The organism is Dactylosporangium sucinum (assembly GCF_014647515.1).
Lineage (GTDB): Bacteria > Actinomycetota > Actinomycetes > Mycobacteriales > Micromonosporaceae > Dactylosporangium > Dactylosporangium sucinum.
In genome coordinates, this window is sequence record NZ_BMPI01000001.1 from 1 (window position 1) to 57,671 (window position 57,671).

48 protein-coding genes (1 of these 48 running past the window's edge) are annotated in these 57,671 nt (G+C 72.7%); 15 read left to right on the top strand and 33 right to left on the bottom strand.

All coding sequences use genetic code 11. The features are described 5' to 3' along the window. From IEZ31_RS00005 to IEZ31_RS00035, 7 genes are all read right to left on the bottom strand, one after another. Positions 1-632 (bottom strand): alpha/beta fold hydrolase (locus IEZ31_RS00005; protein WP_190247567.1); only part of this gene is annotated, 632 nt, incomplete at its 3' end. Between the two features lie 57 nt (positions 633-689). Next, the gene (locus tag IEZ31_RS00010) at positions 690-1,721 is read right to left on the bottom strand and encodes an ABC transporter ATP-binding protein (RefSeq protein ID WP_190247568.1); all 1,032 of its coding nucleotides are present in this window, start codon (positions 1,719-1,721) and stop codon (positions 690-692) included. Further along, positions 1,721-2,839, bottom strand: a complete 1,119-nt coding sequence (locus IEZ31_RS00015; protein WP_190247569.1) for an ABC transporter ATP-binding protein — start codon at positions 2,837-2,839, stop codon at positions 1,721-1,723. The genes IEZ31_RS00010 and IEZ31_RS00015 overlap by 1 nt, the downstream gene beginning before the upstream one ends. Next, positions 2,836-3,753, bottom strand: coding sequence for an ABC transporter permease (locus tag IEZ31_RS00020; protein ID WP_190247570.1), 918 nt, complete (start codon positions 3,751-3,753; stop codon positions 2,836-2,838). The genes IEZ31_RS00015 and IEZ31_RS00020 overlap by 4 nt, the downstream gene beginning before the upstream one ends. After that, positions 3,750-4,715: an ABC transporter permease gene (locus IEZ31_RS00025; RefSeq protein ID WP_190247571.1), complete on the bottom strand. Its 966-nt coding sequence runs from the start codon at positions 4,713-4,715 to the stop codon at positions 3,750-3,752. The genes IEZ31_RS00020 and IEZ31_RS00025 overlap by 4 nt, the downstream gene beginning before the upstream one ends. An 83-nt stretch (positions 4,716-4,798) precedes the next feature. Further along, on the bottom strand, positions 4,799-6,355 hold the full coding sequence (locus tag IEZ31_RS00030; protein ID WP_190247572.1) for an ABC transporter substrate-binding protein: 1,557 nt from the start codon (positions 6,353-6,355) through the stop codon (positions 4,799-4,801). Between the two features lie 279 nt (positions 6,356-6,634). Next, entirely contained in the window at positions 6,635-8,353 is a 1,719-nt protein-coding gene (locus tag IEZ31_RS00035) for a PucR family transcriptional regulator (protein ID WP_190247573.1), read from the bottom strand. Between the two features lie 180 nt (positions 8,354-8,533). Here IEZ31_RS00035 and IEZ31_RS00040 point away from each other — a divergent pair, with 180 nt between their 5' ends. After that, positions 8,534-9,817 carry a TetR/AcrR family transcriptional regulator gene (locus tag IEZ31_RS00040; RefSeq protein WP_190247574.1) on the top strand — a complete coding sequence of 428 codons (1,284 nt, stop codon included), beginning with the start codon at positions 8,534-8,536 and terminating at the stop codon, positions 9,815-9,817. Here the strand turns inward: IEZ31_RS00040 and IEZ31_RS00045 are convergent. Beyond that, positions 9,806-10,273, bottom strand: a complete 468-nt coding sequence (locus tag IEZ31_RS00045; RefSeq protein ID WP_190247575.1) for a hypothetical protein — start codon at positions 10,271-10,273, stop codon at positions 9,806-9,808. The two genes, IEZ31_RS00040 and IEZ31_RS00045, sit on opposite strands and share 12 nt — an antisense overlap. 108 nt (positions 10,274-10,381) lie before the next feature. Between IEZ31_RS00045 and IEZ31_RS00050 the strand changes: the two genes are divergently transcribed. From IEZ31_RS00050 to IEZ31_RS00065, 4 genes are all read left to right on the top strand, one after another. After that, complete coding sequence (locus tag IEZ31_RS00050; protein ID WP_229833850.1) at positions 10,382-11,599, top strand: Nramp family divalent metal transporter; 1,218 nt, start codon at positions 10,382-10,384, stop codon at positions 11,597-11,599. Positions 11,600-11,693: 94 nt separating this feature from the next. Beyond that, positions 11,694-13,199: a CoA-acylating methylmalonate-semialdehyde dehydrogenase gene (locus IEZ31_RS00055; protein ID WP_190247577.1), complete on the top strand. Its 1,506-nt coding sequence runs from the start codon at positions 11,694-11,696 to the stop codon at positions 13,197-13,199. Positions 13,200-13,220: 21 nt separating this feature from the next. After that, positions 13,221-14,651, top strand: coding sequence for an MFS transporter (locus IEZ31_RS00060; protein WP_190247578.1), 1,431 nt, complete (start codon positions 13,221-13,223; stop codon positions 14,649-14,651). A gap of 311 nt (positions 14,652-14,962) precedes the next feature. Further along, positions 14,963-15,934: a hypothetical protein gene (locus IEZ31_RS00065; protein ID WP_190247579.1), complete on the top strand. Its 972-nt coding sequence runs from the start codon at positions 14,963-14,965 to the stop codon at positions 15,932-15,934. Between the two features lie 85 nt (positions 15,935-16,019). On the opposite strand, the gene IEZ31_RS00070 is transcribed toward IEZ31_RS00065, so the two are convergent. The 3 genes from IEZ31_RS00070 to IEZ31_RS00080 form a co-directional block, all read right to left on the bottom strand. Continuing rightward, the gene (locus IEZ31_RS00070; protein ID WP_190247580.1) at positions 16,020-17,024 is read right to left on the bottom strand and encodes a carbon-nitrogen hydrolase family protein; all 1,005 of its coding nucleotides are present in this window, start codon (positions 17,022-17,024) and stop codon (positions 16,020-16,022) included. Then, complete coding sequence (locus tag IEZ31_RS00075) at positions 17,021-17,827, bottom strand: class I SAM-dependent methyltransferase (RefSeq protein ID WP_190247581.1); 807 nt, start codon at positions 17,825-17,827, stop codon at positions 17,021-17,023. Before IEZ31_RS00075 ends, IEZ31_RS00070 begins: the two co-directional genes overlap by 4 nt. Positions 17,828-17,905: 78 nt before the next feature. Further along, entirely contained in the window at positions 17,906-20,521 is a 2,616-nt protein-coding gene (locus IEZ31_RS00080; protein WP_190247582.1) for an ATP-binding protein, read from the bottom strand. A 185-nt stretch (positions 20,522-20,706) separates the two neighbouring features. On the opposite strand from IEZ31_RS00080, the gene IEZ31_RS00085 reads away from it, so the two are divergent. After that, entirely contained in the window at positions 20,707-21,102 is a 396-nt protein-coding gene (locus IEZ31_RS00085; RefSeq protein ID WP_190247583.1) for a hypothetical protein, read from the top strand. Positions 21,103-21,257: 155 nt separating this feature from the next. On the opposite strand, the gene IEZ31_RS00090 is transcribed toward IEZ31_RS00085, so the two are convergent. From IEZ31_RS00090 to IEZ31_RS00145, 12 genes are all read right to left on the bottom strand, one after another. Further along, a complete protein-coding gene (locus IEZ31_RS00090; RefSeq protein WP_190247584.1) occupies positions 21,258-22,922 on the bottom strand; it encodes an amino acid adenylation domain-containing protein in 1,665 nt (554 codons plus the stop codon). A 117-nt stretch (positions 22,923-23,039) separates the two neighbouring features. Then, positions 23,040-23,975, bottom strand: a complete 936-nt coding sequence (locus IEZ31_RS00095) for a patatin-like phospholipase family protein (RefSeq protein WP_190247585.1) — start codon at positions 23,973-23,975, stop codon at positions 23,040-23,042. Then, entirely contained in the window at positions 23,972-24,970 is a 999-nt protein-coding gene (locus tag IEZ31_RS00100; protein ID WP_190247586.1) for a diguanylate cyclase regulator RdcB family protein, read from the bottom strand. Before IEZ31_RS00100 ends, IEZ31_RS00095 begins: the two co-directional genes overlap by 4 nt. After that, a complete protein-coding gene (locus IEZ31_RS00105; protein ID WP_190247587.1) occupies positions 24,951-27,272 on the bottom strand; it encodes a dynamin family protein in 2,322 nt (773 codons plus the stop codon). Before IEZ31_RS00105 ends, IEZ31_RS00100 begins: the two co-directional genes overlap by 20 nt. Continuing rightward, positions 27,269-29,632, bottom strand: coding sequence for a dynamin family protein (locus IEZ31_RS00110; RefSeq protein WP_190247588.1), 2,364 nt, complete (start codon positions 29,630-29,632; stop codon positions 27,269-27,271). The genes IEZ31_RS00105 and IEZ31_RS00110 overlap by 4 nt, the downstream gene beginning before the upstream one ends. 154 nt (positions 29,633-29,786) lie before the next feature. Further along, complete coding sequence (locus tag IEZ31_RS00115) at positions 29,787-31,028, bottom strand: aldehyde dehydrogenase family protein (protein ID WP_190247589.1); 1,242 nt, start codon at positions 31,026-31,028, stop codon at positions 29,787-29,789. Beyond that, positions 31,025-32,122, bottom strand: coding sequence for a hypothetical protein (locus tag IEZ31_RS00120; RefSeq protein WP_229833852.1), 1,098 nt, complete (start codon positions 32,120-32,122; stop codon positions 31,025-31,027). The genes IEZ31_RS00115 and IEZ31_RS00120 overlap by 4 nt, the downstream gene beginning before the upstream one ends. After that, complete coding sequence (locus IEZ31_RS00125; protein WP_190247590.1) at positions 32,116-33,363, bottom strand: glucarate dehydratase family protein; 1,248 nt, start codon at positions 33,361-33,363, stop codon at positions 32,116-32,118. Before IEZ31_RS00125 ends, IEZ31_RS00120 begins: the two co-directional genes overlap by 7 nt. Further along, on the bottom strand, positions 33,360-34,289 hold the full coding sequence (locus IEZ31_RS00130) for a 5-dehydro-4-deoxyglucarate dehydratase (RefSeq protein ID WP_190247591.1): 930 nt from the start codon (positions 34,287-34,289) through the stop codon (positions 33,360-33,362). The genes IEZ31_RS00125 and IEZ31_RS00130 overlap by 4 nt, the downstream gene beginning before the upstream one ends. A gap of 14 nt (positions 34,290-34,303) precedes the next feature. Next, the gene (locus IEZ31_RS00135) at positions 34,304-35,173 is read right to left on the bottom strand and encodes a carbohydrate ABC transporter permease (protein ID WP_190247592.1); all 870 of its coding nucleotides are present in this window, start codon (positions 35,171-35,173) and stop codon (positions 34,304-34,306) included. Beyond that, complete coding sequence (locus tag IEZ31_RS00140; RefSeq protein WP_190247593.1) at positions 35,170-36,114, bottom strand: carbohydrate ABC transporter permease; 945 nt, start codon at positions 36,112-36,114, stop codon at positions 35,170-35,172. The genes IEZ31_RS00135 and IEZ31_RS00140 overlap by 4 nt, the downstream gene beginning before the upstream one ends. Further along, positions 36,114-37,445, bottom strand: coding sequence for a sugar ABC transporter substrate-binding protein (locus IEZ31_RS00145; protein ID WP_229833853.1), 1,332 nt, complete (start codon positions 37,443-37,445; stop codon positions 36,114-36,116). The genes IEZ31_RS00140 and IEZ31_RS00145 overlap by 1 nt, the downstream gene beginning before the upstream one ends. A gap of 101 nt (positions 37,446-37,546) precedes the next feature. Here IEZ31_RS00145 and IEZ31_RS00150 point away from each other — a divergent pair, with 101 nt between their 5' ends. Further along, positions 37,547-38,371, top strand: coding sequence for an IclR family transcriptional regulator (locus IEZ31_RS00150; protein WP_229833855.1), 825 nt, complete (start codon positions 37,547-37,549; stop codon positions 38,369-38,371). Here IEZ31_RS00150 and IEZ31_RS00155 read toward each other — a convergent pair. Then, positions 38,368-39,186 carry an NAD-dependent epimerase/dehydratase family protein gene (locus IEZ31_RS00155; RefSeq protein WP_190247594.1) on the bottom strand — a complete coding sequence of 273 codons (819 nt, stop codon included), beginning with the start codon at positions 39,184-39,186 and terminating at the stop codon, positions 38,368-38,370. The two genes, IEZ31_RS00150 and IEZ31_RS00155, sit on opposite strands and share 4 nt — an antisense overlap. A gap of 132 nt (positions 39,187-39,318) precedes the next feature. Between IEZ31_RS00155 and IEZ31_RS00160 the strand changes: the two genes are divergently transcribed. Then, the gene (locus IEZ31_RS00160; RefSeq protein ID WP_190247595.1) at positions 39,319-41,622 is read left to right on the top strand and encodes a cellulose-binding domain-containing protein; all 2,304 of its coding nucleotides are present in this window, start codon (positions 39,319-39,321) and stop codon (positions 41,620-41,622) included. Between the two features lie 8 nt (positions 41,623-41,630). Next, positions 41,631-43,064, top strand: a complete 1,434-nt coding sequence (locus tag IEZ31_RS00165; RefSeq protein WP_190247596.1) for a cellulose binding domain-containing protein — start codon at positions 41,631-41,633, stop codon at positions 43,062-43,064. Positions 43,065-43,074: 10 nt separating this feature from the next. Here IEZ31_RS00165 and IEZ31_RS00170 read toward each other — a convergent pair whose 3' ends face one another. Further along, positions 43,075-43,308 (bottom strand): tautomerase family protein, encoded by a 234-nt coding sequence (locus IEZ31_RS00170; RefSeq protein ID WP_190247597.1) that lies wholly within the window; start codon positions 43,306-43,308, stop codon positions 43,075-43,077. A 74-nt stretch (positions 43,309-43,382) separates the two neighbouring features. On the opposite strand from IEZ31_RS00170, the gene kduI reads away from it, so the two are divergent. The 3 genes from kduI to IEZ31_RS00185 are packed head-to-tail and all read left to right on the top strand — an operon-like array spanning position 43,383 to position 45,725. Beyond that, positions 43,383-44,201 (top strand): 5-dehydro-4-deoxy-D-glucuronate isomerase, encoded by an 819-nt coding sequence (kduI, locus tag IEZ31_RS00175; protein ID WP_190247598.1) that lies wholly within the window; start codon positions 43,383-43,385, stop codon positions 44,199-44,201. Beyond that, positions 44,198-44,959 carry a 2-dehydro-3-deoxy-D-gluconate 5-dehydrogenase KduD gene (gene kduD, locus IEZ31_RS00180; RefSeq protein ID WP_190247599.1) on the top strand — a complete coding sequence of 254 codons (762 nt, stop codon included), beginning with the start codon at positions 44,198-44,200 and terminating at the stop codon, positions 44,957-44,959. Before kduI ends, kduD begins: the two co-directional genes overlap by 4 nt. Before the next feature lie 4 nt (positions 44,960-44,963). Continuing rightward, positions 44,964-45,725, top strand: coding sequence for a sugar phosphate isomerase/epimerase family protein (locus tag IEZ31_RS00185; RefSeq protein ID WP_190247600.1), 762 nt, complete (start codon positions 44,964-44,966; stop codon positions 45,723-45,725). Positions 45,726-45,788: 63 nt separating this feature from the next. On the opposite strand, the gene IEZ31_RS00190 is transcribed toward IEZ31_RS00185, so the two are convergent. The 8 genes from IEZ31_RS00190 to IEZ31_RS00225 are packed head-to-tail and all read right to left on the bottom strand — an operon-like array spanning position 45,789 to position 53,109. Beyond that, on the bottom strand, positions 45,789-47,192 hold the full coding sequence (locus tag IEZ31_RS00190; RefSeq protein WP_190247601.1) for a galactose-binding domain-containing protein: 1,404 nt from the start codon (positions 47,190-47,192) through the stop codon (positions 45,789-45,791). Further along, positions 47,189-48,010, bottom strand: coding sequence for a creatininase family protein (locus tag IEZ31_RS00195; RefSeq protein WP_190247602.1), 822 nt, complete (start codon positions 48,008-48,010; stop codon positions 47,189-47,191). Before IEZ31_RS00195 ends, IEZ31_RS00190 begins: the two co-directional genes overlap by 4 nt. Beyond that, the gene (locus IEZ31_RS00200) at positions 48,007-48,666 is read right to left on the bottom strand and encodes a GntR family transcriptional regulator (protein ID WP_190247603.1); all 660 of its coding nucleotides are present in this window, start codon (positions 48,664-48,666) and stop codon (positions 48,007-48,009) included. The genes IEZ31_RS00195 and IEZ31_RS00200 overlap by 4 nt, the downstream gene beginning before the upstream one ends. Then, the gene (locus tag IEZ31_RS00205) at positions 48,666-49,658 is read right to left on the bottom strand and encodes a Gfo/Idh/MocA family protein (protein WP_190247604.1); all 993 of its coding nucleotides are present in this window, start codon (positions 49,656-49,658) and stop codon (positions 48,666-48,668) included. The genes IEZ31_RS00200 and IEZ31_RS00205 overlap by 1 nt, the downstream gene beginning before the upstream one ends. After that, entirely contained in the window at positions 49,651-50,763 is a 1,113-nt protein-coding gene (locus tag IEZ31_RS00210; protein ID WP_190247605.1) for a hypothetical protein, read from the bottom strand. Before IEZ31_RS00210 ends, IEZ31_RS00205 begins: the two co-directional genes overlap by 8 nt. Then, entirely contained in the window at positions 50,763-51,515 is a 753-nt protein-coding gene (locus IEZ31_RS00215; protein ID WP_190247606.1) for an amidohydrolase family protein, read from the bottom strand. The genes IEZ31_RS00210 and IEZ31_RS00215 overlap by 1 nt, the downstream gene beginning before the upstream one ends. Continuing rightward, the gene (locus tag IEZ31_RS00220) at positions 51,512-52,198 is read right to left on the bottom strand and encodes an amidohydrolase family protein (RefSeq protein ID WP_190247607.1); all 687 of its coding nucleotides are present in this window, start codon (positions 52,196-52,198) and stop codon (positions 51,512-51,514) included. The genes IEZ31_RS00215 and IEZ31_RS00220 overlap by 4 nt, the downstream gene beginning before the upstream one ends. After that, entirely contained in the window at positions 52,195-53,109 is a 915-nt protein-coding gene (locus tag IEZ31_RS00225) for a dihydrodipicolinate synthase family protein (protein ID WP_190247608.1), read from the bottom strand. Before IEZ31_RS00225 ends, IEZ31_RS00220 begins: the two co-directional genes overlap by 4 nt. A 145-nt stretch (positions 53,110-53,254) precedes the next feature. On the opposite strand from IEZ31_RS00225, the gene IEZ31_RS00230 reads away from it, so the two are divergent. The 3 genes from IEZ31_RS00230 to IEZ31_RS00240 all read left to right on the top strand — a co-directional run. After that, positions 53,255-54,361, top strand: coding sequence for a helix-turn-helix transcriptional regulator (locus tag IEZ31_RS00230; RefSeq protein ID WP_190247609.1), 1,107 nt, complete (start codon positions 53,255-53,257; stop codon positions 54,359-54,361). 80 nt (positions 54,362-54,441) lie between these two features. Further along, a complete protein-coding gene (locus IEZ31_RS00235; RefSeq protein ID WP_190247610.1) occupies positions 54,442-55,731 on the top strand; it encodes a hypothetical protein in 1,290 nt (429 codons plus the stop codon). A gap of 9 nt (positions 55,732-55,740) precedes the next feature. Next, positions 55,741-57,671, top strand: the 5' portion of a protein-coding gene (locus tag IEZ31_RS00240) for a ligand-binding sensor domain-containing protein (RefSeq protein ID WP_190247611.1). 115 nt of this gene lie beyond the right edge of the window; the window shows 1,931 of its 2,046 coding nt (coding positions 1-1,931); it begins with the start codon at positions 55,741-55,743; its stop codon lies beyond the right edge, outside the window.

Consider the following 57,671-nt stretch of genomic DNA (forward strand, 5'->3'; position numbering starts at 1 on the left):
ACACCCGGAATCGCCTCGTTCGGCTTCGGGATGAACGCGTCCAGCCAGCGGGTCATCACCCGCTCGAACTCCTCGTCACCGATCGCCCGCAGCCGGTCGGCGTTGCGCGGGTTGGCCTCGCACAGCCCGGCCCAGCCGAAGCCGGCGGCGCCGCCGAGCTTGATGATGCCCTCGATGCCCTGGGACCGGATGACCCGCAGCTCGTTGAGGATGTACACGCCGGCGAGGCTCATCGTGCTGTAGGTGCCGCCGACGATCGACCAGGTGGCCAGCTTGCGGACCTTCTCGGGGTACAGCATCGTGAAGACGACCATGTCGCGGGCACCGCCGGAGCCGCCGGTGGCGATGACCCGGTCGATGCCCAGCTCGTCCAGCAGCCGGCCCAGCGTCTCGGCCCGCATGTGCGACTCCGACCGCCCGAACAGCTGGATGTCGGAGCGGCCGCAGTTGGGCCGATCCCACAGCAGCACCCGCTTGCCGCCCTCGGCCAGCCCGTTGGCCAGCTCGTGCACGCCGCCGTAGTCCTTGCCGAACCGGCCACCCGGCGTGATCACCACGACCTCGCCGTCCGGCGGGCCGATCAGCTCGTACACGACGATTCCGCCGTTGACCTCGACCTCGGCATCAGCCATGTCGTCCGTCCTCCTCGTCTGGTGCTGGTTCGCTGGAAACATCTCGGGTCCGACGCGTCAGACCGCCGCGGCGTCGGCCAACTGTGGTTGCGCGGCCTGAGCGTCGAGTGGGAAGTGGCAGGCGGCGAAGCGGCCCGGGCGCACCTGCCGGATCTCGGGCTCCTCGCGGGCGCAGATGTCCTGCGCCAGCGGGCACCGGGTCCGGAAGCGGCAGCCGCTCGGCGGGTTCAGCGGCGACGGCAGGTCACCCGACAGCGCCGCCGCCTGGACCGGCGCCTCCGGGTCGGGCTCCGGGATCGACTGGGCCAGCGCGCGGGTGTAGGGGTGGGCCGGCGACGCGAAGAGCTCGTCCGAGGTGCCCACCTCGCAGATCTTGCCGAGGTACATGACGACGATGCGGTCGCTGAGGTTCTTCACCACCGCCAGGTCGTGAGCGATGAAGACCATCGTGAGCCGGTACCGCTCCTTCATCTCCTCGAGCAGGTTCATGATCTGGGCCTGGACGGAGACGTCGAGGGCGGAGACCGGCTCGTCGCAGATCAGCACCGCCGGGTCGAGGATCATCGCGCGGGCGATGGAGATGCGCTGGCACTGCCCGCCCGAGAACTCGTGCGGGCGGCGGTCCGACGCGGTGGCCGGGTCGAGCCCGACCCGCTCGATCATGTCCTGGGTCCGCGCCGCGACGTCGGTCTTGCTCACGCCGCCGTGCACCCGCAGGCCCTCGGCGATGATGTCCTTGACCTTGCGCAGCGGGTTGAGCGACGAGATCGGGTCCTGGAAGATCATCTGAAGCTTGCGCCGCTGCCGCCGCAGTGCACCGCCCTTGAGCCCGGCGAGCTCCACGCCGTCCATCCGCACCGAGCCCGAGGTCGGCGCGGGCAGCTGCATGATGGCCCGGGCCACGCTCGACTTGCCGCAGCCGGACTCCCCGACCAGGCCGACGGTCTCGCCGCGGCGGACGTCGAGGCTCACGTCCGACACCGCGAAGACCCGCTCGCCGCGCCGCCCGCTGTACTCCACGACGAGGTTACGGACGCTGAGTACCACGTCGTCCGCATCGCGCAGGTGCGCCGCTCCGCTGCCGGCCATCAGAGCACCACCTCGGCCGCCACCGGCGTGCCGGCCGCGGTGACGCCCGCGGCGATGTTGCGCTTGCGGGCCGCGTCCCCGTCGGTGGTACCGAGGGGGAAGAAGCAGGCCGAGGTGTGCCCCGGCTCCTGCGGGTCCGGTTCCAGGGCTGGTGTCTCGGCCAGGCACCGCTGCTGCGCCGACGGGCAGCGCGGGGCGAAGCTGCACCCCGGCGGCGGGTCGACGATGACCGGGGGCCGGCCGGGGATGGAGGCGAGCCGGGTGTGGCTGGGCAGCGCCACCTTCGGGATCGCGTCGATCAGCGCGCGGGTGTACGGGTGGCGCATGTTCGCGAAGAGCCGCTTCGTCGGCGCGTACTCCACGACGCGGCCCGCGTACATCACCGCGATGGCGTCGGTCCGCCCGGCCACGACGCCGAGATCGTGCGTGATGAGGACCATCGACATGTGCGACTTCTCCTGCAGGTCCCGCATGAGGTTGAGGATCTGGTGCTGGACGGTCACGTCCAGCGCGGTCGTCGGCTCGTCGGCGATGAGCAGCTTCGGGGAGCACGAGATCGCCAGGGCGATGGTGACCCGCTGGCGCATCCCACCGGAGAGGTTGTGCGGGTACTGGTGAAACCGTTGCTCCGGCTCGGGAATGCCGACGAGCCGCAGCAGCCGCACCGCCTCGTCGTGCGCCGCCGTGCGGTCGAGGTTCAGGTGGTAGCGCAGGGTCTCGGTCAGCTGCTTGCCGACCGTCAGCACCGGCGTCAGCGAGGTCATCGGATCCTGGAACACCATCGCCAGGTCCACGCCCCACAGGTGCTTGTTCTGCTTGCGGCTGACGGTCGCCAGGTCCACGTCGTTGAGCCGGATGTGGCTGCCGGGCAGGACGCGGGCGTTCGGCGCGAGGATCTTCATGACCGCCCGGGACAGCACCGACTTGCCCGACCCCGACTCGCCGACGATGCCGAGCGTCTCACCGCGCCGCAGGCGCAGGTCGACGCCGTCGACGGCGCGCACGAGCCCGCGCGGTGTGTCGAACCAGACCCGCAGGTTCTGCACCTCCAGCAGGGGGCCCGGCGACGCGGCGGGGCTGTCCGCGACGATCTCCCTTGGCTGCGCGCCGATGCTCATAGCGAGGACTCCCTGCCGACGCGGCCCCGCGCCCAGTCGCCGAGCCTGTTGAAAGCGAAGACGGTGAGGAAGAAGAACAGCGCGGGGACCAGCACGAGCTGCGGGTTGTCGCTGAGCGACTCCCGGCCCGCCGCCAGCATCCCGCCCCAGCTCGGTGCCGGCGGCGGGACCCCGACACCGAGGAAGCTCAGCGTGCCCTCGGCCACCACCAGCGTCGCCATCACGACCAGCGCGAGCGACATGATCGGCAGCATGACGTTGACGAGCAGCTCCCGCGTCAGGATGCGCAGCGGCCGCGCGCCGAGCGCCTTGGCCGCCATGACGAACTCGCGGTCGGCGAACGCGATCGTGTTGGCCCGCGCCACCCGGGCGAAGTTGGGCACGCCCAGCAGCGCCAGCGCCACGACGAGCGTCACCAGGCCGGGCTGCAGCGCCGTCACCATCGCGATGAGGAAGATCAGCGGCGGGAACGCCAGCGTGAAGTTGACGAACAGCCCGATCGCCGAGTCGGTGGCGCCCCGGAAGTACCCGGCCAGCATGCCCAGCGTGACCCCGATGACGAGCGCGATGCCGGTGGCGCCGATCGCCACCGCCATGGAGATCCGGGCCCCGTGGACGATCCGCGACAACACGTCACGGCCGATCGAGTCGGTGCCGAGTAGGTGCCCGGCGGAGCCGGGCATCGCGCTGAAGGCATTGGTGACCTCGTTCGGGTCGGGCAGCGGCAGCAGGTCGGCGGTGATCGCGGCCAGGACCACCACAGCGATCCAGGCCGCTCCGAAGGCGGCGCCGATGTCGCGTCGCCGGCGGCGGCGCGGGGTGGCCGCGGCCGGGACGGTGGCCGTGGGGGCCGACGGCAGCGCGGTGCCCGGCGAGCCGCCGGCGCCGGGGCGCTGTTGGACGAGATTGGTCATGCGGTCCTCACCTTCCTCACCCGCGGGTCGAGCAGCGGGTAGGTCAGATCGACGAGGGTGTTCATGAGCAGGTAGATCAGGGCGGTCAGCAGGACCACGGCCTGCACGACGATGTAGTCGCGGGACAGGATGGCGTTGATGACCAGCGTCCCCATCCCGGGCAGCGAGAAGATCGCCTCCACCAGCACGGTCCCGCCGATGAGCCGGCCGATGACCACGCCCGACACCGTCACCAGCGAGAACGAGGACTGCCGCAGCGCGTGCCGCACGAGGATGCGCCAGGTGGGCAGGCCGCGCGCCCGGGCGGACAGGACGTGGTCCTGCTGCAGCGTGGCCATCATGTCGCCCTTGAGCAGCCGGGTGAACAGCACGCACTCGCCGGCGGCCAGGGTCAGCACCGGTAGCACGAGCCGCTCGAAGTGCTCCGCGGGGTTCTCCGAGAACGGCGTCCAGCCCAGGATCGGCAGCAGGTCGAGCTGGACACCGAACACGTACACCAGCACGATCCCGAGCACGAACGCCGGCGTGGCCAGCGTGGCCGAGATGACGAACGTCGAGACCCGGTCCAGCAGCCGGCCCGGGCGGTAGGCCGACCACACCCCGACCGGCACGCTGACGGCGAGCGCGACGATCATCGACAGCAGTGCGATCTCCAGGGACACCGGGGCGCGTTCGGCGATCGTCTCCGAGACGCTGAGCCCGGTCTGGAACGAACGGCCGAAGTCGCCCTGCAGCACACCGCCGATCCAGGTGAGGTACCGCTGCCAGACGGGGTCGTCAACCCCGTAGCGCTCGCGGGCCTCGGCGATCTGCTCGGCCGTGGCGTCCTGCGGCAGGATCGCGTCGACCGGGCTGCCCGGAATCAGTTCGAGCAGCAGGAAGACTGCCACGGTGACCATGAACAACAGCAGGAAGAACCGGCCAACCGAAGCGGCCCGGCCCCGCAACGCGCGTGCGTTCATCTTGCTCCCGTCCCTCGGCTTCGGATTGGCCTCCGGCGGGGCCGCGGACACCGTCACGGGCGTCCGCGGCCGGCCGCCGATCGTCAGCTACTGCGCCACGCGTACTGCCAGTAGACGCCGGCGCCCGAGTTCGTACCGGCGACGGTGATGCCCTTGATCTTCTTGTTCACGTACAGGTGGCCGGTCTGGTAGCGCCAGGTGCGCAGCGGCCCGTCGTTGGACAGCTCGCCGACGACCTCCTTGTAGGCCGCGGCGACCTCCTCCGGCTTGCCCGAGGAGCGGGACAGTTCGAGTGCCGTGTCCACCTCGGGGTTGGAGTAGCCCATGACGTTCAGCGCGCCGTCGGTGTGGAAGACGTCGTAGAGCCGGTCCAGCTCCTGCGACAGGGTGGCTCCCATGATCGTCTGGAACTCCCGCTTCGTGGACAGCGAGCTGAGCGTCGCCCCGTCGACCGCGTTGAGCTTGAAGGTCAGTCCCTTGATCTGCTGCATCTGCGACTGGATGAGCTGCGCGACCTGCTCCAGGGCCGGCAGGCCGGCGTAGCAGGTGAAGGTGACCGTCTCGGCCGTCTTGCCGGTTCGCCGCAGGTAGTCGTCGAAGAGCCGCTGGGCCTCGGCGAGGTTCTTGTCCGGGAACTTGCCCAGCGCGTCGTCGCGCTCCGTGGCGCCCGGCCGCAGCAGCTGGTCGACCGGCTGGTCGCCCGGGTACACCGCGTTGTTGATCTGGGCGCTGTCGAAGGCCATCAGCATCGCCCTGCGCAGCCCCTCGTCCTTGACGACCGGGTCCTTCAGGTTGAACTGCAGCCCGGTGCCGCCCACCAGCGGCACCCGGTAGATCTGGTAGCCACCCGTGGACTCGATCGCTCGGGCGTCCTTGGTCAGCAGCGACCAGTCCACGTCGATCTCGCCGCCGCGCAGGGCGTTGAGCCGCTGGTCGTCGGCGCCGATCACCTTGATGGTGAGCGCGTCGAGGTAGGGCAGGCCGGGCTCGAAGTACGTCGGGTTGCGGGTGTACTCGATCTGCGAGTTGCGGGTCCACTTCTTGAGCACGAACGGGCCGGCGCCGACCGGCGAGTTGGCGACGTCCGCGCCGGCCTTCTGGATGGCCGTCGGCGAGCCGATGGCGCTGAGGCCGCGCACCAGCGTCCACGGCAGCTGGTAGTTGACCTTGTCCAGGGTCACGGCGACGGTCTGCGGGTCGACGACCTTCCACGTCATGCCCTGGGTACTGCGCGCGGCCGGGGACAGCGTCTTGGGGTCCTTGACGCGATCCCAGTTGAAGGCCACCGCGGCGGCGTCGAACGGCGTCCCGTCGCTGAAGGTGACCCCGCTGCGCAGCTTGAGGGTCCAGTTCTTGCCGTCCGTGGTGTCGAAGGACTCCGCCATCTGACCGACGAACGCCTTCTTGTCCAGGTCGTAGCGCAGCAGCGTGCCGAAGATCGGCGCGCACCGGTCGAACGACTGGACCGCGCAGACCGCCGGGTCCAGGGAGGTGACCTCGACGTTCACCGCGTAGGTCGCCTTGCCGCCCTTCGTCGGCGTGCCCGCCTCCGCGCCGTCCGCGGAGCCGGAGCCGCCGCAGCCGGCCGACGCCACGGCCAGGCAGGCGGCGACCGTCGCGGCGGCGGACCGCGATGCCACTCGTAAACCCGTCATCCTCGCTTGCTCCTGTCTTCTCGCGACAGCAACGTGGTCGCCAGCGCGGCCTGGTGCAGCCGGCTCGTCCTGACTACCTGGTAACCACGGGCGGATACTCAGCGGAGCTAACCTTTGGTCGGCTCGGCGAATCGTGCGTCTACTGGCTCATCGGCGCCGCGTGTGACCGGTGCCACAGGCGGTTGACGATCAGCATCGGCAAGACGGGTCCGGCTGGGTAGGCCCACGGTGTCAAGGTGGGCCGGGCGCGTTTCTGACAGACTGTCAACGCCAGGTGCGCGGGTGACCCGGCGCGGAGTCCGGGTCGGCCGCCGTGGCCTCGACGACCATGATGGCGGCATAGAGCGACGTGCTGCGCTCCGGATCGTCCAGGTCGACGCTCAGCAGCCGCTGGATGCGGGCGAGCCGGTCGTAGAGCGTCGGCCGGGAGACCCCCAGGGCCTGTGCGGTCAGTGACTTGTTGCGCTGGAGCCGCAGATAGGCTCCGAGGGTGCGGACCCGGTCGCCGCCGTCCACCGCGTCGCGGAGGAAGAGCGGACCCAGGGTGCGTTCGGCGAACGCCTGGAGCCGGGGATCCTTGCGCAGGATGTAGAGCAGCCCGCGCAGGTGTACGTCGTCGACGCAGTAGATGACGCGGCGCTCGCCCGGTGGCCCGGCCGCACGTGAGGCCAGCGCAACATCGGTCGCCTCGGCGAACGAGTGCCGGACGTCGGCGAGCTCGGACACCAGGCCGCCGCGCGCCACCACGGGCCGGTCGGCCCCGGTCTCCTGCCACAGCTCGTGCACCCGCGCCGCGAACGCCTGTGCCGGCGGATCGACCTTGTCCGTCTTGAGCAGGAGCAGGACGCCCCAGCGGTCCGGCGCGAGCTGTGCGGTGAGCCCGTCGAGCTGCGCGCCGTCGAGCGCGGCGGCCACGATCCGGCCCACGTCGCGCTGCCCGCCGCGCTGGTCGGTCAGCAGCACGATCGGCAGGTACTGCCGATGTCGGGTCGGATGGCCCAGCACGGCGGCTCTCGCGTGCATCGCCTCGACGCTGCCGCCCCGGCCCGACATGATCGCTTCGAGCATCGTGCGCTGCGTGCCCGCGACCACGACGTCGTCGTCCTCCAGCAGCAGCCGCATCCCGATCGCCGCCGCCGCGCGCTCGGCGACCATGACCTGGCCGCGGTCGGGCGGCCGGTCGGTGAACAGCACGAGCCGTCCGCGCTGCTGGCCCCGGACCTCGACCGGGGTGACCACGCACTGGTCCGCATCGTCGACCTGGGTGCCGAACACCTGGTTCAGCGTGAACGCCTTGCGGCTCCAGCGGTTCAGCAGGCCCTCGACGGCGCCGTCCGGGGCGTGCATCGCCAGAACCTGGTGCATGAGGTTGGCGTAGACGACCTCGCCCTCGCCGAGCTCGCCGGCCGCGGCGGCAAGCTGCTCCACCGAGGCGTCGGCGGAGCTGAGCAGGGTGAACCGCTCGTGGGCGGCGGCGGTGACCTGCAGCAGCCGGCGCTGCCCGATCAGGATGACCGAGTGCGCGGCCTCGGTCATCTTGACGAACGACACCTCGCGCCGCAGCGCGATGAGCGGCAGGTCCCGGCGGTTGCAGGCGCGGACCATCGCGGACGGCACGGCGGCGAACCGGCGTCCGAGCTCGATCACCAGGCCGGCGACGCCCTGGTCGGCGAGCGCGTCGACGTAGCGGCCGATCTCGGCCGGCGACTGGGCGAGGGCGATGCCCGTAGCAAGGATGAGCTCCCCACCTTGGAGCAGGCCCCGGCTGTCGGCGAGCTCGATGACGTGCAGCCAGCGGATCCGGCGGCCGAGGTGCTGCTGGCCGGCGACCACGACCGGCGAGCCCTGCACGGTGCTGGGCATCGCCAGGAAGTCCGCGATCGTGAAGGCGCTCAGGCCCGCCGGCTCAGTGCTCCCGGCGCGTGCGACGGCGTGCAGCTGCGGGGTTGCTCGGTCGGTGGCCAGATGGACTACTTCGGACACCCTGGTTCCTCCCTGTCGCCCGCCGACGGCGGGTCCGGGCTGTACCGGCGTTCCATTCATGTGAATCACGTAACCGGGAAGTATTCCACGTGACCCGCCCGCCGGGGAGGGGCAGCGGAACGAATATTTGACCCGCGGGCGCGGCATTTACGGCGGGTCGCAGGCCGTCATACTGGTGTTATGACGGCTTCCCTCCCGAGAGCTTCCGACGCCGCGAGCGCGAACAGCACCCGCACCGAAGCTGTTCGACAGACTGCGGCGCGGCTGTTCGAGGTGGCGGGCTACTCCGCCACGACGATGAACGACATCGCCGAGGCCGTCGGCGTCCTGCCGGGCAGCCTGTATCACCATTTCCGGTCAAAAGAGGACATTGCCGTCGAGCTCCTGCTGGAGCTGAACCAGGCGCTCGACGAGTGCGGCGTCGCCGCGAGCCGCCGGTCCGATCTCGCGGCCGCCGACCCGGAGGCGGCCGTCCGGCTGCTGACGACCGAGCTCACCGAGCTCAGCTTCCGGCACGCCGCCGCCATCCGGCTGCGCGCCCACGAGGCACCGCCCAGCGTGGCGACCGCACGCTTCGCCGAGGCCATGCAGGCCCAGACGCCCACGCTCGACCGCGCCTGGCGCAGCACGGTGGGAGCGCTGGCGACGGTCCGGCCGGCCCCGTCCGTCGACCTCGCGATCGTCCGGTTCGCCCTGCGGCGGCTCGCCTTCCACGCACCGGTCTACTACCCGGGCGCCGTGCCGCCGCGGGCGCTCGGCAGCCACCTGTGCGACATCGTGCTGCACGGCCTCGCCCCCGGCTGTCCCGCGGACGAGGAGTTGGACGGCTCGGCGGCGCTGGCGGCGGCGACCGACACCATCGCCGGCTGGCGCAGCCCGGAACGGCCGGCCACCCAGGGCGACCGGGCGGAGATCGTCGCGGCGGCCCGGGCCGAGTTCGCGCGGCGGGGTTACGAGGCGACCACGATCCGTGACATCGCGAACGCGGCCGACGTGCGCATGGGCACCCTGTACCGCCGGGTCGAGTCGAAGGAGGCGCTGCTGAGGGAGATCATCGACGACCACGGTGCCCACTTCGAGCAGGCGTTCCAGGCGGTCATGTCCGCGGGCTCGACCCCGCCGGAGACGCTCGACGCTCTGGCGCGCGTCTTCGTGCACATGAGCCGGCGGTACCACGAAGAGGCACGCATCGTGCTCTACGGCTGGGCGCAGCGCGAGGCGACGACCAGTCCGCTGCACGAGTACTACGTCGCGACCCAGCGGCGGCTCGCCCGGTTGGAGCGGCTCATGCAGCGCGGCTTCAGCACCGGGCAGATCCGCCGGATCGCCGACCCCACCGAGCTGTCGCTGCACTTCCGTTCCCTGCTGTGGCTGCCCTTCCACGAGCACGCGCGCACCAGCGAGGCCCGGGCGCACGCGAGTCTGCGCTGGATCCTCCTGCGGGGGGTGCTGTCAGCGCGGTGACCCGCCCGCGACGATGCGCACCTCGCAGTTGAGGGCCGCCTCGAGCGCGGTGTGCAGCCGGCTCTCCGGCACCCGCCGCAGGTCGCCCGGCGCCAGCGTCACCGTGACGAGCTCCTCGTCGCCGTCCACCAGCCGGCGCACCGTGCCGTCGACGCCGAACGCGGCGAGCACCCCGCGCGCGTCGTCGTCCGTGCCCCGGCTGACGTAGGTGACCACACCGGCCGTGGCCGGGGCGCCGAACGCGTCGGCACACAGGGCCACGTGCTTGTCCACGTCCGCCGGGTCGAGACCGGCGACGATCAGCTCGACCTCCCGGTTGCGGGCCGGCAGCCGGTCTGCCGGCGAGGCGACGACCTCGAGCCCGAGCTCGCGCAGCCGGCGCAGGCCCGCCTCGTAGCCGGTGGCCGGAACGGTTCCATCGCGGTCGAAGACCACGCGCACAACGGCTGTCCGCATGCCACGACGCTAGCATCGGCGGGCGGCCAGCCCTAGACTCCTGACCACGATCGGAGCAAATACTTGGTCCGACCACGCGGACCCCGTCGCGAGTGGAGCGTGTGCCAAGTGCTGAGAGTCCGTCCACGCAAGGGGCTGGTCCTGCTCGGCCCCGCGTTCATCGCCGCGGTCGCCTACGTCGACCCGGGCAACGTCGCCACCAACGTCACCGCCGGCGCGAAGTACGGCTACACCCTGGTCTGGGTGGTCGTGCTCGCCAACGCCATGGCCGTGCTGGTGCAGTACCTGTCGGCCAAGCTCGGCATCGTCACCCGCCGCTCGCTCGCCGGACAGCTCGGCACCCGCCTGCCCACCCCCGCCCGGATCGCCTACTGGCTGCAGGCCGAGGCGATCGCCGTCGCCACCGACATGGCCGAGGTGGTCGGCGGCGCCATCGCGCTGGCGATCCTGTTCGACGTCCCGCTCGTCGCCGGCGCGGTGTGCACGGCCGCGGTGTCGCTGCTCATCCTGCGGGTGGGCGACCGGCGCGGGCAGTTCACGCTCGAACGCGTGATCATCGGCTTCCTCGCGCTGATCCTCGTCGGGTTCGTGGCCGGGCTGCTGGTGGACCCACCGTCCGGATCGGCGCTGGCGGGCGGACTCGTGCCGTCGTTCGCCGGCAGCGAGAGCGTGCTGCTCGCCTCCGGCATCGTCGGGGCGACCGTCATGCCGCACGTCATCTACCTGCACTCCAGCCTGACCACGTCCCGGTTCGACCACCGCGGCGAAGGGCTGGAGGTGTCCCGGCTGCTGGCCGCCACCAAGCTCGACGTCGCCTCGGCGCTGCTCGTCGCCGGCGTGCTCAACCTGTCGCTGCTGCTCCTCGCCGCGTCGAGCCTGAACGGGTTGCCCGGCACCGACACCCTCCAGGGCGTCCACGCCCTGATCTCCTCCGAGGTCGGCACCGGCGTCGCGCTGCTCTTCGCGGTGGCGCTGCTCGCATCCGGGCTCGCCTCCACCGCGGCCGGCAGCGCCGCCGGTGCCGAGGTCATGCGCGGGCTGCTGCACCGGCAGATCCCGCTGCTGCTGCGGCGCGTCCTCACCGTCATCCCGGCGATCGCGATCCTGGCGATCGGCGCCGAGCCCAGCGCCGCCCTCGTCGTCTCGCAGGTCGTGCTCTCCATGGGCATCCCGTTCGCGCTCGTCCCCCTGGTCCTGCTGACCGCGCGGCGGCGCGTCATGGGCGAGCACGTCAATCGCCCGCTGACCACGATCGCCGCGACGGCCGTCGCCGTGTGCGTGGTGTCGCTCAACCTGGCGCTGCTGTACCTGACGTTCTTCCCCTGACCGCGTCGTGATTGACAAGCTGTCGGCGATCTCCGCGCCCCGACTGACACTGTGTCCATTGTCGGCGCATCACGGGTACCAGACGATGAAGCCCATGACTGAGGCACTCGTCGAACACTGGGTGGACAACGCGAGGTACCCGGGCACGTCCGCGCGTCGCGGCGCGGTGACCAATCCCGCCACGGGCAAGGTGACCGCGTCGGTCTGCTTCGCCGACGAGGCCGACGCCCGGCACGTCATCGCCGCGGCGGCGCGGGCGGCGCGGTCCTGGGGCCGTAGCTCGCTGACCACCCGGGCACGGATCATGTTCCGGTTCCGGGAGCTGCTCAACGCGCGCAAGGAGGAACTGGCCGCCATCATCACCGCCGAGCACGGCAAGGCGCTCGACGACGCGCTCGGCGAGGTGACCCGGGGGCTGGAGGTGGTCGAGTTCGCGTGCGGCATGCCGCACCTGCTGAAGGGCGCCTTCTCCGAAAGCGTCTCGACCGGGATCAACGTGCACTCGAAGCGCCAGCCGCTCGGCGTCGTCGGCATCATCAGCCCGTTCAACTTCCCGGCCATGGTGCCGATGTGGTTCTATCCGATCGCGATCGGCGCCGGGAACACGGTCGTCGTCAAGCCCAGCGAGAAGGACCCGTCGGCGCTGCTGTGGACCGCCGAGCTGTGGAAGGAGGCCGGGCTGCCCGACGGCGTCTTCAACGTGCTGCAGGGCGACAAGGCCGCCGTCGACGCGTTGCTGGACTCCCCCGACGTCGCGGCCGTCAGCTTCGTCGGCTCCACCCCGATCGCGCAGTACGTGTACGAGCGCGCGACCGCGAACGGCAAGCGGGTCCAGGCCCTCGGCGGCGCGAAGAACCACATGCTGGTCATGCCGGACGCCGACCTGGACGTGGTGGCCGACGCCGCCGTCAACGCCGGCTTCGGCTCGGCCGGCGAACGGTGCATGGCGATCAGCGTCCTCGTCACCGTGGGCCCGGTCGCCGACGACGTCATCGCCCGGATCACCGACCGGATGGCCAAGCTGCGGGTCGGCGACGGCACGCTCGGCTGCGACATGGGCCCGCTGGTCACCGCGGCGCACCGGGACCGGGTCGCGTCCTTCGTCGACGCCGGCGTGCAGGCCGGCGCCAAGCTCGTCGTCGACGGCCGCGACATCGTGGTGGACGACCGGCCCGACGGCTTCTGGCTCGGGCCGACGCTGTTCGACAACGTGACGCCCGACATGACCGTCTACACCGAGGAAATCTTCGGGCCGGTGCTCAGCGTCGTGCGGGTGGGCACCTACCGCGACGCGGTGGACCTGGTGAACGCGAACCCCTACGGCAACGGCGTCGCGCTGTTCACCCGCGACGGCGGGGTCGCCCGGGACTTCGAACAGGACGTGCAGGTCGGCATGATCGGCATCAACGTCCCGATCCCCGTGCCGATGGCGTACTACTCGTTCGGCGGGTGGAAGGCGTCGCTGTTCGGCGACAGCCACGCGCACGGCGTCGAGGGTGTCCACTTCTTCACCCGCGGCAAGGTCGTCACGAGCCGCTGGGCCGACCCGGCGACGTCACCGTCGAGCGGCCTGGCCCTCGCCTTCCCGACCCACGACTGAACCGCCCGACCGGACCACGTCATGCCTTCCCGGCATCGCCTCATCCTGTTCGTGCTGTGCTCCGGCGTCCTCGCCCAGCCGCTGCTGCAGGCGCTGACGGTGCCCACGCTGCCGCGGATCCAGCAGCGGTTCGACACCGACCAGTCCACGGCCGCGTGGGTGCTCACCGCGTTCCTGCTCGCCGCGTCCGTCGCCGCCCCGGTCGGCGGACGCGCCGGCGACGCGTTCGGCAAGACCCGGGTGCTCGCGATCTCGCTGGGGCTGCTCGCGGCGGGCTCGCTGGCCGCGGCCGCCGCGGGCTCGATCGGGCTCCTGATCGCGGCCCGGGCCGTGCAGGGCCTCGGCGGCGGCGCGGTGCCGCTGTCCTTCGCCATCCTCCGCGACCACCTGCCCCGGCACCGGCTGCGTGGCGCCGTCGCGCTCACGTCGTCGCTGCTGTCGGTCGGCTTCGCCGCCGGCATCGTCGTCGCCGGACCGATCCTCGACGGGCTGGGGTACCACTGGCTGTTCCTCCTGCCGGCCATCGCGGCGGCGGCCGGCGCGCTGGCCGTGCTGTGGCTGATCCCCGAGTCGCCGGTACGGTCGGGCGCGCGGATCCCGCTCACGCCGGCGGTCCTTCTGGCCGGCTGGCTGGTGACCCTCCTGCTCGGCGTCAGCCGCGGGCCGCATGCCGGCTGGTCGTCGCCGTGGGTGCTCGGCCTGCTGACGTCGTCCCTGGCCCTGGCCGCCGCGTGGCTGTACTCGGAGTCGAAGGTCCGGACGCCGCTCATCGACCTGCGGATGATGGCGACGCGGGGAGTATGGTCGGCGAACCTGGTCGCGCTGGCGATCGGGATCGCGATGTACGGCTCGTTCGTCTTCCTGCCGCAGTTCACCCAGACGCCGAGCGACAACGGGTACGGCTTCGGAGCTTCGGTGACCGCGGCCGGGCAGCTGATGCTGCCGTCGTCGCTCGTCGGGTTCCTGTGCGGCCTGTCCGCCGCCCGGCTGGCCGCCCGGCTGGGTGTGCGCCTCACCCTCGTCTACGGCTCGCTCGCGACGGCGGCGGCGTTGGCGATGGTGACCGTCCTGCACGCCGAGGTATGGCAGGTGGTCGTCGCCAGCTGCGTCTGCAGCGCGGGCACCGGCATCGTGTTCGCCAACCTGGCCAACGCGACCGTGGACGCCGTCCCGGCCCACCAGACCGGCACCGCGATCGGCATGAACGCCAACATCAGGATCGTCGGTGGCGCGATCGGTTCGGCGCTGGGCGTGACCATCCTGACTGCGGACCTGCTCCCGTCGGGGTATCCGACGGAGCGGGGCTACGTGCTCGGCTTCGCCTTCATGGCCGGCACCTCGCTCGTCGCCGGAGTCACGGCGCTGCTCATCCCCTCGTCCGTCATCGACGAGGACCAGGGCGCGCACCCGCGCGCTGACGCCACGTCGGTACCGGCGGCGACGCAGCGCTGAGCAGATCGCGGCGGCAAGTTCGCTCGCTGCGGCGATGCGCAACCCAGGTGGGGCATCAATGCCGAGATCGTAGTGCCCCCGCGGGCTCACCCGGACGCCGGCACAAGCCACACCACCCCGGGGCTCATCCTCACCCGGCAGAGCGGCCACGTCACGGACCACGACCCAGCGCGGCGGGCCGCGGCGGTCGCCTCGGCATCAAGCGCTTATACCTTCTCGCGCGGGGCAGGTCGTACATCAACCGGTGAGCGGCCGAGCCCAGCACGGACCCGGCCACAAGGGTGAGTCTCTCGTGAAGGTAGGCCTTGGCCGTGCGGGCTTTCTGGGATGCGCTGGCAGCCAACATTCATCGTCTGACGCTGGCCGAGTGGATTCAGATCATCTCAGCCATAGGCGCGGTCACCGCAGCGGTTGCCGCCGCCTCGGCCGCTCGCTCGGGGCGCGGTGCGGCCCGAACCGCTGCCAAGCAGTTGCCGGAGTTGCAGAAGCAGGTCGAGATCAATGCGGCTCAGGCGAAAGTCGCCGACGAGCAGGTCGTCCTCGCTCAAGAAATGCTGAAAGCCGCCTCGGCGGCGGCCCGGGAAGCGGCACGCGCCAGGACCGACGAGCGGGCTCCCCTCGTCGTCGCGCTGCTGGAGGCGCCGCAATGGCCCCCGCTGGTCGATGCGACGCGTGATCGGATGCCCTACGGGAACGAACTGCGACTGCTTGACCATCGGTCTGTGGCGCAGGCCGAAGCGGCCTCGCCGGCGCGGCTCTTCGCACGAGATGGAGAGCGTCACCAGCTCCTGTGGTTTCAGACCCGAGGTGTACTGATCAACGAGGGCACGACCACCGCACGGGTGCGACTCGATGACGAGGCCCAGTTCGTGGAGGCGACCGCCGCGAGGAGAGAGCGCCTCCTGCGACCGGGAGAGGTAGCCCGGTTCGAATGGGGCGCGGGTCACACGATCGCGGAGTGGGCGGACGCCCGAGAGAAACCCGAACCGCCCAACCCGCTCGGCGCTTGCTTCTTGACGATCACCGTGTTCGACTCGTTCGAACACGGCATCTTCGACCACATTCACGTCGTCATGAGCGGCCGGCCGATCGTCCCGGTGGACGACTCGTTCGACGAGGTGAGGCTCGCCTCCCGGGAGTCCGAGGCGGAAATGGGAGTCACGGTCTTCCCCACCCGGCGCACGTACCGCTCCGACGGTTCGCGAAGGGACCCTCTTCCCTGGGACAGCACGTACGCGGCATGGTGGCGGCAAAACGGGCGGCGCACCGCGGAGCGGGCGTGAATGCGTTTCCGGCGCGGCGGGACCAGATCGTCCCCGGCAGCGCGGAGCGCCACCAGGGACGGGACTTGCCGTTCACCCGGGCAGGCTACGGAACATCCGGTCCGACCACCTCGGCGTCATCTCCGGAGCCCGGTTGCGCGAGGGACACAACATGCGGCTTCGGCCGGTCGTTCACGACGAGCCGGAAGACGTCCGGACGGTTGTAGTGCCCGACCGGATCGAAGAGTCGCCGGCGCGCCCGTGCGGAGTCCAGGTCCAGATCTGCGTAGAGGATGCCTTCCTCGCGGACGAGGGGGCCCGCGAGCACGGTTCCGTTGGGGTCGACGATCACCGAGTAGCCGTCGAGCATCCAGTCGCCTCGCGTCTCGGCGCCTCGCCACAGCCGCTCGCGATCGGGGACCCCGGCGGGCACCTCGGAGAAGCGCGCCGCCGGGGCGACACCGATGACGTGGCAGCCGCCCTCTCGGGCGATGTGTCGCATCGTCGCCACCCAGTGGTCGTGGGTGGCAAGGGTCGGTGCGACCCAGACCTCGACGCCTTGGGCGTAGACGGCGAAGCGGGCCAGCGGCATGTAGTTCTCCCAGCAGATCAGTCCGCCGATTCGGCCGACCGCCGTTTGGTGGACCTGCAGGTCCGAGCCGTCACCCATGCCCCACACCAGTCGCTCCGCGTGGGTTGGCACGAGCTTGCGATGCTTGCCGAGGAGGCGGCCGTCGGGTCCGAAGTAGACGGTGGTGTTGTAGACCGTGCCACCGCGCTCCTCCCGTTCATTGATGCCGATGACGAGGTGCACGCCGGCGTCGTGGGCCGCCCGGCCGAGACGTTCGGTGACCGGCCCCGGGACGACCACCGACTGCTCGAGCAGCCGCACGTACCACGCGGCGTCCTCGCCGGGCAGCACCTCGTCGACCCAGGCCGGCCACGCGGGCAGGAACGCCTCCGGGAATACCACGAGTTGCGCACCCTGTTCGGCTGCCTCGGCGATGAGGCCGACCGCCTTGTCGAGGCTCGCCGCGAGGTCCAGAAAGACCGGGGCGGCCTGGACCGCGGCCACCTTGACGCGCGAGCTTCCGGCCGGTGCGCTCCTCATCGTGCGCTCGGCGTGTGGATGACGGCCTCGAGGTAGTCCATCCGGAGCACCAGCGTCGCGTCGTCGGAGACGTCGAACTCCTTGACCGTCTCCACCATCTCGCGCCTGAGTTGAGCCGCACGCTCCGCGTTGAGCGTGGCGATCGCCCGGTGGGCGGGGCCGTAGCACGTAGCGAAGAACTCGGCCTGGTGTTCGGCCGACAGGAAGCGCCAGTGGAAGGAGCGCCGGGGCGCGGAGATGGTGACGTGGGGGCCGAACAGCTCGCGCAGGCGCGCCTCGCTGCCCCACTCGACCGGTGGCCGGATCCCCGGCGGTGCGGGGACATGGCGGCCGATGGTTCGGAAGAGCGCACCGACGTAGCTGTCGGGAGTCCAGTTCACCATCGCGATGCGACCGCCGGGACGGCAGACCCGGAGCAGTTCGCGGGCCGTCTGTTGCTGGTCAGGGGCGAACATCGCGCCACAGGTCGACAGCACCGCGTCGAAGGAGCCGTCGGGGAAGGGCAGATCCTCGGCGTCCGCCTCCTGGAACGTCGCCTGCAGTCCCTCCGCCCCGGCTCGCTGGCGTGCGCGGGCGAGCAGCGACGGTACATAGTCGACGCCGGTGACCTGGCAGAACCGGCGGGCGGCCGCCAGCGCCGCGTTGCCGCTGCCGCAGGCCACGTCCAGCACCCGTTCGCCGGCCCGCAGGTCGGCCGCCTCGCAGAGCAGTTCGGCCGTGAGTGGGAATCGGGCGCCTACGGCGGCGTAGTCGCCGGACGCCCAGGCGACTTGCTGGCGCTGTTTGATGGTGGCGATGTCCATGACGGTTCCTCCCTGAGGTTGACCTGGGAAGACGAACGTTATGGAAGCGACCGGTGCCGGCGGATCGGGAACGGTTCCCTAATTCCCGGGTTTCGCCTCCCCAGTTCCCGCGGGTGTCACGCCGAGTCCGCGGGCCACCGCCGCGGCCTGGTGCCGCGTGCCGGCCCCGAGTTTGCTCAACAGCGCGGAGACGTGATGTCCGACGGTCTTGGGGGAAATGCACAGCCGGGCCGCGATCTCGGCATCGGTCAGACCCTCGACCAGCAGTCGGAGCACCTCGACCTGGCGGTTGCTGAGGCCGGCCGGGTTGGCGGCCGTGGCCCGCGTCGGCCCGGCGGGGATGCGCAGCGTGCCTCGGCGGCGCAGTTCGCGGCGTAGCCGCAGGGCGGTCTGGCGCGCGCCCAGGCCGTCCAACAGGGCCAGCGCCTGCATGCGGGCATCATCGTCGTCGCCGGACATCAGCGCGAGGGCCCGGTGGTAGGGCCAGCCGAGCCCATGCCATGCCTCGGCGGCGCCTCGCCAGTCCCCAGCCAGCAGGAGCCGGTGCGGCGCCGCCATCAACGCCGGGGTGAGCGGCGGCCCGCCGGCCATTCGCGACCAGAGGGCGAGTTCGCCGCCGAACCACGGGTGCCGCGCCTGCTCTGCCATCGGGTACACGGCCGCGACCTCCTCGACGGCGCGGCCATCGTCCCCACTGAGCCAGGCGTGCTCGGCCCGGGCCGCCGCCACCGGCGCGATCCACTGCAGCTCGCTCGTGGCGAAGGCGCGCTCGGTGGCCTCCTGCAGCGTCGCCGCCGCTGCTGGATCGCCCCGCCGGGCCTGCACCAGACCCAGCGGCACCAGGGCGTCGACGAACCGGCCGCCACCGGACACCCGCTCGGTGAGTGCCGCCCGAGCGTCCTGCTCCGCGCCGGCCCAGTCGCCCAGATCCAGGCGGAAGCGGGCCCGGTGCCCGAGCACGTGCTGGACCCAGCCGGCCAACTCGTGTTGCTGGACGAACGCAAGCGCCCGATCGAGATCCTGCCGGGCACGGTCGAGGTGGCGCACCTCCGCGCCGATCGTCGCGAGATTCCCGATCGCCCGGGCCGCGTGGTCCTCGAGGCCAGCCGCGACAGCCAGCTGGAACGCCTCTTCCAGCTCGACCCGGCCGCCCGGGTCGTCCCGCTGCAGCCGGGCCGAGCCGATGTTCGTCAGCGCGTGGGTCGACGCCTCCACGTCGTTGAGCTCACGGGCCAGCGTCAGCGCCTGTCCGGCCCAGTGCATGGCCAGCTCGCTTCGACTGGCCAGCATGTCCAGTTGTGACTGGTTGCTGTACGCCAGGGCGAGCTGGCGGCCGGCCGGCAGGGCCTCCAGCACGGCGATGGCGCGGGCCGCGGCCGACTCGGCGTCACGCCGATTGCCGGCCCACCAATGCAGGCGGGACAGCCAACGCAGCCCTTCGCCGACTCGTTCCCGGTCGCCTGCCGCCTCCCGCAGGGTCACCGCGGACTGGCGCGCCGCGACCGCGACGTCAGCGAGCCCCGACAGGTACGCCTCGACCGAGTAACCCTCGAGCAGGTCGGCGCGGGCCGGCACCGGGAGCCGATCCGCGTGGGCGAGGGCCGCCCGGTACTGGGAGACGGCCTCCCGGTGGGCCGCCACCGCCGCGGCCTGCCGTGCCGCCTCCGGTGCGTACCGCAGGACGGCGTCGACGTCACCGGCCTCGCGGGCGTGATGGGCCAGGCGGGCAGCGTCAACCGGCTCGCCGCTGTCGGCCAACGCGGCCAGAACCTGCCGGTTCAGCCGGCGACGCTCCAGCACCGACAGCGATCCCTCCACGGCCCGCCGCAAGAGCTCATGCCGGAACCCGATCCGTTCGGCGTCCATCACCAGCAGACCGGAGGCCACCCCCGCCTCGACGCCCGCTGTCGCCGGCCGCGCCGCCGTCTCCAGCAGCCAGGGCTCGACCCGGTTCGGTACCACGGAGACCAGCTGCACGGCCTCCCGTGCCGGTCGCGGCAGTCCCGCCAACCGGGCCAGTACGAGGTCCCGGACGGTGTGCGGCACCTCGGAGTCCGCGGCCGCCAGCACCTCGGTGAGCAGCAGCGGATTGCCGCCGGTGAGTGCCCGTAGGCCGGCGTCGGGACGCCCGACCCGCCGGGCCATCTCCGCCACCGCGGCCTCGGACAGGGGCTCCAGCCGAATCCGCCGTACCGCATCCGCCGGCAGGCGACCGATCACGGTGAGCAGCGGGTGATCGGCGCCCAGCTCGTCGTCGCGGTAGGTCACGAGCAGCAACGCCGGTGTGTGCTCGATCCGCCGCCCCAGAAACACCAGGAGGTCCAGCGTGGCCTCGTCGGCCCAGTGCGCGTCCTCCACGACCACGACCTGCCGTCGCGCCGCCAGCGCCAAGTGGCCGAGCAACGCCGCGAAGATCGTCTCGCGTCGGCCCGATGCGAGCGATTCGCTCAGCCGGCCACCAGCCTCGCGGCCGATGTCGTACACCGGGCCGAGGGCCCGTGGCGTCAGCAGCGGGTCGCACGAGCCCATGAGGAAGTCGGCCTGCGCCGACCGCCGCCGGCGGAACCGCTTGACCAGCGCCGACTTGCCAATGCCCGCCTCACCGGCGAGCAGGACGACGCCACCACGTGACGAGAGGCCGGTCAGTCCGGCGTCGAGCTCGTCCAGTGCGGCGGCGCGTTCGAGCAGGTCCACAGATATCGACCGTACGGCACCGACAGTCACCTGACCCAGCAGCGATTCGGACTCGAGCCGTCCAGGACCGACCCGGGCTCGCGCGGGCACCGGCACCTCGGTGTGCGTCTGGAGCTGACCGGCGGGGGAACATCCAGCAAATTCTCAGGTAACAGCGATACCGTCGGCGCCCTCAGGTCAGCTTCGTGCACCCGGAGGCGATGATGTCGGACCACGCCGCGACGGAACTGTCGACCACGCTGGAGGACGACCGGTCACCGGTCGCCCGGCTGCGGCAGGCCGAGCTGCGGATCGCATACCTGGAGGGCCAGGTCGACACCCTGCGGGAGCAGGTCGCGGCGCTGGAGTCCGCCGATGAGCACCGTCGGGCCGAGCTGGCCAGCGCACAGGCCGAGGCGGCCGAGGCGCAGGCCGCCGGGCGTGAGGCGCAGGCCCGCGCCGAGGAGCGCCGGCACCTTGTGGACGAGCTGCGCGCCCAGCTCGATGAGGCCCGCGCCGCTGCCGCGGAGCACGACGACGAGGGCGGCAAGGGCTTCGGCTGGCGGTCGCGACGCCGAGAGACCCGCAAACCGTCGCGCTGACGCCGCGCGCTCATGCCGGGCGCCGGCCGATCTGCGGGCGATGACGAGCCGCTGCGGCTCGTCGGCGCCCTCGAAGCCGCGCGGCAGCACCTGCCGGTATCGGGAGGTGCCGGGCACCGCAGAACGCCGGCATGAGCCCGGCCGCCGCGCCTCCGTCAGCCCCCCGCCACCAGGCCGCAGCGGCGGGCGACGTCGACCGCGTCTCGCAGCTCGCCGCGGCGGGCCAGCGCCATCGCGGCCCGGCCGGCCGCCAGGCACGCGCTCTCGGCGTTCGGCACCGCGTCGAGCACGGCGCCGAGCAGGTCCAGGTCGCCGGTCCGCTCGGCGAAGCGGGCCACGGCGACGACCACGCGGTCACGGCGGTCGCCGGCGACGGCCGCGGCTGCGGCCGGCACCGCCGCGAGGGCCTCGGCGTCGAGCACCGGCAGCACCGCGTCGACGCTCCAGTGCCCCTCCGCGAACACGCCGGTCAGCAGGCCGGCGAACAGGTCGCGGTCCCGGGCCGGCAGGCCGGTGCGGACGGCGAGGCGGGCCAGCAGCCGGCTCAGCTGCGGCCCGGGCCGGCCGCCGGCCGCCTCCGCGAACAGCCGGTCGGCTGCGGTGCGGTCGCCGGCGTCGACGAGCACGGCGGCGAGGCCGGCGTCGGCCAGCTGCCACCACCGCAGGACGCGCAGGCGGGCCCGCAGCCGCGGCACACGCACCTCGACGATCTCGGCACGCAGCGGCTCGTCGGCCAGGGCGTGCGCGAGCGGTACCGCCTCGGCGACGACCGCGGCCAGTTCCTGCGGGATGACGCGGTCGCCGGCCAGCACGTCCAGCACGGCGCGCAGCCGCTCCGCAGTGGCCTCCGCGCGCCTGCCGTCGAGCCACCGCAGCACCTCGCGGGCGAGCGGGGCGGGTCCGTAGCCGGAGATGCGGCAGTCCCGCATGCGGCCCAGGACGGCGAGAGCGTCGTCGATCCGGTCCAGCGCCAGGAACAGCCGGGCGAGCCGGTGCTGGTACACCATCTGGTCGTCACGCTCGCGGCTGCGCTTCGGGCACTTGCGGAACGCCGCCACGAGCGCCTTGGCACGCGCCGCCGGCAGGCCGGGCGTCGCCAGCGCCAGCAGCGAGCGCTGCTGCTCGCCCGAGCCGAGCCGGGTCGCGAGCGTGAGTGCGTCGTCGAACCGGTCCGCCCCGGCGAACGCGACGACCAGCCGCTCGCCGTCGACATCCTCGACGGCGCCGCAGCGCTGGCCGGTCTCGGCGAGGCCGAGCGGCCCCAGCAGCGCGGCCGCCGCGGCGAGCCGGGGCCGGTCCTGCTCGTCGAGCAGTGCGGCCCAGCCGTCGAGGAGCTCGGGCCTTCCGGCGTGTGCCTCGGCCAGCGCCGCGAACGTCGCCGAGATCCGGGCGACCCGCAGGTGCGCCGACCGGTGCTCGCCGGGCCGCACCCCCAGGACCGTCCGGAGCAGCGCCACCTCCGCGTCGGCGTGGCCGGCCGCGAGCCGCGCCAGCGTTGCGGCGACCGCGTACTCAGGGGTGTTGCGGCCGCTGACGAACGGCCGGTACGGATGGTCGCCGTCGAGCGCGGCGGTCACGAACCGCACGGCACGCTCGCCGGTGAGGATGCGGGGCGCCGCCGTGGCGAACGGCTCCGGCAGCCAGCCATCGAGGAGGGCCGTGAGATCCTCGGCCGCACCGTCGTGGTCGCCGCCCTCGAACCGGGCCACCGCCCAGGCGACCCGCTCGGCCCGGTCGGCCGTGTGCTCGGGTGGCGGCGGACCGAATCGGGCGAGGACGTCCCGGGCGCGGTCGGCGATGGTGATCGTTCGGGCGGCCACGCGCCGACTCTACGTCGGCCCGACCGCGCCGCCCGGCCGGCTCACCGGATCGTCCTCGTGCCCGCCGAGCGCCTGGCCCCGCACGAGCCGGACCCGCCAACGGTTCCGGTCACAGCACTAGAGGTCGTCGAGCGAGTCCAGCATCGCCTCCTGGGCCGAGCGCCGGTCGTGCACCGCGCGGAGCAGTTCCTCGGCCCGGCCCAGGTCGCGGCGGGCGTCCTCGAATCCCTGACGCCGCAGCCGGCGCAGCCGCTGCGGGGAGAAATCCAGCAAGCCGGCCGCGGTGCCGGCCAGGCCCGGCGCGCTCAGCGCCTCGCCCGGCCGCAGCTCCAGGAAGCGGCCCCGCGGGTAGTCGTGGGCGTCCCACAGCACGCCGCGGGTGAGCTGCGTCACGATGATGAGGTCGAAGTCGCCGTACGCGACGAGCGGGCCGGCGGGGGTGTTGGCCGGGATGCCGCCGAGGCCGCCGTCGCGATAGAAGGTGCCGCCGACCCAGCGGCCGGGCGCGAAATACGGCAGGGCCGCGCTGGCCAGCACCGCCTGGTGGCGTAGTTGGAGCGGCATCGTGTCGACGCGCAGCCAGGCCGACGGCGTGCCGGTCGCGCTGCGGGCCAGGTCGAGCAGCCAGTCCGGGGCGAGCCGGCCGCTGCCGGGCCGCACCCCGGGGAACGCCGTGACCCAGAACGGGCGGGCGAACGCGGCGGCGTCGACGTACCGCTCGACCATGGCGTCGACGAACCCGGGCCGCAGCACCGGACTGTCCGCCATCGCGAGCAGGTCGGCGAGCGTCGCCCGGGGCGGCGGCGCGGGCAGCGCGGCCGGCGAGGCGCCGACCCGCTCGATCTCGTCCCAGACCTCGGACAGCCGGTCGGCGGCCGCGGCGATCGTGTCGGCGGCCGCGACGACGGCGCCGTTCAGCGCGCCGATGCTGGTGCCGGCGACGGCGGCGACCTCGATCTCCCGCGACGCGAGATATTCGACGACGCCCGCCTGGTAGGCGCCCTTCGCGCCGCCGCCGGCCAGGACGAGCCCGACCCGTGCCGTGCCGCTCATCGCTGCGTGCCCTCCCATCGCCGCCGGGCCTGCGCGGCCAGGTCGAACTGCTCGCCGACGGCCCGCTTCACGAAGCCGCTGATGGTCGCGCCGCCGTCGACCCAGCCGGTGCGGCGGCGGCTGAGTTCCAGCGCGATACGTGCCGGTCGCTCGGGCCGGGCGGTGTCGGGCAGCGACGCCAGCTCCATCGTCAGCGCGACGGTCGCGGTGAGCGGCCGGTCGACGAGCGCCAGCCGCGGGTCGAGGCCGGCGTCGAGCAGCTCGGCCAGCAGCCGCCGGTGGTCGCCGGTGCGCAGCGCCCGCCAGCCGTCGTCGAGCACCGTCTCCAGCGGGAACCCTCGGTCCGGCAGCGCCGCCACCTCCCGCAGGGCCGCCAGGAGCACGTCGGCGACCCGGACCCGGAACGCCGGGCCGGCCTGCGCCTCCCACCGGCCGCACACCCCGGCAGCCAGCTCCCGCGCCATGAGCACGGCCAGCACCGGCCAGGGCACGCCGCCGTGGCCGGCCTTGGCCCGGCTACCGAGCCCGGCGAGCACGTCGTCCGCCGCGAGCCGCAGGTCGACGGATGCCCGCCACTGTTCCAGGACCGCGATCCGCTCGTCGCAGGCCCGGATGTACTCGCCGAGCGCCTCGGCCACGTCGGCCAGCCGGCGCTGTTCGAGTGCCGTCGCATCGGCCAGATCCCGCGTGTACCGCAGGTGCGTCGCCACCCGCGCCAGCGCCAGATCGGTGACGGCGGCCCGCTGTGCGGCCTCCGTCGACAGCTCGACCAGCGCCTGCTGCCCGTCGACGAGCGCCCGGAACGTCATCAGCTGTGCCTTGTGGTCGCTCCCGGTCAGCTGGGCGAACAGCCGCGCCACGACCCCCTGCTCAGCTCGGTCCGCGGTGATGCCCCGGGCCACCCCGAGCCCGTTGACCAGCTCCAGCAGGGTCCGGTCGGACACCCCGGGCAGCCGCCGGACCATCCGGCGCACGTCATCGTCGACCGGTTGCACTCGTGCTCCTCTCCACAGCCCAAGCGAGGTCCGCGAGGTCCGGCTCCGGGCCTGCCGCCCCCAGCCGGGCCAGCGCCGAACGCAGCACCGCCAGATCCGGCCCGGCCGCGAGCCGCTCCAGCACCGCGGCCCGCAGCTCGGCGACACCGGAGCGGGAGCGGGCCTTGCCGGCCAGGCGACGCAGCTCGTCGCCCGACGCCGGGCCGCCCGACGGCAGGACGAGGTCGCGGAGGTGGCCGGCGGCCGCGGCGTCGCCGGGGTCCCGCAGGTGCGCGGCGGCCGCGACGGCCAGCACCGCCGACGTCTCGTACACGGGCGCGCCGGGGCGGCGGACCAGGTGCCGGGCGGCCGCCGCGGCGCCGGGCCGGTCGAGGTCGGCGCGGCCGCGGCGCTGGTCGACCCGGTTCACCACCAGCCAGAGCAGTTCGTCGGCGAGCACCGCCAGCCGGGAGCGGACCCGCTCAGCGAGCCGCGCCTCGGCGGTGCTGCCGATCTGGGTGTAGTCCACGACGACGAGGCCGGCATGCGCGGCGGCGACCTGCTGTTCAACGATGGTGCCGAGCAGGGCGCCGCCCGCGCCCTCGTCGGGGCCGGGCGTGTCGACGAGCACGACCCGGCCGTCGCCGGCGCCGGGGACGCGCACCTCCGGCACCCAGCCGGCCAGTGGGGCGGTCTCGTGGGCCGGCAGGAGGTACATCGCGAGGCGGGCAAGGTCGTGCAGCGCCGTCAGCGCCGTGCGCACCGCCGCCGCGCCCGTGACGACCGCGCCGGTGCGCAGCGGGGCCTGGTCCAGGCCGGCCGCGAACCGGGCCAGGTGCGGGTGCGCGGCGAGCGACGGCGCCGACGGTGAGCGGAGCCGGGCCCGGACCCGCCCAGCCATCTCGGTGGCCTCGGCGGCCAGGTCGAGCGGCACCCGCAGCTGCGGGCCGGTCATCCCGCCGAGCACCAGCCGGGTGGCCAGGACCGTCATCGCCTGGGCCCGGCGCGGCACGACGTCGTGGCCGGTGATCGCGCTCAGCAGGGTCGACTTGCCGGCCTTCATCGGCGCGACCACGACGACCCGGACCTCGGCCGGCGCCGACCTCGCAAGCCGGTCGAGGTCGGCGCGCACCTCGGGGTCGAGCAGGCGGGCGCTGCGCCGGGCGACATGCGGCAGCGCCTGGCGGATCGCCGGGGTCAGCCCGCCGTCGTCAGTGATGTGCAGCGCCTCCCAGGCCGCGGCGAGCGCGCCGCCGCCCGCGGCGAGCCGGTCCCACCCGCCCCGGGCCGTGGTGGCCCGATGCAGGGCGGCCTGCGCGGCCCGCTCCGCGGTGGCGGACTCGTCGAGCCGGGCGGCCACCACGGCGTGGCAGGCGGTCAGGCCGGCGTCGAACTCCGCGGCGGCCGCGGCGACCCCGCGGCCGGCGGCGGCCACGGTCTCCGCCAGCCACCGCTCGGCGGCAGCCTCACACGCCGGGCCGATCCGGCCGCGGTCCACGACGAAACCGCGCCGCCCGAGGACGGTGACGAGGTCGGTCCGGTACGAGTGCGGGGTGCGCAGCCACAGCCCGCGCTCGGGCCGCGCCGACAGCGGCTGCACGGCGCCGGCCGCGGCGGACAGCAGCGCACGGCCTGGCCCGGGCAGCGCGTCGGCCATCACCGCGGGAACAGTGGCGGCGGCCGGTGGCGGCACCGCGTAACGGGTCGCCAGCAGCACGCGCAGGTCGGCGAGCCGGGCCCGGGTGGCGGCTACGGCCGTGGCCAACTCCCCCACCGCGGCCGCGTGGGCCGACTCGGCCCGCCGCGCGTCGCCCCCGACGAGCACGGCCGCGAACCCGGCGGCGCGGTCGCGGTCGGCGAAGGTGCGCAGTCCGTCGCGCCGGCGACCGGTGGCCCGGTCGGCCGCCGGCCGGGCGGCGGCCAGGCGCCGCGCCGCGGCGGCGAAGCGGTCGAGGGCGCGGCGCAGCGCCTGCGGGAGATCCTGGGCGGCGCGCTCGATCCCTGCCAGGTCAATCGCCGCCGCCGCGCCGGCCGCGGAGGCCTCGTCCAGGGCCTCGCGGGCCGCGCCCGCCGCCCGCCACTCGGCCGCGGACGCCTCGTCGACCAGGCGGCGGACCGGGGACAGGTGCCGGGCGAGCACGTCGTCGAGGGCGCGCACCAGCGCGAGGGGGCCGGCCGGCATCCCGCTCAGACCGGCCCGGACCGGGGGCAGGGCGCGGCGGAGCTCGACCTCGGCGGCCGAGCGGCCGTGCCTGGCCGCGGCCTCGGTGCCCTCGATCCAGGACCGGACCTCGTGCCGCAGGGCCTGCGCCGCATCGGTCATTCAGGTGTCTGGGGCAGGCGCTCGCGGTACTCCAGCAGACCGTCCAGCTCCTGCTGGAGGCTCGCCTCGAGCTTCGTCAGGGCGTCGCGGCGCTCGCGCTGCTGGGCCTCGTCGCGCTCGCCGGCACGCTGCGAGCGGGTCAGCGCGCCGTGGTAGCGCTTGAGATAGTCGTCGAGGCCCTGGTAATAGGCGGACAGCTCGGCGCTCAGCGTGGTACCGACATACCGGGTGAGCTGCACCTCCATGCCCTTGACCTGGGTCGAGAAGGCGGCGCTGAGCTGGCGCATCACGTCGCTGCGGGACACCACGTAGGTGGTCACGGAGACGGTCTTCTTCGTCTTGACCTTCACGTCGCGCTTGCCGATCCACAGCTTGTACCAGACCCGGCGGCGCTCGATCGTCTCGACCTCCTGCTCGTGGGTTGTGGTCCGCGCCCGCGCCCCCTCCAGGCGGCTGCTGAGCTTGCCGTTGACCACGGCCGGCGGTGGTGGCTGGAGTTTGACGTCGAACGCGGACGACAGCGTCTCGGCGGCGCGCTCGATGAGCTCGCGGACCTTCGACTCCTGCTCGGCGACGATCGTCGCGGTCAGCCGGCCGACCCGCTTCTCGAAGTGGTAGCGGGCGACGTCGAGCAGCTGGTGCAGCTGCTCGGTGACCGCGCCGGCCAGCTGGTCCTTGAACCGGTTGGCCCCGTCCTCGGTCGGGAACGAATGCTCGTCGCTTTGCGGCTTGTCGTGGAACAGCTTGTCGAACAGGCCGGTGAGGCCGCGCCGGATCGCCCGCACCGGCTCCCATCCGCCGGACGCCTCGTGTTGCTGCTCCCGGCCGACCTCCAGCATCCGGATGATGTGCTGGCCGTGCCCCTCCAGCTCGCGGACGAACGTGGTGAGTTCGGCCTGGAAGCGCCGCTGCAGCTGCTCGGGGCTGGGCCGGGCGTCTCGGTGACCCTGCAGCAGCGCGATCTCCGACTCCAGCGCAGCGAGCTGCTGCGCGACGATCTCGCTGCCCCGGTCGGCGGCGCTGCGCTCCAGCGCGATGAGCTCGGCTAGCTCACCGGCCGCGGCCTCGAAGCGTTTGATGCCGGCCGACATCACGGCCGGCGCGGCGCCGCGGCGCAGGCGGGCGATGGCCGTGTCGACGAGCTCGGCGACGTGGCTCTTGCGCAGGAACCGCCGGGCGTCGATGCGCAGGCTCTCGGTGTCGGTCTCGGCCAGGCGCTCGGTGAGCTCCTCGTCGTCGTCGAGCGGGTACAGCTCGCGCAGCACCGAGCGGGCCGCCTCGCTGTCGGATGGCGCGAACCGCTCGCCGGCCGCGTCGATCTCGGCCAGCACCCGGGAGCCGAGCAGGCCCCAGTTGGCGACGGCCTCGAACAGCTGCCGGTCGGCCTGCTCCGCGGTCAGCCCGAGGCTGTGCCGGACGGCCTCGCGGGTGTCGGCCTTGCTCAGGTCGTCCTTGGTCTTCCGGGCGTCGACCTTGTTCACCACCGCGTAGAGCCGCGACGTGCCGATGATCTCCAGGTGGCGGCCCAGCCGGTTGCGGATGTCGGCCGCCGCCTCCCCGCCCATCTGGGTGTAGTCAAGCACGACCAGCACCACGTGGCTCTCGGCGAGCTGACGCTCCAGGGCCGGGCCGAGCCGGGCGGCGATCGCGTACTCGTTGGGGCCCGGGGTGTCGATGATGACGAGCCGGCCACCGGTACCGGCGCCGGCGGCGAACGAGTGGACGTGGCCGGTGCGCAGTTCGGGCAGCTCCCGCACGCCGCCGAGGAAGTCCTCGTCGCCGATGGCGAGGGCGGCCAGGCGCATCTCGTCGTTGAGGCGGGCCAGGACCGCGTGCACCTCGGCGGTGCCCTCGTACCATTCCTGGAGCGGGGCGAGGGCGTCGGCCTTCAGCAGCGTGGCGAGTTCGTCGAGGTAGCCGTGCTCGCGGGGCACCGGCCAGCGGGCCAGCATGACCGCGCGGACCTGCGTCTCCAGGGTCTGGAACAGCCGCCGCAGCGACTCGGGCAGGTACAGCTGCGGCTTGTTGAGGTCCATGCCCTCGACCAGCACGATCTTCGTCGGCAGCGTCGTCATCGGGTTGGCCCTCGCCGGCAGGAGCTGGTAACCGACGATCGCGTTCACCAGCGTCGACTTGCCGGCCTTCATCGGCGCGACGATCGGCATGATCAGCTCGAGGTTGCGGACCGACTCCAGCTGCGCTTCCAGGCTGACCCGGAGGAACTGCGCATCGTGGGCGGTCGCGCCGCGGTGGACGCCGAGCAACTCGGCGTTGTCGGCCAGGCCCCGGATGCGCTCGAAGGCCCGGATGAGGTCCTGATGCAGCTCCCCGAGGTCCTTGTCCTCGACGTCAGTCGACACGCGACGAACGTTAATCAGCAACGCGACCGCGCACATGAGAGGACCGGACTGGAACCGCGACCCGCGCGGGGGATGCATTCCGCGTCACGAAACCGGGCGGCGGTAGCGTCTGACCTGATATGTCCGCCGAAGAGTTCACCGCGCTGCGCCCCATCTAGGTGAGGGTGTCGATCAGCTCCGGGGGTAGGCCCTGGAGGGCCACCGGGCGCAGGAAGCGCTCGATCGACCGGGTGCCGACCGACGTGTACAGCGGGTTCGACGTGGCCGGCCATGGGCCGCCGTGGTGCATCGCCTCGCAGACGGCCACGCCGGTGGGAACGCCGTTGAGGATGACGCGGCCGGCCGTTGGGACAAGGGCGGCCAGCAGCGGCGGGAGCTGCGGGTCCTGCGGGTCGCCGAGGACCGTCGCGGTCAGCGAGCCGTGCAGTCGCGCGGCGAGCTCACCGTAGCGGGCGACCGGGCAGCGGCACACGACCACCGCGGGGCCGAAGTGCTCCTCCAGGAGCGGGCCGGTCAGGGCGTCGGCGTCGACGGTGACGGCGAAGGCGTGCCGCGGCGATCCGGTGGCCGTGACCACCCCGTGAACGGCGGCCCCGGCGCGCCAGGCGGTGTGCGCCGCCGCCATCGCGGGACTCAGCATGCGCGAGAAGGGCGGTTCGGCGGCCACCGCGGCGGCGACGTCGGCGGCGAAGGCGTCGGTGGGGACGACGACGAGCCCCGGTTTCGTGCACAGCTGCCCGGCCGAACCGGTGACCGAGGCGGCGAGCCGGGCCGGCCACGACGGGTCGGACAGCGCGGACGGCAGGACGAAGACGGGGTTGAGCGAGCCCATCTCCGCGTAGACGGGGACGGGGTCGGGCCGGGCGGCGGCCGCGTCCATGAGGGCTCGCCCGCCGGACGGCGAGCCGGTGAACGCGACGGCGCGGACGGTCGGGTCGCGGACCAGCGCGAGCGACACGTCCGGGCCGCCGTGCACCAGCCGGAAGCGGTCCGGGGCGAGGACCGTCGCGGCGATGCCGGCCAGCAGGCCGGCGGTCTCCGGCTGCGCGGGGTGGGCCTTGACGACCACCGGGCAGCCGGCGGCCAGCGCCGCGGCGGTGTCGCCGCCGAGCACGCCGAAGGCGAGCGGGAAGTTGGATGCGGCGAACACCGCGACGGGCCCGATCGGGACGCGGATCCGGACGATGTCGGCGCCGTCCGCGGCGGCGTTCGGCGAACGGACGGTCGCGCGGGCGGCGGCGGCGTGATCGGCGAGCAGACGCAGCTGGCCGGTGGTCCGGTCGAGCTCGCCGGCCAGCCGGGCCTCGGTGAGGCCGGTCTCGGCCGCCGCCACCTTGATCACCGCTTCGCGGGCGGCGTCGAGGGCGTCGGCGACGGCGTGCACGGCGTGGCTCATGTCTTCTCCAGGATCTTCGCGACCGCGTGCATGGCCTGCTGCCGGCGCGCCGGGGCAAGGCCGAGGTGGTAGAGGTGGATCCCGCTGGCCCCCGCGCCGACGAGCGCCCGGACGTGGCCGGGCAGATCCGCGCCGCGGACCGGGGACAGCGCGGTGACGTAGGCGTGGACGGTGTCGCCGCGCCCGACCGCGGTGGCGACGGCCTCGACCGTCGACGGCGCGACGGCCCACGCGTTGAGCAGCAGCCGTGCGGGCGTCGCGTGAACGTGGCCGGGTGACGGACCGGTCGCCCAGGGGTCGACGCCGGCGTGGAGCAGCACGGGAGTGCCGCCGAGCGCGCCGGCGCATTGGCGGCGCAGCTGTTCCGCCGCGCGCAGCCGGGCCCCGAGGATGAGCTCGGCGTCGTCGACCGCGGAACCGGTGCGCACGGCGGCGCGCAGCTGGCCGACGATCCGTTCCGGGTCGGCGCCGGCGGTCACCCAGGCCCGGCGGCAGGCCGGGCAGCAGCACACCGAGAGCCAGCGCCGCGCCTGCTCGTCCCAGGCCTCGACGGTCTTGTCGTGATGGCCGGCGTGGACGACCCCGAGCTGCCCGCAGGACTCCAGGGACACCATGCTCAGCGGTACCTCATGAACCGCCTCGGCGGCCAGCAGCGCCGCGTAGTCGCGGACCTCGTCCCAGGAGGGGCACAGCGCGTACGGGTAGCGGTCGCCGAAGCAGTTGGTGACGGTGACGTCCGGGTGTTCGGTGCCCAGCCTGGTGTTGTGGGTGAGCACGACCCAGCCGACGACGCCGAGCCCGCGGGCCGACAGCGCCGAGGCGGCGGTCCGGAACGGGTCCGGAGCGTCCATCCAGTCGGGCGCGAGCGGGCGCAGCCGGCGGCTTCGCCACACGGACGCGCGGACCGGGCGGTAGAGCGCCGCATACCGGGCCTCGACGACCTGATGGTGCGGGTGCAGCGGGGTGGCGGCCCGGACACTGTGGTAGGCGGCGGCGAGGGTGACCGAGTCGAGGCCGAGCTCGGCGGCGCGCCCGGCGAACGCCGGGTCGCCGAGCACGTCCCAGCAGTACGCGTGGCCGGACAGCGTCACCACCGCGGACGCAGCTTGCGAAACGCCGGGTCGACGGTGCGCATGTAGGCGGTGTCGTCGCGGACCCGCACGCCGCAGCGCAGGTAGTTCTCGTGTAGCCGGGCCAGCATGTCGCGGTCGAGCTCGACGCCGAGGCCGGGGCCGTCCGGCACCGTGACCGCACCGTCCACGATCGGCAGTGGCGCCGTGACCACGTCGACGCCGTCCTGCCACGGAGTGTGCGTGTCCGCGGCATGGGTCAGGTTGGGCAGGGCCGCGCCGAGCTGCACCATCGCGGCGAGGCTGATGCCGAGATGGCTGTTGGAGTGCATGGAGACGGCGACGCCCCACGTGTCGCACATCCGCGCCAGGTCGACCGACGCGCGCAGCCCGCCCCAGTAGTGGTGGTCGGCGAGCACGACGCCCACCGCCGCACGGCTGAACGCGGGTCGGAGGTCGGCGAAGCGCACGACGCACATGTTGGTGGCGAGCGGCATCCCGGCCTCCCGGGCGACGGCGGCCATCCCGTCGATGCCGGGTGTGGGATCCTCGAGGTACTCCAGCAGGCCGTCCGTCGCCGCAGCGACCTTGCGTGACGTCTCGACCGACCAGGCGCAGTTCGGGTCCAGCCGCAGGGGGTGGTCCGGGAACGCGGCGCGCAGCGTCCGGATGGCCTCGATCTCGGCGTCGGGCTCGAACACACCGCCCTTGAGCTTGATCGACCGGAACCCGAACCGGTCGACGAGCATCCGCGCCTGCGCGACGATGCCGGCGGGATCGAGTGCCGCGCCGAAGCCGTCGGGCGGCGCGGCGGGGTGCGCCGCCCACTTGTAGAACAGGTAGGCCGAGAACGCGACCGAGTCGCGGCAGCGCCCGCCCAGCAGCGCGTGCACCGGCCGGCCGACCGACCGCGCCTGCAGGTCCAGGCAGGCGACCTCGAACGGGGCGAAGACCTTGGCCACCGGGTCCGGCGTGCCGGTCAGGCCGTGCCGATCGGTGGTGTCGTGGCCGGTCACGACGGCGGCGACCGTCCGGCGGATCGCGGCGAGGTCGAACGGGTCGGCCCCGGCGAGCGCCTGCGCGGCCGTGCGGACCAGCCCAAGGTGCGGTGCGTCGCCGTAGGTCTCGCCGATGCCGGCGAGGCCGTCGCCGGCGGTGAGCTCGACGATCGTGCGCAGCGCCCACGGCTCGTGCACGCCGGCGGAGTTCAGCAGCGGCGGATCGGGGAACGCGATCGGCGTGACCGTGGCGGCGAGGATCCTCATGCGGCGTGCCGCAGTCTGCGCAGCGCGGCCCGGCCGGCGTCGATCACCTCGGCGAGCCGCTCCACGTGGGCGGGCGTCGGGTCGACCAGCGGCGGCCGCACGCTGCCGACGTCGAGGCCCTCCAGCCGGGCGCCGGCCTTGACCAGCGAGACGGCGTAGCCGGGCACGAGATCGCGCAGCGCCACGAACGGCAGGTAGAACGCGGCCAGCAGGGCCTGCACGGTGTCGGCGTCGCCGGTCGACACGGCCCGGAAGAACGCGGTGGCGATGTCGGGGACGAAGCACAGCACGGCCGAGGAGTAGCTCTCGATGCCGATGGCCTGGTACGCCTGGACGGACAGTTCGGCGGTCGGCAGCCCGTTGAGGAAGCCGAACTCGGCGGCTCGCGGGTGGCCGCTGGTGCGGATCGCCGTCACCAGGCGCAGCATCGCGCTGACGTCGCCCCGGCCGTCCTTGATGCCGGCGACGGTCGGCACGTCGAGCAGCGCGACCGCGGCGGCCGGGTCGAGCACGGCGTTGGCCCGCTGGTAGACGGTGATCGGCAGGCTGGTCGCCTCGGCCACGAACCGGACGTGCTCGACGAGCCCGGCCGGGGTGGAGCTCACCAGGTACGGCGGCAGCAGCAGCAGGCCGTCCGCGCCGGCCTCGGCGGCCGCGACCGCGAAGTCGCGCGCCAGCTGCGGCCCGCCGCCGGTGCCGGCGAACACCGGCACCCGGCCCGCGGCCACCCGCACCGCGGTGCCGAGCACGTCGCGGTACTCCTGCATCGACAGGCTGGTGAACTCGCCGGTGCCGCAGGCCACGAACAGCCCGGACGGCCCGGCGGCCAGCTGCTGGGCGATGTGGTCGGCGAGGACGGTGAGGTTGACCTTGCCGTCCTCGGTGAACGGTGTCAGCGGAAACGACAGCAGGCCGTGGAGGCGCATTGGCGAATGTCCCTTCATCCCTTGACGGCGCCGGAAGTGAGGCCGCGCATGAACTGGCGCTGGAAGCCGAGGAACGCGATGACCGACGGCAGCAGGGCCAGCAGCGCCGCGGCGAGCACCACGCCGACGCCGACCTGCTCGTCGGCGCGCAGGCTGCGCAGCGCGAGCGGCAGCGTGAACTGGGCCGAGTCCTGCGCGACGAGCAGCGGCAGCATGTACTGGTCCCAGATCATGTTGAAGCCGAAGATGCCGATGACGCCGAGCGCCGGCCGGCACAGCGGCATGACGACGGACCAGAAGATGCGCAGGTCGCCGGCGCCGTCGAGGCGGGCGGCCTCCTCCAGCTCGACCGGGATCTCGCGCATGAACTCGGTCATCACGAGGATCGAGAACGCCCATGCGCCGACCGGGACGATCATGCCGACCAGGCTGCCGACGAGGTTCACGTGCACGACCGGCACGTCGGCGAGGACCAGCGACAGCGGGATCGCGAGGATCTCCTCGGGCAGCATCATCGTGGACAGGATCAGCAGGAACACCAGCCGCATGCCGGGGAACCGCTTGCGGGCCAGGGCGTACGCGGCGGAGATGCTCACCAGGATCTGCAGCAGCAGGCCGCCGCCGGCGACGATGAAGGAGTTGGTGAGGTACCGCAGCACATCCTGGCGGATCGCGGCGCGGAAGTTGTCGAGCGTGAGGTCGCGCGGGATGAGCGTCAGGCTGGACGGGTCGTGGACCCCGCTGAACGAGCTGACCAGCAGGGCGAGCAGCGGTCCGGCGAAGACGAGCACCAGGGCGGTGTAGACGACGAACCGGACGATCCGGGCCGGTACGCCGGGCAGGTCGGCGAAGCCGAGCGCGGTGTCGTGACGGGATGCCTTCATCGTTCGGCCCTCCGGGACCGGGCGTACTGGACCGCGAGGGTGAGCACGACGGTGGCCAGCAGCAGCACCACGGAGCCGGCGGCGGCGACACCGAGCTCGTTGCGTTCCAGCCCGAGCTTGTAGATGAGCGTCATGAGGACCTCGGTCGAGCCGTTGGGGCCGCCGTTGGTGAGCAGGAAGATCTCGGTGAACACGCGCATCCCGCGGATCGCGGCGAGCGTGAACAGGATCGCGAACACCGGCCGCAGCGCCGGGAAGGTCACGTGCCACAGGCGCCGCCAGCCGCTGGCGCCGTCGACGGACGCGGCTTCGTACAGCGTGCGGTCGACGCCCGCCAGACCGGCGATGAAGATCATCATGTCGTAGGGCGCGCCGCGCCAGACGCCGACGGCCATGACCGACCACAGCGACGTGTCCTGGGAGTTGAGGAACTGCGACGGGCCGACGCCGACCCAGCCGAGGACGGCGTTGATCGCACCGTCCGGCGCCGGGTAGTACAGGATGCGCCAGACCTCGGCGACCACGGCCATCGCGGCGACGGTCGGCAGGAACACCGCGGTCCGCACGAACCACAGGCTCCTCGCCTGCCCTTCGACGAGCAGGGCGAGGACGAGGCCGATGACGATCGAGCCGGCGGTCTGGCCGACGGCGAGCACAACCGTGTGCCAGATCGCGGCCAGGAACGTGTCGTCGGTGACGACCTCGCGGTAGTTGTCCGCGCCGACCCAGCGGTCGCCGAGGTACGGCCGGACCTCGTAGAAGCCCATCTCGATGGCGCGGGCCATCGGCACGAACTTGAACAGCGCGAAGAGGATCAGCGCCGGGGCGAGGAACGCCCAGGGGACGAGGCTCGCGCGCAGCCGGAAGGGGCGCCGCCTGCTGGACGGCGCCGGGGCGGGAGCGCGGCGCGCCCCCGCCCGTGGTGGGGCCAGGGCAGCCATCAGGCCGCCGCACCCTGCTTGGTCAGCTCCTGCTGGAACGTGTCGGCCAGCTTGGTGAGCTGCTGTTTCGGGTTGGAGCCGCAGTCGGCGACGATGGCGTTGACGGTGTCGGAGGACGCCTGGCGGAAGGGGGTCCAGTCGGGCACGGCTGGCGTGTACCGCCCGACCTCCTTGTAGACCTTGTCGAAGACGTCCCAGCGGGTGTCCTTTCGCACCGAGGCGAGCGTCACCCGCGAGTTGACCGGGAGCCGGACGATGTTGCCGTCGGTGTCGCCGGCCATGCCGATGGTCTGGCCGTCGACCGAGATCGCGAACTCGGCGAACTTCTCCTGCCCGGCCTGGTTCTTCGAGCCGGCCATCAGGTAGATGTTCTCGCCCTCGGCGAGGGACGCGGACTTGCCGCTCGGACCGGGCGGGGCCGGCAGCACCTCATACTTGTCGGCGCCGAGGTTCTTGTCGAAGCGGGCCATGTTGTACGGACCGGTGAAGTAGATGCCGCCCTTGCCCGTCTCGAACGCCGGGTGCGCCTGCGTGGTCTCCATCGTCACCGCGCCCGGCACGACCGTCTTGGCGACGCAGAACTGGGCCTTCAGCCACTCGACGGCCGCGACCGCCTGATCGCTCGCGATGGCCGGGGTGAACTTGCCGTCCTTCTCGGTGAAGTAGTCGCCGCCGGCGGCCCAGAGGAAGCTGGTGAGGTACCACGACATGTAGCCGCGCTTCGTCGAGCCCGGCACGACGTAGCCGTAGGTGTCGGCCTTGCCGTTGCCGTCGGGGTCCTTGGTGGTGAACGCGGTGGCGAGCGCGTCAAGGTCCGCCCATGACCTCGGCTGCGACAGGCCCAGCCTCTCGCGCCAGTCCTTGCGGATGAACAGGGCGAACGACTGCGCGCTGTTGGGCACGCCGTAGAACTTGCCGTCGGCGCCCTTCGCGGCCTCCCAGGAGGCGGGGGTGAGCATGTCCTGGCCGTCGATGCCGGCCCGGTCGACCTCGCGCACGATGCCCTGCTTAACGAGCAGGCCGAGCTGCGCGGTGTCGTTGATGACGATGTCGGGCAGCTGCTTCTGCGCGGCGGCCTGCTGCAGCTTGGTCTCGAAGTCGTCGAAGAGCGCGGTCACGTGAGTGGGAACGCCGGAGCGCTCGGTGAACTTGGCGGCCAGTTCCTTGGTGGTCTTCTCGGTGTTGGAGCCCGGGGGCTTGCGGACCCAGATCTCCAGCTGTGCGCCCGGGTCCTGGTCCTTGGCGGGGGCCGCTCCGGAGCCGCACGCGGCAAGCAAGCCCGCGAACGCGAGTGTGGCGACAAGTCTGAGCGAGGGGTGCCGTCCAGACACTGCCTTGCCTCCTGTCTACATATGTGGACACCATCCGTACATGTGAAAGCGTGCAGTGACAAGTTAGCGTCCTGTAACATGACCGTCAACACAGTGGAGACATGGGATTGGCGGTCGTCATGGCAGGCAAACGCCGGGAGTCGAGCGAGGAGCACACCGCGGCGGAGACCTCGCCGGTCAAGTCGGCGGAGCGGACCGTGCGGATCCTGGAGACCCTCGCCGCGTCGCCGACCCGGCTGACGATCGCCGAGCTGCAGGAGAAGATGGGCTACCCGCGCTCCAGCCTGCACGCCCTGATCCGCACGCTGCGCGAGATGAAGTGGGTCGAGGCCGACCCGAGCGGCTCCGCGTTCGGTGTCGGGCCGCATGCCCTGCTGTCGGGCACCGCCTACCTGGATCGCGACCCGGCGCTCTCCCTCGCCTACGAGACCCTGGAGGACCTGCGCGCCGAGCTCGGCTACACGATGCACTACGCGCGCCGCGACGACGCCCACGTCCTCTACCTGGCCAGCCGCGAGTTCCGCGGCGGCGCGTCGGTCGTGCCGCGCGTCGGGCGCCGCCTCCCGGCCCACGTCACCGCGCTCGGGCAGTGCCTGCTGTCCTGCCTGACCCACGACGAGGTCGACGCGATCCTGCCCGAGCGGCTCGAGGCGCTGACCGCGAACACGATCACCGACCGCGCGACGCTCTTCGCCGAGCTCGACGCGGTGCGGGCCCGCGGCTGGGCGTTCGAGCGCGAGCAGGGCACCGAGGGTGTGGCCTGCATCGCCGTCCCGGTCGACTACCGCATCCCGGCAACGGACGCGATCAGCTGCTCGATGCCGGCGAAGCTCGCCGACGCCGACGAGATCGACCGGGTGGCCACCGCCCTGCTGCGCCAGACCAGCCTCCTCGCCGCCACGCTGCGCCGCGAGGGCATCCGCTAAGCGGTTCGGCGCCGGCCCAGGGGGATCTCGCACCACGGACCGCCGACGCGGCGCAGCTCCGGGTCGTTGGCCAGGTCGGGCGCGCCGTGGCGGGCGACGAGCTCGGCCCGGAACCGCTCCGCGTCGTCCACCGGGAAGTACCCGATCGCTTCGCCCTCGGCCAGTGAGCACCACCGGCCGGTGTTGCGGCTGATGCCCCACACGATGCGGTACCCCGGCTCCGGCACCGCCAGGCACGCCTCGACGAGCCGCGCGCCGTCGTCCGGCGACAACCACATCGACAGCCCGCGCAGCCCCGGCGGGGCCGCCACCCACAGGCCGATGCGCAGGCACAGCACGTCCATCCCGAACCGGTCCGCGTAGAGCCGCCCGGCCAACTCGCCGGCGGCCTTGCTCCAGCCGTACATCGTGTCCGGACGGCCCGGGATGTCGGCCGGCACCTCCGCGCGCCCGGCGACGTCCTCGAACCCGACCGCGTGGTTCGACGAGGCGAGCACGACCCGGCGCGCACCGGCCAGCCGAGCCCCCTCCAGCACGCAGAACGTGCCGTAGGCGTTGACCCGCAGCACGTTCTCGACCGCGTCCTCCTTGGCCAGCCCGCCGAGGTGCACGACGGCGTCGACGTCCTTGCACGCCAGGGTCATCGCCTCGGGGTCGTCGACACTCGCGACGACGGTCTCCTCCTCGCCCGCGCCCTCGACCGGGTCGGCGGCGCGCACGTCGAGCAGCCGGAGCGCCCGGCCGGGCCGCGCCAGGCGGGGCCGTAGTAACGCCGCCACCTTCCCCGCCCCACCGGTGATCAGAATGCGCCGCACTCCGCCTCCTTTGCCCTATCCGTCCGTCCACATATGTGGATTGCAAACTCAATCACAGACGCCTATTGACGCGCTGGACGCCGTTCACTTTACTAGCGCATTACTGAGCTGTTAAGAGACCCGGAGGTATCGATGCTCCGAAGATCCCTCGCACTTCCCGCGGCCGCCGTGGTGCTGGCCTCGGCGACCGTGGTGTATCTCGCCCAGACCTCGAACGCGCAGGCCGGCCCGGGTGCGCTCACGACGCTGAACCTGTCGGCGGCGAACCGGCGCGCACCCGTCGCCGGGCTCTACGACTGGAGCAAGGCCGGCTACCGCGGCGGAGCCGACCTGCCCGGCGCCGCTGACGTCAACCCGAGCGCGGCGTGCCAGATCACGCCGGCCGAACTCGACTCGCAGTACGGCGTCCGCCCCGACGACGGCACGGACGACACCGCCGGCATCCAGGCCGCGATCGACGCAATCAAGTCGGGCTGCAGCCCGTCGGCCTCCTACACCAAGCTGAGCCTGCTGTCGCTGCCGGTCGGCACGCTGAACGTCTCCCACGAGATCCACGTCGACGCCGACTACCTCATCCTGCGCGGCGCCGGCTCCGGCACCGGCGGCACCCGGATCGTCTACCGGCCCGACGCGAACACCGCCTACGACGCCCTCACCGCCGACGGCTCGGACTGGGACGAGGACGGCATGACGTTCGGGCAGGGCACCGGCGGCTGGCTGTGGCCCGGACGCGGACTGTTCCGGGTGCAGTCCCGCGGTGTGCATTCGTCCTACGCCGCCGACTATGCCGCCGCCCCCGCCAACCGCAAGGACATCTTCGAGGGCACCGTCAACGTCCACTGGAAGGCCGGCGTCGCGCTGCGCGCCAAGCCCGGCGACACCGGCTTCGCCGCCCGCACCGGCGACCGGACCGTCTACCTCTCGACCTCCGGGTCGCTGGCGAACCTCACCGTCGGCGGGCTGGTGAACGTCCGCGCCGCCAACAGCGTCAGCTTCTACGCCCAGCAGAACATCGTCCCGGCCGACGGGACGCTGCTCAACCAGCACATGCGCCAGCAGATCCTCACCGTCACCGCGGTCGACACCACGAACCGGACCGTCACCGTCGACAAGCCCCTGGAGTACGACGTCCCCGTCGACTCCACGTCCGACGGATCGCCCGCGATCGGCGGCGCGACCTACGTGTCACGGGTGTCGCCGATCGTCGACCCGGTCGTCGGTGTCGGCTTCGAGAACCTCTCCTTCACCCAGGACATGCCCGGCCTGGACCGGGCCGGCGCGACGCACAACTACGGCAACATGGCGCCCGCATACGAGATGCACGGCATCGTCTTCAAGTGGGCGGCCGACTCGTGGGTCAAGGGCGTGCGCGCCGAGATGACCGGCTCCCACCCGATCGTCACCGAGGAGGCCTACCACCTGCAGATCGTGAACAACGAGCTCGACGGCGCCTGGAACAAGGGCAAGGGCGGCAACGGGTACTTCCGCGGCTCCCGCGTCTGGGACTCGCTCTACGCCGCCAACACCTCGCGCAACCTGCGCCACTTCACCTTCCAGTGGTCGGCGTCGGGCAACGTGGTCATCGGCAACGACTTCGACTCCGACCTCAACCTGCACGGCGGGTGGGAGCGCAACAACCTGTTCGAGAACAACACCGTCACGGTCCCGTACGAGCACCGCTCGGCCAGCTGCACGGCGAACTGCGGTGAGGAGGGCGGCGGCGGGCCGGACGCCTCGACCTGGTTCCCGATCTGGTGGGCGGCCGGCAAGAAGGCCGTCAAGTGGTCCGGCTCGTCCGGGCCGCGCAACACCTTCTTCCGCAACACGATGACCAAGCAGGTCACCGCCGGAGCCGGCTACACGCCGTACTACGGCGACCGGCAACGCGTCTACCAGCTCGGCTGGAGCGGCACCGGCTGGCAGCACCTCGACGTCGGCGGCGCGCCGATCGCCGACTGGGCCGGCAACGAGCAACGCGACTACACCGGCGGGCACGGCGTGGACGCGACGAAGACCGACGCCGCGCAGTCGCTGTTCCTGCTGTCACTGACCGGCGCACCGACCTCGCAACCGCCGTCGTCATCGCCGTCGCCGTCACCGTCGCCGTCGTCGTCACCGTCGTCGCCCGCCGGCGGGTGCCTGCGCGCCGCCTTCACGCAGACGTCGACCTGGTCGAGCGGGTACGGCGCCGACTACGTCATCACCAACCGCTGCACCACCGCCACGACGAGCTGGACGGTCGAGTTCGACCTGCCGGCGGGGACCACGGTGTCGAACTCGTGGAGCTCCGTGCGCACCCGCAACGGGCAGCACTACACGTTCACCAACGTCTCGTACAACGGCGACATCGCACCGGGGAAGTCGGAGGACTTCGGGTTCAACGCCAGCGGTACCGGACTGCCCCTCAACTGCCGCATCAACGGCCAGCCCTGCTGAGGACGACCATGAGAAGACTCGCCATCGCCGCGGCGGCCGGCTCCGCGGTGGTCCTCGCGGTGAGCCTCGCGGCCGTCGCGCACGCCGCGGCGCCGCAGCTGACCGCCACGTTCGGCCAGACCTCGACCTGGAGCACCGGCTACGGCGCCCAGTACCTGATCCGCAACACCGGTGACGCCCCGTCGGCGAGCTGGAGGGTCGAGTTCGACCTGCCCGCCGGCTCGACCGTCGCGAGTTCGTGGAGCTCGGTGCGAACCGTCTCCGGGCAGCACTACACGTTCACCAACGCCAGCTTCAACGGCGACATCGCCCCCGGCGCGACCGAGGACTTCGGGTTCAACGTGTCCGGCCTCGGTACCCCGCTCAACTGCACGATCGACGGAAGACCCTGCGCCGGCGGCGGCACCCCGTCGCCGTCCGCGTCGGCTTCCGCATCCCCCACGGCATCACCTACACCGACCTCCACCGGCCCCGTGGTGGACGTCTCGACGGCCACGCAGCTGAGCAGTGCGCTGGCCGCCGCCCGGCCCGGGCAGACGATCCGGCTCGCCCCCGGCACGTACCGCGGATCCTTCGTCACCACCGTCGCCGGCACGGCGTCACAACGCATCAACCTCACCGGCCCGGCGAACGCGATCCTCGTCAACGACGGACCGTCCGGCACCGCGCCGAGCTGCCCGGTGCCGACCGCCGGCTGGGACTCGGGTTACGGCCTGTGGCTGTACAACGCGCCGTACTGGAACCTCACCGGCTTCACCGTCGCCGACGCCAAGAAGGGCATCGTCGCCGACAACTCGCACCACACCACGATCGACGGCGTCTACGTCCACGACGTCGAGGAGGAGGCCGTGCACTTCCGCCGGTCCTCCGCCGACAGCGTCATCCGCAACTCCCGCATCGAACGCACCGGGCTCGTCCAGGCCGGGTACGGCGAGGGCGTGTACATCGGCTCCGCCGGCTCGAACTGGGGCTGCCACGGCAACAGCGGCGGCGCCGACCGGTCCGACCGGGTCCAAGTGCTGAACAACCGCATCGGCCCGGGCGTCGCCGCCGAGGCGATCGACGTCAAGGAGGGCACGTTCGACGGCGTCATCCGCGGCAACACGTTCGACGGGCAGGGAATCTCCGGCGCCAACTCGGCCGACTCGTGGGTCGACGTGAAGGGCGTCGGCTACGTCATCGAGGACAATACCGGCACCTTCCGCGGCCCGGGCACGTTCGCCAACGGCTACGAGACGCACAACCCGAGCACCACGCCGGCATTCGGCAACGGCTGCGGCAACGTCTGGCGTGGCAACCGCTCCGACCTGGGCGGCGTCGGCGACTACGCGATCAACGTCACGTCCACCTCGAAATGTTCGGCCAACCCCAACGTCGTCTACGCCTCGAACACGGTGACCAACGCCGTACGGGGCCTGACGAACGTCGCCGTGACCCCGTAGCGGCGCCCAGCTACACGGTGCTGGCCTGGCCGTGCCGGGCCAGCACCTCCGCGCGGGAGGCGTCGTCGGCGGCGAGGACGCCCCCGTTGGCGACGTCGTGCCCGCCGATCTCGGTGAACACGATGCGTACGTCCTGACGCCGCGCGCCGAGGTGCGTCACGGCGTCGTCGGTGACCGCCTCCACGAACCGCCGCCGCTGGTCCAGGCTGCGACCACGCAGGAGCTCAACGGTGATGTTGGGCATGTGGTACCTCCTCATTCTCAGACGCCGTCCACATACTTGATAGCTGTACACGACCACCTCTAGGATTCACAAGCATGACCGTCGACCTGCGGTACGCCACCGGTCCCGAAACCGTCGAGACCGCGACCACCGCGCAGCTGCGCTCCCGCTACCTGATCGAGAACCTGTTCGCCCCGGCCGAGGTCCGGGCCGCCTACACGCACGAGGACCGGATGGTCGTCGCCGGCGCCGTGCCCGCCGGCACCACGCTGGCCCTTCCCCCGCTCGACATCGTCGGCACGCCCGGGCACCTCGACCGGCGCGAACTCGGCGTCGTCAACATCGGTGAACCCGGCGAGGTGCTCGTCGACGGCACACCGCACAAGCTCGGCGCGCTCGACGGTCTCTACGTCGGCCGCGGCAGCGACGTCGCGTTCACCGGCGACGGAGCGTGCTTCTACCTCGTCTCCGCACCCGCCGACGCGACCCACCCGGTCGCCCGGTTCAGCCGCGACACCACCGAGCCGGTGCACATCGGTGACCCCGCGACGGCGAGCGCCCGCGCGCTGTACCGCTACGTCTGGGGCGGCGGACACCCCTCCTGCCGGCTGCAGTTCGGGGTGACGGTGGTGTCCGACGGCTCGGTCTGGAACACGATGCCCGCCCATCTCCACCGCCGTCGCACCGAGGTCTACCTCTACACCGGCCTCCCGCACGACGCGCGGGTGCTGCACATCCTCGGCCGGCCAGGCGCCACCCGGCACCTGTTCGTCGCCGACCGCCAGGCGGTCATCGCGCCGTCCTGGTCGGTGCACGCCGGTGCCGGTACCGCCCCCTACGCGTTCGTGTGGGCCATGGCCGGCGAGAACACCGACTACGGCGACCTCGACCCGGTGGCGGTGGCCGACCTGTGACCACGAACGCGCTGTTCTCCCTGGCCGGTCGCACCGCGCTCGTCACCGGCGCCAGCCGGGGCATCGGGCGGGCGATCGCGCTCGGCCTCGCCGCCGCCGGCAGCGACCTGATCCTCGCCGGCCGCGCCACCTCCAACGAGGACACCGCCGCCGAGATCGCCGCGCTCGGTCGTGGCTGCCGGATCATCGACGTCGACCTCGCCGACCCGCTCAGCGCGCGCGACGCCGCCGCAGCCGTCGCCCGCGACAGCACCGTCGACATCGTCGTCAACAACGCCGGGATCATCTCCCGCGACGACGTCCTCTCGATCGCACCGCAGGACTGGACGCGGGTGCTCGACGTCAACCTCAGCAGCCTGTTCTTCCTGAGCCAGCAGCTCGCGGCGCCGATGGTCGCCCGCGGCCGGGGCAAACTCGTCAACGTCGCGAGCCTGCTGTCCTTCCAGGGCGGCATCCGCGTCGCTGCCTACACCGCGTCGAAGCACGCGGTCGCCGGCCTGACCCGTGCGATGGCCAACGAGCTGGGCCCGCACGGGGTGCAGGTCAACGCCATCGCGCCCGGCTACATCGCGACGGACAACACCCAGGCGCTGCGCGACGACCCCGACCGGTTCCGCGCCATCGCCGAGCGCATCCCGGCCGGCCGCTGGGGCAGGCCGGAGGACCTCGTCGGCGCCGCGGTGTTCCTCGCCGCCGCAGCGTCCGACTACGTCAACGGGCACGTCCTCGTCGTCGACGGCGGCTGGATGGCGCGCTGAGCCGATGGGCACGCTGATCACCGGGCTCTGCTCGGTCACCCTCCGCCGGCACCCGGCGGCCGAGGTCGTCGCCCTCGCCGCCGCCGCGCGGCTGGAAACCATCGAGTGGGCCGGCGACCTCCACGCGCCACCCGGCGACCGCGCCACCGCCGCCGACCTGCGGGCGCGCACCGCCGACGCGGGGCTGTCCGTCGCCGCCTACGGCAGCTACCTGCGCGCCGGCAGCACCGACCCCGCCGAGATCAGCGCGACGGTCGGGACCGCCACCGCGCTCGGCGCCCCACGCATCCGCATCTGGGCCGGCACCGAAGCCTCGGCCGACGCGACCGGAAGCCGGCGCGCAGCGGTCGCCGCCGACACCCGCCGGATGTGCGACGAGGCAGCCGACGCGGGCATCACGGTGGCCTTCGAGTGCCATGCCCGGACACTCACCGACGACCCGGCATCGACGCTTTCCCTCCTCGCCGACGTGGCCCGCCCCAACGTCGGCACCTACTGGCAGCCGCCCAACGGCATGCCCGACGCCGCTGCGCTCGACACCCTCGACGCCCTGCTCCCCCACGTCGCCGCCGTCCACGCGTTCTCCTGGTGGCCCGGCACACACCGACGCCGCCTGCACGAACGGCGGCACCTGTGGCAGGCGGCGGCCGCCCGCCTCCGCACAGACGTCCGATCCCGCGACGTCCTGCTGGAGTTCGTCCCTGACGACGAACCCACCCTGGTCGTCCCCGAGGCCGCGACGCTGCGCCGCCTCCTGCGACCGTGACCGCATTCGCCGGCCAGCCGGTCAGCGCGGCCCCGGTGCGGACGTCGACGCTGTGGACCCGGCTCACGCCGACCGGGGTGCGTAGAGCTCGACCTGGTTCAGCCACAGCCGGTTCGGGTGCTCCCGGAATCCGCCGCCGGCGGGCTGCACCACCCGCACCGCCGTCACCACCACCGCGTCGAGATCGTGCAGCGAATAGGGCGCCTCGACCGGCTGGGCCACCTCCGCCACGGTGCGCCAGGCCCCGTCGATCCGGGCCTCGATCCGGTACTGCTGCGACGCCCGGTAGTACAGCGCGTACTCGGGCCAGTGCAGCACGACCCGCCCCAGCACCCGCGGCCCGGGCAGGGTGACCTCCGCCCAGTGCCCGGTCTCCGCGTCGGACGAGGCCCAGCCGGTGCGCAGGTTGCCGTCGGTGAGGATCGGGGTGGTGTCCTGGTAGGGGCCGGCGACGACCACCGGCCCCATCAGGTGCGGCTGCAGCCGCAGGTCCGATCCCCGGTGCCACAGGATCGGCGCGGTCCTCGCGTCGGTGAGGTGCGCAACGGTCACCGGGCCGTCCGGGTCCGACAGGAACGTGTTGCGCATCAGCACCGAGACGTGGGCGTAGTACGACGGCAGGGTCTCGGCGAAGAACCGGTCCTCGTCCGGCAGCCGCTCCCCGTAGGCGTTGAAGGACATGGAGTGCGGCCCCCGCCGGCACACGACGGCGTCGAGCTCCCCGTCGATGAACGCGTTGTGGATGTCCCAGGCGGACATCGCGACGCCGCCCCGCTCGTAGTGGCAGTCGAAGTCGGTGTCCATCATGACCCATTTGCCGAGCTCGGCGCTCCACACCTCGATGACCACGTGCTCGTCGACGGGCGGATCGGCGACCGCTTCGTCCCCGATCACGTAGTTGTCGGCGATGCCGCGGTGCAGGTTGACCATGCGGGCCTGCATGCCGATCGCGAGGCACGACTGCACCAGCGCGACCGAGTAGTGCACGCAGATGAAGTTCTCGACGCCGCGCGAGCCCCGGTCCAGGATCAGCAGGCCGTTCCACTCCGGCATCCGGAACGGGGTGAGGTGGCGGAACAGCGACTTGATCCAGTCGCGCAGCCGCACCGCCTTGCTCACGTCGTCGCCGTCCCCGGCGACCTCGGCGAGCGGGAACCGGCTGCGCAACTCGGCCAGCGTCGGCTCGTCGACCGGCTCGGCCGGGAACGGGATCGCCCCGGTCTCGCAGACGCCCTTGGCCGCGTCGGCGACACGGAAGTACACGTCCGACACGGTGTCGGTGTTGTGCGTCCCGAGGAAACCGTCGACGCGCACCGTCACGCCCGGCTCCCTGGCCAGGTCCTGCCGGGGATAGCTGGGCAGCGTCGCGTACTCGTCCCACCGGGCCATCCGGCTGAGGATCTCGCGGCGCCACTCGAAGAGCCGTTCGAGCAGCGTCCGGTAGTCGGGATGGTCCTGCAGCGTCATGACGCCACCGTATGCCGGCCGGGGATTGCGCCGTGAGGCGCAGAATTGCCCTGTGTCCCGGCGGGACCTCCCGGGCGCGCGGCGAACTCCTGCAGCGCCTCGGCGACCGAGCCGGCGGCGAGGTCGAGCCAGCGCGCGCCGTCCGCGGCGGACGCCGCCGAGGGGTTGTCGGAGAAGCCCTCCCCGGCCCACGCCAGCGGGTCCTCCACATGGTACTGCCGGGCGTATCCGCGCGGGTTGCGCGCGAAGCTGTCCGGGCCGTGCGGCGGGGAGACCACCAGGTCCGGCCGCAGCGCGGCGACCAGCGAGGTCTCGAAGGCGCCGGCGTGGCCGGGCAGCCGCCCGCGTTCCTGGGCGCCGGCCTGCTCCAGCGCGTCCCACGCCATCGTCCAGTAGGAGCCGGCGCCCACGAGCACGCCGAGGTCCACCCCCACCTCGCGGGCCACGACCGCGATCAGCTCGGCGTTGCCGCCGTGCCCGTTGAGCAGGAACACCCGCCGGAACCCGGACCGCACCAGCGAGTCGCACACGTCGTACAGCAGCGCGTGCAGGGTGCTGGTCCGCAGCGTCACCGTCGGCCCGTGCGGCAGATGGTACGGCGAGTAGCCGAACGGCACCGGTGGCGTCACGATCACGTCCGCCGTCCCGGCCGCCAGCGTGGCCGCCTGTCGCGCGATGTGGGCGACCGCGAACAGGTCGGTGCCCACCGGCAGGTGTGGCCCGTGCTGCTCGCACGCCCCCACCGGTACCACCGCCACCGCCCCGGCGGCCCGTCGAGCCGCCTCGTCGCGGGTCAGCTCCGCCAGCAACGTTCTCACGGTGTGACCTCCTGACGGGTGGGGGCGACGACCCGGCTGGCCGAACGCAGGATGTGTTCGCGCATCCGGGTCTCCGCCAGGTCGGGATCGCCCGCGCACACCGCCTCGTAGACGGCGAGGTGCTCGGCCAGGCCCCGGCGCAGCTCCGCCTCGTCGGTGAGCAGGTGCCGCCGCAGCGCGCCGTCCACACCCAGCAGCACGCCGACGAACTGCCCGATGAGCCGGTTGCCGGACATGGTGCGGATCAGGTCGTGGAACCGGGCGTTGGTGGTCACCACCAGCTCCAGGTCCAGCCCGGCCTCGGCGGGTGCGCGGCCCATCTCGCCCACGACCCCGGCGAGCTCCGCCCGCTGAGCCGCGGGCAGCCCGCCGCCGGCGAACCGCTCCGCCACCAGCCGCGCGGCCAGCCCCTCCAGCCAGGCGCGGGCCACCACCACGTCACCCACCGAGGTCAGCGCGGTCTCCTTGACCACCACGCCGCTGCGCGGCACCGCCGACACGAACCCCTCGTTCTCCAGGCGGCGCAGGGCCTCCTTGACCGGGGTGGTACTGATGCCGAGGCTGCGGGCCAGCACCCGCTCGGTGATGCGATCGCCGGGCGAGAGCCGCCCGGCGATGATGTCCTGCAGGATCGTCTCGTAGACCCGTTCCCGCATCAGTCCCACCGGACCGCCTCCCCGGTGCGCATCGCGGTCACGACCGCCAGCCCCAGCCGCAGGGATTCGACGCCGGCCGTTGCCGAGGTCTCCGGAGTGACCCGGTTGCGGACGCAGTCGACGAAGTGGGCGAGCTGGGCGTCGAAACAGACATCGTTCCAGGGCCTGTCCAACGTCACCTGTTCGCTGCCGTCCCGGGTGAACAGCGTGGCGGTGCGGCCCGGCCGGTCGACGACGGCGACGCCGTGCGGGCCGAGCGCGCGGAACTCACCGGCCGGGGAGACCGGGAACTGCCAGCCGATCTCCAGCCGCGCCACGTCGCCGTTGTCGTAGCCGACGAGCGCGGAGACGAAGTTCTCCGACGGCAGGCTGTCCCGCGACCGTACCCCGATCGCCCGCACCGAGACCGGCACCGCACCGGACAGGTACGCCAGGTGGTCGGCGAAGTGCGCGCCCTCGTGCACGAACGACGGCCCGTGGGTGAGGAAGTGGCCGATCCGTCCGGTGTGGACGGTGTCGGACGGGTCGTACGCCTCGTCGAAACCGCCCAGCGTGAAGGCGACCGGCCCGCCGATGCGCCCCTCGTCCCGCCACCGCCGCACGGCCCGGACCAGCGGCGAGAACCGGTTCTTGAACCCGATCTGCACGATCCGGTCGCTGCCCGCCACCAGATCGCGGACCCGCTCGGCGGACGGCAGGTCCACCGCCATCGGCTTCTCGCAGAGCACGTCGAGCCCGAGCCCGACCGCGTGGGCGGTCAGGTGCGGCGACACCTCCGGCGGCGTCGCCACGATCACCGCGTCGGCGTCCGCGTCGTCGAGCCGCTCCAGCTCGGGCACCCCGTAGCGGCGCGCCGCGACGCCGCGCCGCTCGGCCGAGTTGTCGAGCACCCCCACCAGTACCGCGTCGGCGCTGCGCTCCAGCGCCGGCAGGTGGCCGGTGGTGGCGATGTCACCACACCCGGCCAGCACCACCCGCACCGCGTCAGCCACGGCGCACGTGCCCGGGCCAGGTACGGCGCTCGGCGCCGACGAGCCCCAGGTGGTAGAAGGACAGCGACGGCGCGGCGCCGGCCGCGCCGACCGCGCCGAGGAACGCCTCGTGGTCGGCGACGTGCTCGGGCAGCAGCGACAGCCCCAGATGCAACGACCGCGGCCGGTCGGGGGCGGCCTCCTCCGCCGCGCGGACCTCCTTGACCCGCTCGGCGGGGCCGTAGGCGAGCGCCCGGACCGCCGCCCCGGCCCTCTCGATGCCGGCCAGGTGCGCCCCGGTGGCGGCCCGGTCCCCGAAGGTGACGAACTCGACCGGCACCGGGCTGCGCCCCACCAGTTCGGCCACGAGCGAGGTCACCGCCTCGACGCGCACCGCCTGGTACGCCTCGTAGCCCTCCTCGGTGGACAGCGGCTCCAGCACCGGCGTCTCGTAGCAGCGCTGCCAGCGTCGCCGCAGCGCGCCGGCCAGCGCGCCGACGTCGACCCCGGCGGCCTCGCCCGCGGCACGGCAGTGGTCGCAGAAACAGATCTGCGCGATCATGCCCAGGTTGACGGGGTGCGGCAGGGCAAGCTTGACGTGCGGGTGGTGCGGCAGCGGCGTCCAGTGCGCCGACTCAAGCTGCACCCGGTCGGCCCGGGCGCCGACGTCCGCGACCAGGGCGGCCGCATAGGCCCGCACCGCGGGGTTGCGCACGCAGAGCGCCGCGGTCACGACGTCACCCCACACGGTGCGCAGGGCCAGTTCCGGGTGGCGGCGGCCAAGGCTGTTGTGCAGGCAGACGGTCCAGGCGGTGAGCCCGCAGCCGGCCCGCTCGGCCAGCTCCCGGCCGAGGGTGAGCGCGTCACCGAGTTCGTCGACCCAGGCCGACACCCGGGGCTCGACGGCACTGTCGCGCCAGTGCGCCGGATCGGGCCGGTAGTAGACCATGCCGCGGGGCAGCTCGACGAGGTGGCGGCGCGGGTTGTCGGGAACGGTGGCGAAGAGGCTGTGGTAGCTGGCGGCGACGTTCACGGCGGAGAGGCCGGCGTCGCGCACCACGCGGGACAACGCGGACGTGCCGTGGTCGGCGACGTCCCAGGGGTAGATCCAGGCAGACGTGTCCATCAGTCCAATCCCAGCAGTCGTTCGGCGTTGCGATGCCCGACCGCGGCGGCCGCGGCCTCGTCCAGCCCGTCCAGCAGCAGCCGGTGCACGCCGAGCCGGTGCCGGGCCAGATCCGGGTCGCCGTAGCCGCTGTCCGTGCCGATGCTGACCCGGGCGGTGCCGGTGAGCGCCAGCAGTTGCCGGAAAATGCCCAGCGGTGCGGTACCGCAGAGGGTCACGTGCACGTTGGGGTGGCGCACGACGGCGGCGGCCGCGTCGCGCCACAGGTCGAACAGGCCGCCGTGCGCCAGCACCACGGACAGGGCGGGGAACCGCTCCGCGAGCGCGGCGATCTGCAGCGGCGACGAGTAGGGTGGCGTGCCGTCGTGGAACACCAGCGGCAGCCCGGTCTCGGCGGCGGCCTCGGCCACCGGGTCCATGGCGGCATCCAGGGGCGAGAAGCCTTGCAGCCACGGGTGCAGCTTGACGGCGCGGCATCCCAGTTCCCGCGCGCAGCGCCGCAGCTCGTCGGCGGCACCGGCCTGGTGGGGGTCGACGGTGCCGAACGGGATCAGGCGGCCACCCGATCCGGCGCAGGCCTGGGCGACGATGTCATTGGCCCGCCGCGTGTCGCGGAAGAACCCGTCCAGGGTCATCACCACCGCGCGGTGCACGCCGCCCGCGTCCATCGCCGCCAGGACGTTCTCCTGTCGCCAGGAGCGCCAGGCCGGGGAGTCCTCGGCGGGCAGGTGCGTGTGCATGTCGAGGATCATGTAAACAGGCTCCCGAGGGCGATCCCGGCGCGGGCGGCCCGGTCCAGCTCCAGGCCCAGGTCGTTGGCGGGCACGTCGCCGGCGAAGACGACCCGGTGCGCGCCGATGGCATCGGCGATGCGGCGCAGGTCGCTGGGGCCGTTGTAGGCGGTCTCGGCCACGATGTTCGGCACCGCGGCGAGCGCGGGAACCAGGTCCGTGCTGAAGTCGGTGCGGCCGGACCGGCCCATCACGAAGGTGAGGCCGGGCCAGCGCCGAGCCAGCTCGGTGAGCTGCAGCGGTTCGGCCGCGATCGGTACCCCCGTGACGACGTAGACCGGAACCCCCCGGTCCGCGGCGGCGCCCAGGACCGGCACGAGCTGCGGGTCGAGCAGGCGCAGTCCCTGCCGGGCCGGTTCCAGCTTCAGCCCGCACAGCCCGGCGTCGAGCGCGCGGCGCAGCTCGTCGACGGCGCGGGTGCCGTACCACGGGTTGACGCAGGCGTAGCCGAGCAGCCGGTCGGGATGGCGGCGGATCGCGGCCGACAGGGCCTCGTTGCCCTCCCGGTTGTCCACCGCGACCCACCGCCCGACCGGCCCGAGGACGGCGCGTTGCACCGCGTGGGCGTCGAGCAGCCGGATCAGCTCGTCGGCGTCGGTGGCCCCCATGTCGTCGGGGCCGAACCGGACGTGATGGTCGATCATGCGGCGGTCCGGTCGGGGAACCCGGTGCGGGTCAGGTGCTCCCGCAGCGCCTCGCGCTCGTCGGGGCGCAGCGGCACCAGCGGCAGCCGGACCGTGGCTGTCCCGGTGCCGAGCAGGCTCAGCGCCTCCTTGATCACCGTGATGTGGTAGCCCGGCCGGGCGGTCCGCAGCTCGGCGATCGGCGCCACCCGCTCGGCCATGAGCCGCCCGTGCGTGTCGGCGTCGCCGCGCTCGGCCGCGTCCCAGATCCGCAGCGCCAGGGCGGGGTCGAGGTTGACGATGCCCGAGGTCATGACCACCGCGCCGCGCGCGGCGTACTCGACGGCCGGGATCTCGGCCATGCCGTTGACCCAGACGTACCGGTCGCCCAGTTGCCGCACGCACTCGGCGAACAGGTCGAGGTCGCCGAACTCGTCCTTGACCGCCACCACGGCGTCCACTTCGGACAGTGCCTGGAGTGCCGGCACGTCGTAGACCGCGTCCCGGGTGCTGAACATCATCAGCCCCAGCCCGCCGGCCTCGCCCAGCCGCCGGCAGTGCTCGATGATCCCGGCCGGCTCCGGCCGGATGAAGTAGAACGGGTTGACCATGAGCCCGGCCGCGCCCGCCCCGGCCGCGAGCCGTGCCTGCCGTGCGGCGCGGTCGGTGGCGTGCCCGACCCCGGCCAGGACCGGTATCCGGCCCGCCGCCGCGTCGACGGCCACGGCGACCAGCTCGCGCAGCTCGCCGTCGTCGAGCGCGTAGAACTCGCCGACACCGCCGGCGACCACCACGCCGCAGACACCGCCGTCCGCGAGCCGGTCGACGTGCCGCGCGAGGGCGTCCAGGTCCAGCTCACCGCCCGTGTCGAAGAACGTCGGGGAGAACGCGAGCACGCCGTTGAGCGCGCTGCGCAACCGGCCAAAATCCATATGGCACCCTTTCTCGGAAGACCCACCTGTGGTATATCAGCTGGCAACTGATCTCCGAGGGCGCGAGATTGCGCTGTACCACCTCGGACCTGCTCTACCCATCGGAGGCACGATGTCCCGATTCGGAACCGTCTTAGGCCAACCCGTGACAGTTATCGACGACGCCGGCCCGGGCCTGCTCGTCGCGGTCCTCGCAGATATCGACGACTTCGAGGTCAGCCGGCTCGCCCGCGGCGACGACTGGGCCGCCGACCAGGTCGCCATGACCCAGAAACACGCCGAGTCCCTGTTGCCCGCCGGCGCCCGGATCGCCCTGGTGCCGCCCGATTCGTGGATCGTCACCCTCTCCGGCGACGACCCGGGCGAGCTCATGGCCGCCGCCAAGCAGTATGCCGACAGCCTGCTCGCCGCCGTCGGCACGGAGACCGACGTCGCGGTCACCATCAGCGTCAGCAACCCGCACGCGGGACCGGCGCGACTGGAGACCGCCACCAGCGAGGCGGTGCGCGCCGTCGAGCGCAAGCTCGTCGGCGGCGGCAACCGCCTCTATCTCTTCGACGACCACAACAGCGCGGGCGCGGCGGCGCTACCGGAACGGGTCGAGGGCGACCTGGCCCGCTGCATCCGCGAGGGCGACGCCAGTGGCGCGGTCGACGCGCTGCGGCGCTGGATCGACCGGGTGGCGCTGGTGGAGGGTGTCACCCCGGACGTGCTGCGCCGCTGGATCGGCGCCGAGCTGCTCTACGCCCTCGACGTGGCCGGGAAACGCCGCCTCGCCGACGGGTCGGCCGACTGGGTCGACGCCTTCGACCGGCTCGCCCTCGACGAGCTGCTGGAGATGTTCGAGATCCACGAGCGGTCCTACCTGATGCTGTGGCTGGGGCAGCTGCTCCCGCGCATCGTCGAGGTCCAGGCGCCGCAGTCGCCCGGGCGGCACGTGCTCGCCATGGTCGAGCAGTACATCCGCGACCACTACGCCGAGGACCTGCGACTGTCCACCGTGGCCAGTACGGTCTACGTGAGCCCCTTCTACATCAGCCACCTGTTCCAGCGCGAGCTCGGCACGACGTTCCTGCGCTACCTCACCGGCGTGCGCATGCATCACGCTCGGCAGCTGCTGGCACAGACCAAACTCCCGGTCGAGGCCATCGCCGACCGGGTCGGCTACTGCTCCCCCAAGCGCTTCCGGGTCCTCTTCAAGCGCACGTTCAACGTCACACCGACCGAATACCGGCGCCAGTACGCCGGCTGAGCACGACTGCGCAACTTTCCGGCCGTCGTACCGCAATGACGGCGCCCCAGCGCCCGAGCCTGGGTGACTAGCGTCGATACATGGCAGTCAGACCAGTTTCCCGGCGCGTGGTCATACTCAGCCTCGGTGCCGCCGCGGCGGCCGTGGCCACCGGATCGCCGGCCCTTGCCCGCACAGAAGCCAGGCTGCGCGCCTCCGTCGTCTCCGACGCGCTGCGCGTCACCAACGTCGTCCCCACCTGGGGCGCACAGATACCCAAGGTCGTCTCCGACGGGCGCTGGTACTACGCCGCCACCCTGGACGGCGACGGCGCCGAGTACCCGTGGCAGGCACGGGTGTGGAAGTCCCGGGACAGCCAGACCTGGACCGAGGCGGTGCGGCTGCCCGGCCACGTCTACCAGCCGGTGGGACTGCTGGTCGACGGCGCCGGGCGGCTGCACCTGCACGTCGCCTGCTACACCGGCGCCGAGGCGTTTCCGGGGGTGGCGCCCAAGCCCGGCGCCGACATGGCCTCCGTCTACGCGATCCGGCTCCAGTTCGACGCCCGGCTGCGCGACGGGTCGGTCGACTTCACCCGGTTCACCGACCACACCGTGCGCACCGGCAGCACGGAACGCTACTACCAGGGGCTCGCCGTCTCCCGCGACGGGCGCTACCTCTACAGCGCCTACGCCGTCGACGGCTGGGACCTGTACCTCAACCAGTTCGACACCCGCACCGGGCGCGACGTGCACAGTACCCGGATCGGCACCCCACCGGCCGGGCGTGCCTGGCTCTACCCGAGGGTCCAGCCTGGCAAGCACGCCGGCGACGTCCACCTGTCGTTCAGCCAGTACGTGCTCGGTACGCCCAACTCGGCCTACCTCGACGGCGCCACCCTGTGGCACTCCGCCGACGGCGGACGGACCTTCACCGGCGGATACCTGACCCAGAACCCGGCCCCCGACGGCGACGGCAACTGGGTCGACGCCTCCGACCTCACCGTCGACGCCCAAGGCACCGTGCACGCGGTCTTCTACCGCCGGGACAACGGCGTCGGCACGCTCTACTACCAGCGCGGCGCGACCGGCGCCGCCGTGCCGGTCGGCCCGCTGGACAACCACAGCCAGATCGTCGCGCGTCCGGACGGCACGCTGGTCGTGCTCAGCTCCGACGGCGCCGACCTGGTCGTGGCGACCAGCCGCAACGGCCGCGACTGGCGCGTGGACCGGCACACCGTGCCCGGCGTCTCGGCCGCCTACTGGCCCAACCTCCTGCAGGCCCGATCCGGCAGCCGGACCCCGCCCGGGCACGGCATCAGCATGCTCATGGCCGGGCAGCGCTCCGGCGACCCGTCGTTCCATCCCCTGCTCTTCGTAACGCTGCGATAAGGAGCACCGATGAACAGGACCCTCCTGCGCCGGCTGGGCGTGGCGGTCGCCGGCACCCTCGTGGTCGCCGGGCTCGTCGCGCCGCCCGCAGCGGCAGCACCGGCGGCGAACCAGGCCGTCGCCGGTACCGTCGAGAACCTCGGCATCCCGATCTCCGACTACCTGATCCTCGACAGCGTCCAGGGCCGCGACAAGCACGGCAACCCCATGCTCTACGGCAGCACCTACGTCGCCAGCTCCCCGGGCGTCACGTTCTTCGCCGTCGACGCCCGCACCGGCACGCTCGTCAAGCAGCTGACCATGACGGGCTCGTGGGGCGGTTACCACACCGTGCTCGGCACCGACGGCCGCGTGTACCTGGCCACCCAGAGCGGCGACGGCCTGGCCCACCTGTGGCGCTACGACCCGAAGACCGAGCAGCTCGGCATCGTCGCCACGTCGCCCGAGACCGGCATCGGCCACACCTTCTTCTTCGGCATCACCGCCGCCCCCTGGGGCAAGCTCTACCTGGGCACCTACCCGTCGGGCAAGGTGTTCGAGTACGACCAGGAGACCAGTGCACTGCGCGACCTCGGCGTGGTCGTCCCGGACCATCTCTATGCCAAGGCGCTCGTGCCGTTGCCCGGCAAGCGGCTCTTCGTCGGCGGCGGCACGCCCGCCTTCGCCACCATCCTCGACGTGAAGAACGGCAAGAAGACCGACATCCTGCCGTCGCAGTACGCGGGCTACTCGTTCGGGTACAACGCCTCGGTTGTCGGCAACGACCTGCTCGTCCAGATGGTCACCCCGGACATCCGGGTGCTGCGGTTCAACCTGAACACCCCGCCGTGGCAGAAGCCGACGTTCCTCGGTGAGGTGCCGCAACTGGCCGGTTACACGGTCCTGCCCAGGTCCGGACGCGAGGCGTGGGCGGTCGGTACCTGCACCGGCTCGACGTCCGGCGTCATCCGGTACAACCTCGCCACCAAGGCGTGCACCCGGATCAGCGACGCCGACTGGGTCTCCGGCCATCTCAGCGAGCTGCGCATCGGCGGCGAGCAGTGGCTGACCGGCATCGGCAGCAAGGGTGTGTACGGCCGGGTCAACCCGCGCACCGGCGAGGTCGTGCGGCAGCAGCTCACGCTGCCCGGCTCCCCGACCACCATCACCGCGCTGGAGACCGGTCCCGACGGCAAGATCTACGGCGGTACCTACGAGACCAACGCCCTGTTCCGCACCGACCCCGGCACCGGGGCCACGACGGTGCTGGGACCGGTCGCGAAGGGCCGCACGGGTGAGATCCTGTCGATGACGTCCACGTCGGACAAGCTCTTCATGGGGTCGTACACGTTCAACGTCGTCACCGCCTACGACCCCGCCCAGCCGTGGAACCCGGACTCCGCCGCCGGCGGCAACCCGCGCGATCTCGGCCAGTTCGGGGACCAGCAGTATCGCCCGTGGGACTTCGTCAAGGGCTCGACCGGCAAGCTCTACCTCGCCTCGGGGGCCGCCTACGGCCAGCTCGGCGGGGCGCTCACCCGGATCGACCCGGCCACCTACCAGTCCCAATCCTGGCGGCATCTGGCCGGCGACCACAACCTGTTCGCGCTCGCGGCCGGGCAGGGCGAGATCTACGTCGGCAGCACGACCCACGGCGACGGCGTGACCGCCACCGGCGACGCCAAGCTGCTCGTCTTCGACGAGGCCAGCTCGTCGGTGGTGCACTCCACCGTCCCGGTGCCCGGCTCGACCTGGATCTTCTCGCTCGCCACCGGCGGCAACGGGAAGGTCTACGGGGTCACCTCGGACGGTAAGTGGTTCTCGTTCGCCCCGGCCACCCGGGCCGTGACGCAGCTGGGCGCGTTCCCACTCGGGTCACCGCTGGCCCTCGCCACCGGCCCCGACGGCCTGGTCTACGGGACGACCGGCGGGTCGCTGTTCCGGATCGACCCGGCCACCGA

What these genes read in the sequence shown, in the direction of transcription:
- IEZ31_RS00010 (WP_190247568.1), bottom strand. Translation starts at nt 1,721, where the DNA reads ATGGCCGGCAGCGGAGCGGCGCACCTGCGCGATGCGGACGACGTGGTA.
- IEZ31_RS00015 (WP_190247569.1), bottom strand. Translation starts at nt 2,839, where the DNA reads ATGAGCATCGGCGCGCAGCCAAGGGAGATCGTCGCGGACAGCCCCGCC.
- IEZ31_RS00020 (WP_190247570.1), bottom strand. Translation starts at nt 3,753, where the DNA reads ATGACCAATCTCGTCCAACAGCGCCCCGGCGCCGGCGGCTCGCCGGGC.
- IEZ31_RS00025 (WP_190247571.1), bottom strand. Translation starts at nt 4,715, where the DNA reads ATGAACGCACGCGCGTTGCGGGGCCGGGCCGCTTCGGTTGGCCGGTTC.
- IEZ31_RS00040 (WP_190247574.1), top strand. Translation starts at nt 8,534, where the DNA reads ATGACGGCTTCCCTCCCGAGAGCTTCCGACGCCGCGAGCGCGAACAGC.
- IEZ31_RS00045 (WP_190247575.1), bottom strand. Translation starts at nt 10,273, where the DNA reads ATGCGGACAGCCGTTGTGCGCGTGGTCTTCGACCGCGATGGAACCGTT.
- IEZ31_RS00055 (WP_190247577.1), top strand. Translation starts at nt 11,694, where the DNA reads ATGACTGAGGCACTCGTCGAACACTGGGTGGACAACGCGAGGTACCCG.
- IEZ31_RS00060 (WP_190247578.1), top strand. Translation starts at nt 13,221, where the DNA reads ATGCCTTCCCGGCATCGCCTCATCCTGTTCGTGCTGTGCTCCGGCGTC.
- IEZ31_RS00070 (WP_190247580.1), bottom strand. Translation starts at nt 17,024, where the DNA reads ATGAGGAGCGCACCGGCCGGAAGCTCGCGCGTCAAGGTGGCCGCGGTC.
- IEZ31_RS00075 (WP_190247581.1), bottom strand. Translation starts at nt 17,827, where the DNA reads ATGGACATCGCCACCATCAAACAGCGCCAGCAAGTCGCCTGGGCGTCC.
- IEZ31_RS00095 (WP_190247585.1), bottom strand. Translation starts at nt 23,975, where the DNA reads ATGAGCGGCACGGCACGGGTCGGGCTCGTCCTGGCCGGCGGCGGCGCG.
- IEZ31_RS00105 (WP_190247587.1), bottom strand. Translation starts at nt 27,272, where the DNA reads ATGACCGATGCGGCGCAGGCCCTGCGGCACGAGGTCCGGTCCTGGATC.
- IEZ31_RS00115 (WP_190247589.1), bottom strand. Translation starts at nt 31,028, where the DNA reads ATGAGCCACGCCGTGCACGCCGTCGCCGACGCCCTCGACGCCGCCCGC.
- IEZ31_RS00125 (WP_190247590.1), bottom strand. Translation starts at nt 33,363, where the DNA reads ATGAGGATCCTCGCCGCCACGGTCACGCCGATCGCGTTCCCCGATCCG.
- IEZ31_RS00130 (WP_190247591.1), bottom strand. Translation starts at nt 34,289, where the DNA reads ATGCGCCTCCACGGCCTGCTGTCGTTTCCGCTGACACCGTTCACCGAG.
- IEZ31_RS00135 (WP_190247592.1), bottom strand. Translation starts at nt 35,173, where the DNA reads ATGAAGGCATCCCGTCACGACACCGCGCTCGGCTTCGCCGACCTGCCC.
- IEZ31_RS00140 (WP_190247593.1), bottom strand. Translation starts at nt 36,114, where the DNA reads ATGGCTGCCCTGGCCCCACCACGGGCGGGGGCGCGCCGCGCTCCCGCC.
- IEZ31_RS00150 (WP_229833855.1), top strand. Translation starts at nt 37,547, where the DNA reads ATGGGATTGGCGGTCGTCATGGCAGGCAAACGCCGGGAGTCGAGCGAG.
- IEZ31_RS00160 (WP_190247595.1), top strand. Translation starts at nt 39,319, where the DNA reads ATGCTCCGAAGATCCCTCGCACTTCCCGCGGCCGCCGTGGTGCTGGCC.
- IEZ31_RS00165 (WP_190247596.1), top strand. Translation starts at nt 41,631, where the DNA reads ATGAGAAGACTCGCCATCGCCGCGGCGGCCGGCTCCGCGGTGGTCCTC.
- IEZ31_RS00170 (WP_190247597.1), bottom strand. Translation starts at nt 43,308, where the DNA reads ATGCCCAACATCACCGTTGAGCTCCTGCGTGGTCGCAGCCTGGACCAG.
- kduI (WP_190247598.1), top strand. Translation starts at nt 43,383, where the DNA reads ATGACCGTCGACCTGCGGTACGCCACCGGTCCCGAAACCGTCGAGACC.
- IEZ31_RS00185 (WP_190247600.1), top strand. Translation starts at nt 44,964, where the DNA reads ATGGGCACGCTGATCACCGGGCTCTGCTCGGTCACCCTCCGCCGGCAC.
- IEZ31_RS00190 (WP_190247601.1), bottom strand. Translation starts at nt 47,192, where the DNA reads ATGACGCTGCAGGACCATCCCGACTACCGGACGCTGCTCGAACGGCTC.
- IEZ31_RS00200 (WP_190247603.1), bottom strand. Translation starts at nt 48,666, where the DNA reads ATGCGGGAACGGGTCTACGAGACGATCCTGCAGGACATCATCGCCGGG.
- IEZ31_RS00210 (WP_190247605.1), bottom strand. Translation starts at nt 50,763, where the DNA reads ATGGACACGTCTGCCTGGATCTACCCCTGGGACGTCGCCGACCACGGC.
- IEZ31_RS00215 (WP_190247606.1), bottom strand. Translation starts at nt 51,515, where the DNA reads ATGATCCTCGACATGCACACGCACCTGCCCGCCGAGGACTCCCCGGCC.
- IEZ31_RS00220 (WP_190247607.1), bottom strand. Translation starts at nt 52,198, where the DNA reads ATGATCGACCATCACGTCCGGTTCGGCCCCGACGACATGGGGGCCACC.
- IEZ31_RS00225 (WP_190247608.1), bottom strand. Translation starts at nt 53,109, where the DNA reads ATGGATTTTGGCCGGTTGCGCAGCGCGCTCAACGGCGTGCTCGCGTTC.
- IEZ31_RS00235 (WP_190247610.1), top strand. Translation starts at nt 54,442, where the DNA reads ATGGCAGTCAGACCAGTTTCCCGGCGCGTGGTCATACTCAGCCTCGGT.